Source organism: Gordonia sp. YC-XJ4 (assembly GCF_059511865.1).
Genome location: NZ_CM183447.1, coordinates 5058161 through 5115207 on the forward strand (window position 1 = coordinate 5058161; position 57047 = coordinate 5115207).

Consider the following 57047-nt stretch of genomic DNA (forward strand, 5'->3'; position numbering starts at 1 on the left):
GCCCACACTTCTCGGCGAGGTGGCCGTCGGCGATCATCGCGTGGCCCTGCACGGCTTGGCGGTCCGGCTCGGTTGGCACGTGATGTGGCAGCGCCCCAACGAGATCGCGACCCCGGCCGGTGCGGCTTCCGACATCTCGCAGTGCGTCCTCACCGACCAGAGATCGAGCCTGGCGTTGTCCTTCGACGTGAACGGCCGCCCGCTGGAGCGCGCCCTGCCCGCCTGACCCACCCCTTGCGGTTCGATACCCCCCTGGGTATATTCGTCGTCACCGACCAATACCCCCAGGGGTATCTGACGATGCGAGGGAGAATTCTCCGTGGACTCGACCGACCACTCCACCACCGTTGCCGACGACCCTGCACCCGCGGCGGCAGACGACACCCGGCCCGGCCCGATGGGACACCTCGGGGTCTGGACCGCGACGCACCGCCGGTGGGTGTTCGGCATCTGGTTCCTGCTCGTCATCGGCCTCGGTACGGCGGCGCCGAGTGCGTTCGGTTCCCTGGCCGGCGCCGGATGGCAGGCCAACGGATCGGAGTCGGTGCAGGTCCGCGAGCTCGCACAACAACACTTCGGCGGCAACTCGTCGGCTGCGGTCCAGGTGGTGATCCACTCCGACGACCACCAGGTCACCGACCCGGCGGTCGGGCACGTGATCGCCGAGATCACCGGGATCGCGCGCAGCGACCCGCGGTTCGGTCCGGTCATCGCCCCGACACCGGGAATGACCGTCAGCCGCGACGGCCACACCGCGATCGTCATCATCGGCGCCGCTGCCGACACCGACGCGATGGTCAAGGCGGTCGATGATCACAAGGCCGCACTGACCGGACTGTCGGGCAACGGGATCCAGGTGTATCCGACGGGGGCCTCGGCGCTGTGGAGCGACTTCAACAAGGCCAATCACGAGGCGATGATCAAGGCCGAGATGTTCTCCTGGCCGATCACGCTGGCGATCATGGTGATCGCGTTCGGTTCGCTCATGGCCGCGGGGCTTCCCCTGCTGTTGACCATCGCCGGACTCGTCGCCTCGGCCGGTGGCCTGGTGCTGCTGAACACGCTCACCCCGATCTCGGTGTGGGCCATGAACTTCGCGATGATGTTCGCCCTGGCGCTCGGTATCGACTATGCACTGTTCATGGTGTCGCGCTTTCGCGCGGCGATCGCGCTACGCGAGACACCCGAACAAGCGGTTGCCGAGACCATGGAGACCGCGGGCAAGGCAGTGCTGCTCTCGGGTCTGACGGTGCTGGTAAGTTTGTCCGCGGTGCTGATGGTCCCGGCACCCGCGGTGCGCACGATGGCCGTCGGGATCATGCTCGCCGTCGTCTTCGTCCTCGCGGCCACCATGACCCTGCTGCCGTCAGTGTTGTCGGCCCTGGGCAGCAAGGTCAATGCCGGCTCGCTGCCGTGGGCGAAGAAGCAGGAGCACCGGTCGCACCGTTTCGGGCGCTGGGGAGAGCTGCTGCATCGTCACCCGTGGCCGTTCGCCGTCGTCTCGCTCGCCATCCTGATCCTGTTGGCGCTGCCGGTGCTGGGATTGAAGGTCGCAATGCCGTCGATCACCGTCGTTCCCGACGACGCGCCGGTCCGCCAGGGCTATCAGATCGTCGCCGACAACATGGGTCCCGGCGCCCCCGGTGCACTGCAGATCATCGTTGCCACCCCGGACGCTCCGGCAACGGCCACCGCAGCCGCACAGACGCCCGGTATCGCCATGGTCACGCCGGCCCAGGCCGCACCGGACAACTCGGGATATTCGATGCTGCAAGCGATTCCGTCGGTCGATCCGTCCGCGCCGGAAATGGCCGGCATACTCACCGATCTGCGTGACCGGGTTCCTGCGAGCGCCCTCGTCGGTGGCGTCGCGGCGGAGAACCTCGATCTACAGGACGCGCTGAACACGTGGTTCCCGGTGATCGTTGCCGTCATCCTGTCACTGGGCTTCCTGCTTCTGCTGGTCGCATTGCGAGCCCCGGTGATCGCGTTGCTGGGAACCCTGGTCAGCTTGCTGTCGACGGGCGCGGCCTTCGGTGTCGCCACGCTGATCTTCCAGGACGGGCACGGTTCGGGTCTGCTCGGCTTCACCCCGCAGGGCTTCCTCGACGGCTGGGGTCCGGTGTTCTTCTTCGCGATGATCTTCGCGATCGCGATGGACTACACCGTCTTCCTTTTGGCGACCGCCAAGGAGCACTACGAGCGCACGGGTGATCCGCGGACCGCGCAGGTCGACGGACTCGCCTACTCCGGTCGCATCATCTTCGCGGCCGCCGCGGTGATGGTGGCGGTGTTCTTCACCTTCGCACTGGCCCAACCACTCCCACCCAAGGAGATGGGCATCATCCTGGGCGTCGCGGTCCTGCTCGATGCCACACTGATCCGCCTCGTGCTGCTTCCGGTGCTCCTGCGGATCACCGGTCATGGGGCCTGGTGGACGCCCCGATGGCTCGATCGGCTGCTGCCGACGATCTCGTTCGGCCATTGACACCTCCTCCGAGGTATACCCCGAGGGGTATCATGGGTGTCGGCACATCCACAGCGAAGGGAACCCACATGGTCGGCGACGAAGAAGCAATCGCGGTCGTACTCAACCGACTCCGCAGGGCACACGGCCAACTCGCCGGTGTCATCGCGATGATCGAACAGGGTCGCGACTGCAAGGACGTGGTCACGCAGCTCGCCGCGGTGTCCAAGGCACTCGACCGGGCGGGTTTCAAGATCGTCGCCACCGGCCTGCGTGAATGTATCGCCGGCGACGAACCCACCGGCGAACCCATGACCACCGATCAACTGGAAAAGCTGTTCCTCGCACTCGCCTGACCACGAGTCGGGTCACACGAGTGCGAGGACGAGAGAAAGGAATCCCGATGGATCTGGCCATCGCCACCACACTGCCCGACACGAGCTTCGACGAGGCGGTGACGCGCACCCGAGAAGCACTGTCGGAACAGGGTTTCGGCGTGCTCACCGAGATCGACGTGACCGCGACGCTGAAGGCCAAACTCGGCGAGGACATGGAACGTTACCTGATTCTCGGCGCCTGCAATCCGCCGCTCGCCCACGCCGCACTCGGCGTCGACCGGCAGATCGGTCTGCTGCTGCCGTGCAATGTGGTGGTCCGCGAGGACACCTCGCGCGCGGGTTCGATCATCGTCGAGGCGATGAATCCCGACCTGATGGTCGCCGTCGCGGACGCCCCCGGGCTCCCCGACGTCGCCGCGACCGCCACCACGAAACTGCGCGCGGCCATCGATGCACTGAACAGCGCGGTGGCCTCATGAACGCCTCGCCCACAACCGTTCCCGATGTCGGCGACGTCGAGATCTACGTCGATCCGGCTTGCCCGTTCGCCTGGGCCGCATCCCGGTGGTTGGCCGGCGTGGCCGAGCGCCGGGGCGTACCCGCCACCTGGCGGCCGATGAGCCTGGCCGTCCTCAACGAGGACCGCGAGGTCGGCGGCGCCCACGCCGAGCGGATGATCGTCTCACGCCGGACCGGCCGGCTTCTGGCCGCCGCCGGAGACGAGGCGATGCGCGAGTTGTACTTCGCACTCGGTCGTCGACTCCACAGCGAGGGGCGCGCGCTGTCGGCGAGCCTGGTGAGCGAGGCACTCCGGGAGTGCGCACTGCCCGCCGATCTCGTTGCCGTGATGGATGATTCCTCCTTGGACGATGCAGTCCGCCGCGCCCACCGGGTCAGTCAGGATGCGCTCGGCGGCACCGGCGGCAGTCCGATCACCGTCTTCGACGGACGCGCCTATTTCGGTCCCGTGCTCACCGGGATTCCCGGCCGCGACGAGGCCGATCGGCTGTTCGACGCACTCACCACCCTCGCCGGAACGGCGGCGTTCGCGCAGGTCGAGCGCCCCCGGTCCGGACCACCCGATGTGGCGGAGGTCGCCTGATGTGTCACGCCGTCCGATGCCGCGACTGCGGCAAGACCACCTGGTCGGGATGCGGCCGCCATGTCGCGCAGGTGAAGGCCTCGGTGCCCGCGGCGCATTGGTGTCCCGGTCATCCCGACGCCCCGCGTCGGGGATTGCTGCGCCGCCGGCGCTGAGCGGGTCCCGGCCCCACTATCGTTGTCGGCGATGCGCCGTGACCGATCCACCCCGACCCGCCTGTCCCGGCGTGGCGTGCTCGGCGGCGGACTCGGCGCACTCGCCATCGGGCTCGCGGCGTGCGCCGACGACACCGTGGCGCTGGAGAACAACCGCGCCGCACTCCCACCGGCGGACGATCTGTTGCCGTCGCCATCCTCGACGATCCCCTCGACGCCGTCGGTCGGCGCCGGCCCGGCCCTGGTCACCGGCACCTTCACCTCGTCTCACATGCTCGGCCGCGACACCGGTTGGGCGGTGGCGCGTCCGGCGGGCGTGAGCGGAACGCTGCCGGTGGTCGTGGTGCTGCACGCGTTGCGCACGGACGAGATGACGATCTTCACCTCGCCACTGGCGATGCACACCGCACTACAGGCCTACGTCGACGCCGGTAACGCGCCGTTCGCCATCGCGGCGGTCGACGGTGCGCGTAACTACTGGCATCGCCGCGCCGACGGCACCGACGGCGCGGCCATGGTGATCGATGAGTTCATCCCGATGCTCTCCGCCCACCCGGATCTCGACGTATCCACCGACCGCATCGGCCTCTACGGCTGGTCGATGGGCGGCTACGGGGCGCTGCGGATCGGTGCGACCCTGGGCGCCCCTCGGGTCGCGGCGATCGCGGTCAGCTCACCGGCACTGTGGGCCGATCCACGCACCTTCCCGCCGCGCGCCTTCGACGATTATGCCGATTACCAACAGAATTCACTGTTCGGTCAGCAGGACGCGTTCCGTCGGATCCCGCTGATGATCGCGGTCGGCTCCAGCGATCAGTTCTTCACCTACACGCGTCAGTGGGCGGCCGGATTGCATCCGCCCGCCGCGTTCACCAGCGGTCCCGGTGGCCACGACAACCGCTACTGGCGCGGCGTCCTACCCGAGCAAATCGAGTTCCTCGGCCGCAGCCTGCAGGCGTGACCCCTCAAAAACCATTGGCGGACAACAGCTACCGGAGGATGGGGTAACAGGAAGACGGGCTACAGGGAGATCCGGCCTTCCAGTGCGGCCAGGCCGATGTCGGTGCGATGATGCGAGCCGGGGAGTTTGACACCGGCGACCCGCTCGTAGGCCTGCGCGCGTGCCGCTGCGAGATCCTCGCCCACGCCGACGATTCCGAGGACTCGTCCACCCGCGGAGACGATGTTGCCCTCCGCGTCGCGTTTGGTACCCGCGTGCAGCACACCGGGTCCCTCGGCGCCGGTGATCACGTCACCGGTTCGCGGGCTCGCCGGATAGTTCTCGGCGGCGATCACCACCACCACGGCGGCACCGTCGGCCCATTCGAGCGGCGGCAGGTCGGCCAGAGTGCCGGTCGCTGTCGCGTTGAGCGCTTGTCCCAGAGGGGATTTCAGCAGGGCGAGGACCGCCTGGGTCTCCGGGTCACCGAAGCGGCAGTTGAATTCGACCACCGCGGGCCCCTGCTCGCCGATCGCGAGCCCCGCGTACAGCAGCCCGCTGAACGGGCAACCCCGCCGCACCATCTCGGCGGCGACGGGCTCGACGACCTCGGTGACGATTCGGGCGGTGACCTCTTCGGGCAACCACGGCAACGGCGTATAGGCGCCCATGCCACCGGTGTTGGGGCCGGCGTCGCCGTCGCCGACGCGCTTGTGGTCCTGGGCGGGGATCAGTGGCACCACGGTCTCGCCGTCGACCAGGCAGAACAGCGAAACCTCGGGGCCGTCCAGGAAGCTCTCCAGGAGCACCGGGTGACCGCTTTCCAGGCATTCGGCGGCATGGTCGCGCGCCGCGGCCCGGTCGGTGGTCACCACGACGCCCTTGCCGGCGGCCAGTCCGTCGTCCTTGACCACCCAGGTCGGCCCGAAGCGATCGAGCGCGGCGTCGAGGTTCGCCGGGTTGTCGACGACCTCGGCGTGGGCCGTGCGCACCCCGGCCGCGGCCATCACGTCTTTGGCGAATGCCTTGGACCCCTCGATCCGGGCGGCGTCGGCGCCGGGGCCGAATGTCGCAAAACCCGCCGCGCGCAAGGCGTCCGCGACGCCGAGCACCAGCGGCACCTCGGGGCCGATGACCACCAGGTTGGCGGCGACGGTCCGCGCCAGGGCGACCACCTCGTCGGCCGAGGCCACGTCGACGCCGTGGTTGGTGGCGATCGCCGCCGTGCCGGCATTGCCGGGCGCGACGTGGAGTTCGGTGACCGACGGGTCGTCGGCGAGACCGAGGAGCAGGGCATGTTCGCGGCCGCCCGAGCCGATCACGAGTACGCGCACGTACATGACTCTAATTCGTCGGGACCCGGCCGGTCCGCGCGGGATTCTCGGCCACCGGCCGTCACCGACCGGTGAGATCGATCGGGCAGTCCGGATTCCGGGTGGGCGCCGCCTCGGGCCCGCCGAGGGTATTGGCGCGTCGCGTCGTCCCGAAGATCTCGTCGACCACCACGATGAACAGCGGCGCACACGCCACCACCACCACCGCCGCCGACAGTGACAACCCCGCGTCGGCGGCCCAGACCCCGCCGACGAGGAAGGCGATCGTGCCCGCCCCGCACAGCAGCGTCACCGGATCGAACGGCAACAGGTAGTCGTACATGGTCAGCATGCTGAGGCAGTAGATGCCCAGCGGCACCGCCACGGTCGCGACGACCACGCCCGGGCTGATCGTCGCCTCGTGTTCGGTCCACAGCGCGGCGACCTCCAGACCCGCGCCGGTGGCCGCGGCCGCCATGAAGATGATGATGTGCCCGTAGCCCCAGGGGAAGCACTTGTCGGGGCGCGCGTGCAACCGGTCGCCGACCGGGATGACGAAGTAGATCCACCACATGGCGAAGGTGACGACGATCGCGGCGACCCCGAAGACCGCGGTTTGCACCGACCACCCCTGTGCTTCGACGGCCGCCTGCATCACCGCAACGGTGCCGACCACGCCCTCGCCGAGGGTGATGATCGTCAGCAGCGAGTACCGCTCGGCGATGTGGTGCGGATGCCAGGGTGTGGGTTTGACGAAGTTCTCGGCGACGATCGGACCCACGAGTTCGATGAGCGCGCAGACGGCGATCGCGATGATGGTGGGCCACAGCGCGAGGTCGACGACCGCGACGATCACCCACGCCACCTGCGCGACGAGGACCGCTGCGGCGTAGGTGAAGCAGGTCTTGCGGTACTCCGCGCTCTGCAGACCCGCCCGGATCCATTGCGTGAGCAGCCCGACACGCATCACCACGTAGCCGATGACGAGGACCCGGATGTCGACGTGTTCGTGGTGTTCGATCGAGCTGAACACCGGTGCAACACCCAGGGCCAGGATGGCCACACCGATCATCTGGATCAGCACGACACCACGGAAGAACCAATCGTCGGTGTCGAAGGCCGAGGCGAACCAACTGAAGTTGATCCACGCCCAGATCGCGGCGAAGGTACACAGCACGTAGCCGAACACCGCGGTCCGATAATGACCCTCGGCCAGGTAGTGCGCCATCTGGGTGCCCGCGACGGAGAACACCACCACGAAGACGAGGTCGTAGAACAGTTCCAGACTGGTCGCGGCCCGCCCCGGTTGGTGCGGATCGCGGCCGGTCATCCGTGCGAGCCGATGCCCGATCCGTGAAGTCACCAGGGCACCCTAACGGATCAGGTCGGTGACGTCAGGTCATACAAGGTGACATTGTCGATCGTCAACTTCGCGAAATGACCCTCCACCCACTCGGTGATCTGGGCCGACGGGCCATCGGACCGCCCGCCCATCATCATGCCGCCACCGATGAAGTAGTGGATCTTCTTCTGCTCCACCAGCTTCTGGAACTGGGCGAGCGTCGGCGACGGGTCGGTGCCGTTGAAGCCGCCGATCGGCATCACCGAGTAGCCCGACTCGAGTTGATATCCCGACGCCGTGTTGGACCCGATGGCTGCGGCGACCCAGGTGAAATCGTCGGCATTCTTGCGCAGCGTCGCAACCATCTCGGCGCTGGGCGTCGAGCCCATCAGCAACCCGCCGGCCGGACCGCCCATGCCACCCATTGCGCCGTAGGCGCCGGTGCGCCCGCCGAATCCGCCGGGCATCTGACCCATACCGGGGAACCGTCCCATACCGCCGGGCATCTGCCCCTGTCCCATTCCGGGTATCCGACCCATACCGCCGGGCATCTGCCAGCGACGGTTGCCGCGTCCGGGACCGCCGAATCCACCGGGTCCGTCGCCCTCGACGCGCGGTCCCGCGCTGATGATGGAGCCCTGCTTCGCGGTGGTGATGGTGTCGATCGTGTACGCCAGCGGACCGGCCAGGCCCGCGACGAGGGCCAGCACCAGGGCCAGCGCCGAGAGGTAGACACGATGCGCGAGGAGCATCACCGCACCGCCGACCACTCCGACGAACAGAACGATCCAGCGCAGCCACGGCACGAAATCCGGTGAGCGCCCGAGCAACACGAACGCCCAGATCGCGCCGAACCACACGGCGACGGCGAGCAGTATGCGCACCCACAGCCGCTCGCGCGCCCGCCAGGCCACGGCCGCACCGCCGGCGAGAACCGCCGCCACCGCGGGCGCGAGCGCTGCGGTGTAGTAGCTGTGGAAGATGCCCGCCATGAAGCTGAAGACCGCCATCGTGATGACCAGCCACAGCCCCCACACCGAGAGGTAGGCGCGACGCAGGTCGGTGCGCGCGGCGCTGCGGTAGCGGCCGAGGATCACCAGCGCACCGACACCCAGGATCAGCGCGCTCGGGATGAGCCAGGCGATCTGGCCGCCCTGGGCGGGCTGGAACATCCGCCAGATCCCGGTTTCGCCCCACATGCCGCCGCGACCGCCGGGTCCACCGGGTCCGCCGAAGTCTCCGGGAAAGCCCATGCCACCAAAGGCGCCGCGGTCGTATCCGCGTCCGCCGCCGGGCATGACGCTGCCGGTCTCGTCGCCGGAGAGCCTGCCGAAACCGTTGTAGCCCAACGTGAGTTCGAGGATCGAGTTGTTCTGCGAACCGCCGATCCAGGGCCGCGACGACGCCGGCCACAGCTCGACGGTCAGAATCCACCAGCCCGCGCTGACGACGAGTGCGGCCAGCGCGGCCACCAGATGTCCGACACGTTTGACCCACCCGTGGGGCCCGAATGCGAGGTAGGTCAGGGCCAGCGGCGGCACGATCAGCATCACCTGGAGCTGCTTGGTGAGGAAACCGAATCCGACGAAGACGCCGACCAGGATCATCCACCGCAGCCGGCCATCCTCGACCGCGCGCAGACACGCCCAGACCGCGGCGATCATCAGCAGGATGAGCAGTGCCTCGGGGTTGTTGAAGCGGAACATCATCGCCGCGACCGGCGTCAGCGCCAGCACGCCGCCGGCGAGGATGCCCGCCCAGTGCCCGAGGTAGCGGCGGGTGATCCAGTACAGCAGCGCCACCGACGCCACACCCATCAACGCGTTGGGCACCAGGATCGCCCACGAGTTGAGCCCGAAGATGCGCACCGAGATCGCCGGAATCCACAGCGAGGCAGGAGGTTTGTCGACGGTGATGGAGTTCGCCATGTCCGACGAGCCGAAGAACCACGCCTTCGGTGATTGCGAGCCGGCCTGGATGGCCGCCGAGTAGAAGGAGTTGGCCCACCCGTTGAGCGACAGGTGCCAGAGGTCGATGATCGCGGTCACCGCGATCAGCGCGGCCAGCGTCGACCATTTCCACACCGCCGGCGGATCGGCGGGTACCGAGACAGGGCTGCGGCCCCGGGAGTTCTCATCCGGGGCCGCAACAGGGGAGGTGGTACTGGTCGGGGGCGAATTCTCGGGGATCGAGGATTTGTCGCGTTCGCTCATGGTCTCTTTCACCGGCCCGCTGAGCGGGGGAGTTCTGATGCGCGGATCTGTCGGTTGCTCGCCGGCGTCAGGGCTGCGCGGACCCGGCGGCCGGGCGACGCTGCAGATGCGAGCGGAACACCCACCGTAGTCCGACGAATCGGGTGGCGGTGGCCACCAGGTTGGCGATCACGAGCACCAGCAACTCGACGTGCTTGCCCGCGCCGGGGGCGAAGTGATCGAGACCGAACAGCGACAGCGCGGTCACCGCCCACCCGAACAGGAACACCCCGAAACCGAAGAACTGATGCTTGACCGCGTCCTCGCGCCCCTGCACACCGAAGCTGAAACGACGGTTGGCCGCGGTGTTGAGGACAGCGGTGACCGCCAGCGCCACGAAGTTGGACACCTGCGCGCCCAGGAAGGAGTGCAACAGCAGGTAGAGGACGGCGTAGGCGATCGTGCAGATGACGCCGACGACGCAGAACCGCACGAGTTGGCCGACCATGCCGGGCGGCACGCCCGCGATCGCCGGTCCGGGTGCGCGTTCGCGGCCGACGGTGGCGCGCAGGTCGGCGATCGGCAGTTTGCCGGAGGTGATCGCGTAGCCGACCCGTGCGCAACCCTTGAGGTCCTCGACGGCGGTGGAAACGATGTCGACGGTGCTGTTGGGGTCGTCGACCCAGTCGACCGGTACCTCGGCGATCCGCAACCCGATGCGTTCGGCGATGACGAGAAGCTCGGTGTCGAAGAACCACCCGGTGTCCTCGATGTAGGGCAGCACCTGACGGCCGATGTCGGTGCGCATCGCCTTGAAACCGCACTGGGCGTCGGAGAACTTGGCGCGCATCGTGGTTCGCAGGATCAGGTTGTACGAGCGGGAGATGAACTCGCGCTTCGGCCCACGCACCACCCGCGAATCCTTCGACAACCGCGTGCCGATCGCGACGTCGGAGTGGCCCGAGATCAGCGGGGCGATCAGCGGCATCAGCGCGTTGAGGTCGGTGGACAGATCGACGTCGCAGTAGGCGACGATCTGGGCGTCGCTGCGGGACCACACGGCCTTGAGCGCGCGGCCGCGTCCCTTCTCATCGAGATGGGCGACGCGGATGCCGTCGAGCTCGTCGGCGATGCCCGCGGCGATGGCGACCGTGGAGTCGGTGCTCGCGTTGTCGGCGACGGTGATTCGCGCCGAGAACGGCACGTTGGTACGGAGATGTTCGTGCAGTCGCTGCAGGCATCGGGCGATGTCGTTCTCCTCGTTGTACACGGGAACGACGATGTCGAGGACGGGGGCAGCGGCGGAGCTGTCGGCGACCACCATGATCGGGGCGGCGGCCTGCGGGATCGCTTCTGTCGTCATGCCCATAAGCTTCGCGGCCCCGGCTGACCCCACTCTGCGCTCGACCTGCCAGTTACCTGTGAGCTGACACCCCCTGCGCACCGCGCCCGCGATGCCGGATCTGCGCAGGTCAGGGCGCTGTCGGCGCAGGACGATAGATTGGGCGCATGTCGGGCACCCAGACGCTGAACTCACCGGATCTCGCGGCCGCGCAAGCGGTCATCACCAGCCTCGCCGGGCCGGATGCCGCGCTGCGCGATGATCAGCTCGAGGCGATCGCGGGGCTGACCACGGTTGCGGCCGCGCGGGTGCTGGTCGTGCAGGCCACCGGATGGGGCAAGTCCGCCGTGTACTGGGCGGCGACGGCCATTCTGCGGCAGCGTCGGCACGGCGCGACGCTGATCGTGTCACCGCTGTTGTCGTTGATGCGCGATCAGGTGTCGGCGGCCGAGCGGGCCGGCCTGCGCGCAGCGACGCTGAACTCGTCGAATGTGTCCGAGTGGAACGAGATCGAGGCGTCATTGCGCGCCGACGATCTCGATGTGCTGTTGGTGTCGCCGGAGCGGCTGGCCAATCCGGGGTTCGGGCGTCGCGTGCTCGACGCGATGGCCGGGCGGCTCGGTCTGCTCGTCATCGACGAGGCACATGCGATCTCGGACTGGGGGCACGATTTCCGGCCGGACTATCGGCGCGTCGCCGATGTCCTGCGGACGCTCAACCCGGACACGCCGGTGCTGGCGACCACGGCCACCGCCAACGAGCGGGTCACCGCCGACGTCGCGGCACAGTTGAGCGCAGGCGGCGGCGCCGGTACACAGACCCTGGTGCTGCGCGGTTCGCTGGCGCGAAAGTCGCTGCACCTGAACGTGATCGACGGCCTCTCCCCCATCCAGCGGTACGCGTGGGTGGCGCAGCATCTCCCGGAGTTGCCGGGGTCGGGGATCGTCTACGTCCTCACCGTCGCCGACGCCGACCGGCTTGTCGGCGCGATCCGAGCGGTCCATGGTGACGACCTCCCGGTCGCCGCCTACACCGGGCAGCTCGATGCCGATCGACGCCACCAGCTCGAGGATGCGTTGCTGCGCAACGACGTCAAGGCACTCGTGGCCACCTCGGCGCTGGGCATGGGTTACGACAAACCCGACCTCGGTTTCGTGGTGCACGTGGGATCGCCGCCCTCACCGGTCTCCTATTACCAGCAGGTCGGTCGCGCCGGGCGTGCGCTCGACGAAGCCGTGGTGATGCTGCTCGCCTCGGCCACCGACGACGCGATCTGGGAGCATTTCGCCACCGCGACCATCCCCGACCCCAAGCGCATGCAGGTGGTCCTCGACGCGCTCGGCGAGGCCGACGAGCCGCTGAGCGTCGTCGCACTCGAGGCGCAGACGGGTGTGCGGCGGGGCCGAATCGAGTTGATGCTCAAGCAACTCGCCGTCGACGGCGCCACTGAACGCGGCTCCGACGGCTGGTCGGCGACCGGCCGGCCGTGGTCCTTCGACGCCGCACACTACGACGGCGTGCTCGCGGTGCGCCGCCGCGAGGCCGACATCATGCGCGACTACATCTCCTCACGCCGCTGCCTGATGCAGTTGCTCACCGAGTCGCTCGACGACCCGGATGCCGGGGCGTGCGGCCGTTGTTCGGTATGTCTCGGCCATCTCACCGAGCCACTCGACGACGCCGTCGACCCGGCGGTGGTGCGCTCGGTGACGGTCTCGCTACGGCGGGCCGCGCAGGTCCTCGAGCCCCGCAAGATGTGGCCTGGCGGTGAGGTCGGGCGCGGCCGGATTCCCGCCGCGCGTCTGGCCGAACCCGGTCGGGTACTCGCGCACGCCGACGCACCGGAGTGGTCGGAGTTGCTTGCCGCCGCACGCGATCACGATGCGCAGGCGCTCGCCGACCTCGGTGATGCGGCGGTGGCGACGCTGTCGGCGTGGGGCCGCGAGTCCGGTATCCGGCCGGATCTCATCTGTTCGCTGCGTCTGACCGGCACCACCCTGGCCACCGATCTCGCCGCGCACCTGTGCTCGGTCGGCAAACGCGAGGGGGTGGCGATGCCCGTACAGATGGGCGACGGCCCACCCCGGGATGCGCCCGGTGCCGCCGAGGCCGCGTTCTGGCAGGCCCGGCTCGGCGAGCCGCCGGCCGGGGTGGAGGGCCGGGCGGTGCTGCTGGTCGTCGACGAGTCCCGGTCGGGTTGGCCGATCACATTGGCCGCGAGCGCTTTACGCGATGCGGGCGCGACCGCGGTGCTGCCCCTGCTGATCCATCGGACGGTGTGAGCGGGCGGCACCGCGCCTCGAGACCCTGCGCGGAGCCGATTGATCAGTATGACGTTTCCTCCGGAATCCGGGTGAAACGTCATACTGATCGACGCGGGGGTCGACTGATGGACGTCAGTCGTTCACGTACTCGCTGTAGCCCGTCGCGCGCAGCGCGTCCCGGATCTTCTCGGCATCGGCGTCGAGTTCGGCGGGGGTGATGTCCTTGCGGGCGTTGGTCAGGTCGAAGGTCTCCATGCTCAGCGCCGGGAAGACGTGGATGTGCACGTGCGGCACCTCGAGGCCGGCGATCAGCAGTCCCATCCGCGGGGCGTCGAACGCCTCCTTGACCGCGCGGCCGACCTTCTGCGCGACGTCGGTGAGATGGGTGAAGGAGGCGGTGTCCATCTGCTCCCAGTGATCGACCTCTTTGCGGGGTACCACCAGCAGGTGTCCGGGGGTGACCGGCTCGATGGTCAGGAACGCCACGGCTTGTCCGTCCTGCCAGACGAACCGACCGGGTAGCTCTCCGTTGATGATCTTCGTGAAAACCGACGACATGCACCTCAGTCTAGGGTGCGGCCCGGCCGCGGGGGTCCGGGCGCAGCCAAGATGTTCACCGCCGTGTCGGCCAACCGCCGTGTTGGCGACACACTGTCGGGGGCCCGTGACATCCTTGCTGCTGTGAGTCGCGCCGAGTCCCCCACCGCATCGTCTCGACGTGTCGCCTCCACCGACATCGTCGCCGCCGCGCAGCGCTTTCCGCGCTTGCGGTACATGGGCTCCAAGTACCGTCTGCTGCCGCATCTCGAGCGCACCTTCGCCGAGATCGGCGGCAGCACCGCCGTCGACGCGTTCTCCGGGTCGGGCGTCGTGTCCTACCTGCTCAAGGCGCAGGGATTCACGGTGGCCACCAACGATTTCCTCAACTTCCCACACGTCATCACCCGCGCCACCGTGGTCAACTCGTCGGTGCGGCTCGAGGCCGACCTCATCGAGGAGATCTGCGGTCCGCCCGCCGACGACCGGGATTTCATCTCCTCGACCTTCGACGGGCTGTACTTCGACGCGGCCGATCGCGCGTTCCTGGATTCGGCGTGGTCGCACATCGACCGGCTGCGGGGTTATCGGCGGGATCTGGCGATCTCGGCGCTGGTGCTGTCCGCGGCGCGCAAGCAACCGCGCGGGGTGTTCACCTTCACCGATTCCAGCCGATATGCCGACGGACGCCGTGATCTGCAGATGTCGCTGCGCGACCACTTCCGGCTACGCGCCGCGGCCGACTACAACGCGACCGTGTTCAGCAATGGCTCACGGCATCACAGTTCGTGCGGCGACGTTTTCGATCTCGACGCCACCGGAGTACTCGGGGGTGCGCCGGACCTGGTGTACCTCGATCCGCCGTACGCCCCGCCGTCCGACGACAACGACTACATCAAGCGCTACCACTTCCTCGAAGGGCTGTCGGCCTACTGGCAGGGCATGACCATCATGGAGAACACCAAGACCAAGAAGCTACCCAAGCGGTACACCCCGTTCGCCTACAAACACTCCATCGACGACGCGTTGGTGCGGACATTCGACCATTTCACCGACGCCGGCGCGATCGTGCTGTCGTACTCGTCGAACGCGCTACCCGGCCCCGATCGCATCGTCGATCTGCTCGGCAAGGTCAAGCCACATGTCGAGGTCATCGCGATCGACCACAAGTACAGCTTCGGCACCCATGCCGCGGCGGCGCGGCGTGACGTCAGCGAGTTCTTGTTCATCGGTCGGGACTGAGCGGGACCACCGAGCCGATGGCCGACGCGCCCGACTTCGACGAATACCTGAAGACGCTGGGACGCTTGACCTCTCACGTCGACCCGACGGCGTCGACACCCGAGGCCGAGCACATCGCGGCCGCCACCGCCGGACTCGGTGAGCTGATGGCCACCGACGTCGCCGGTCTCGCGGCGTGGGTACGGGAGAATCCCGGTGATGTCCCGGTGCTGGGTCTGGCCATCGGACTGTCGCAGGAGAAGCTGAAAAACGTTCTGCGCGACCGGTTCGACACCTCCGGGTGGCACGGTCTGGCGCGGCAGCGGCCCGTCGAGTTGATCACGTGGCTCGACGAGGAGTTCGACCTGGTGCGCATGCTCACCGCCCAGATGGACCGCACCTACACCTTCGCCGACATCCTCGTCGCCCGCGCCGGCACCCGACTGACCGCAACACGCGCGGGTGCGTCGGGCCGCCGCATCGAGGACCACATCGAGGACATCGCCCGCGATCTGGGCCTCGACTACGTGACCCGCTCCCGGTTCTCCGGCCGCAACGGACGCACCGCACCGGCCGATCTGATCGTCGGTGATCCGAACGCACCCGACATCGTGGTCGCGGCAAAGGGTTTCGATTCGACCGGCTCCAAACTCACCGACGCGGTCCGGGAGATCGAGGAGATGGCCGAGGTGCGGTTGCCGCGGCAGCTGGTCCTCGCGGTGATCGACGGGATCGGATGGAAATCCCGCCAGGCCGATCTGCGGCGCATCCACCGGCTGTGGGTGGACCGACAGATCGACGGCATGTACACCCTGGTCACCCTCGACCGTTTCCGCGCCGACGTCACCGAGTTCGCGCGGTTGCGCCGGCTGATCTGAGCGCACCCGATCGGCTCGTCGGCGCACGTCTGGTCAGGGCGTCAACTCCTTGGTGTACAACACCTGTCCGTGGGAGTCGCAGAGGGCGACGGTGAGGACCTTGGTGTCCTTGGCGATGCGGACCTCCCCGAAGTGCTGAAAGCCTTCCGCCGGTGAGGTGTTGGCCTTCTGCGGGGCGTGGACGTACTCATAGCGCGGGCCGAACGTGGCGTCGAGCGGGCTGACCGGGAACGCGCCGGCGTGCAGGGGTCCGCTGACGAACTCCCAGAACGGGGAGAAGTCGCGGAAAGAGGCGCGGTCGGGCGCGTAGGAGATGGCCGCGGTGTAGTGGACGTCGGCGGTGAGGAACACCTTGCCGGTGACGTTCTTGGTCTGCGACAACACCTTCGAGAAGGCGATCTCCCGGCCACGGGGCGCGCCCGGATCCCCTTGTGCCACCGCCTCCATCGACTTCGGGCCGTGACGTGGATCGGACAGCGCATCGGGAACGACGATGCTGATCGGCAGGTCGTTGGCGATCACCTTCCAGGTCGCCCTCGACGATCGCAGCGAGTCGATGAGCCAGCGCGTCTGTTCGGCACCGAGGATGCCGCCGTCGTCGGTGGTCGACCAGTTGGCCGGATTCGGGTCCTTGTAGGTGCGCATGTCGAGCAGGAAGACGTCGAGCAGCGGACCGTGGGAGACCTTGCGGTACACCCGGTTTCCGGTGGCCTCGGAGACCGGCTGCCATTCGCGCCAGGCCTGTCGCGCGTTACGGGCCAGGGTGTTGACGTCGGTCTGGGTGTAACCGTCTCGTTTCTGGCCGGTCAGGTTTTCCCCCGGGTACCAGTTGTTGAGTACCTCGTGGTCATCCCACTGGATGAGCTGGCCGACGCTCGCGGCGAATCGCCGGTAGCTTCCGTCGGTCAGGTTGTAGGCGTAGTTGCCGCGGAAGTCGTCGACGGTTTGTGCCACATGCGCTTTGGCGGGTGTGGTGAGGTTGCGGTAGAGCTGCCCGTTGTTCTGCTTCTGGGTGGGGTCGACGGTGTTGTCGGCGTAGATGGCGTCGCCGGAGTGGATGAAGAAGTCCGGTGCGCGGTCGGCCATCACCCCGAAGACGGGGAGGCCACCGATGTCGGGGTTGATTCCCCAGCCCTGCCCGACGACATCACCCGACCAGAGGAAGTGCACGTCGCCGGCGGTGACCGGGGCGGTACGGAACATGCCGGTGACGGGCTCGCCGACCGCACCGGTGGGGCCTTCGAGGTGAACCCGGTAGTGGACGGTCTGTCCCGGTGGGAGTCCGGCGACCCGCACCCGGCCGGTGCCGTCGGTCAGCGGGGTCAGCAGCGGGCCCGTGAAAGTCCGTGTGTTGCGGAAGGTTTCGGTGGCCGAGGTCTCCACGATCATTCGGGCCGGCGAGTCCGAGCGTGCCCATACCACCGCGCCGCTCGCGCTCTGATCGCCCGCGGCCACCCCGTGGGTCAGGCGTGGGCGCGAACGCAGCAGGCCCGGTGAGGCGGGTGCGGCGCTCGCGCGGCCGGCGATCACCGATCCGGTGGGCAGTACCAGCGCACCGATCGCCGCCGCACGTAGCAACTCACGACGGGTGGAGGTGCCGGCAGATCGTGAGGACGTGGACGGTTCAACAGATCCTGGGGGCATGGTGTGAGAATCGCCCATTCCGGCGACGGGACCGCGAACTCCGGGTGACGTGGGGGTGACGGTGCCGGTCAGTCCGCGAGTCGCGGCAGCCGCACCCAGAAGCAGGCGCCCTCGCCCGGCGTCGAGTCGACCCCGACGCGGCCACCTTGCGCGTCGACCAGCGCGGCCACGATCGACAAGCCCAGTCCGCTGCCGCCACCCTCGCCCCGTGATCGCGAACTGTCGCCGCGATAGAAGCGTTCGAAGACGTGTGAGCGCTCGTCGGGGGTGAGGCCCTGGCCGGTGTCGGTGACGGTGACCAGCACGTCGCCGACTCCGTCGAGCACGCCGACGCCGACGGTGATCGTCGCCTCCGGCGGGGTGTGGACGACGGCGTTGTTGACGAGGTTGCGGATGACCTGCACCAGCCGCGCCGAGTCGCCGCGCACGACGGGCGGTTCGTCCGACGGCGATACCTGCAGCCGGATCTCCCGGTCGGGGGCGGCGGCACGCGAGGCCTGCACGGTGTCGGCGGCCAGCATCAACATGTCGACGGGCTCGGAATTGAGGGGTCGGTGGGCGTCGAGCCGCGCGAGCATCAGCAGATCCTCGACGAGGAGCTTCATGCGGCCGGCCTCGTCGTCGATCCGGCGCATCGCATCGCCCGGGTCGGCGACCGCGCCCTGCCGATACAGCTCGGCAAACCCCTTGATCGAGGTCAGCGGGGTGCGGAGTTCGTGGCTGGCGTCGGCGACAAAGCGCCGCATCTTCTCCTCGGAGTGCCGGGCCTGCTGTTCGGAGGCGGCCGTCGTGGCGAAGGCGTGCTGGATCTGGCCGAGCATCGTGTTGAGCGAGGCGGAGAGGCTACCGACCTCGGTGTTGGGCGGGCCCGGGGCCACCCGCATGTTGAGGTTGCCCGCGGCGATCGCGTGGGCGGTCTCCTCGACCCGGCGCAGTGGCCGCAGGCTCGACCGGACCACCAGATAGCTGAGCACGCCGAGGACCACGACCACGGCCGCGCCGATGCCGAACTGCAGCCACATCAGTCGTGACAGGGTCTTGTTCACATCGGAGAGCGGCACGGCCACCACGGAAACCCCGTCGGGGCCAATGTGTTTGATGACACGCCACTGCGGGCCGTCACCGTCCTGCGACCCGACCGTCGTCGGCGAGACGTTGCCATCGGGCAGTCCGCTGAGGTCGGGGGTGTGGGTGAAATCGTTGGCGTTGGAGATGACCTGCCCGGAGTTGAGGGTGGTCATCACGAAGAACGACGACGGTGGCCGGCGCGGTCCGATGGGCGGGCCCTGCGTCTGATCCATGTCCGGGTTGCGGGGTTTGGCCCAGGTCCCCACCGCCGACACCAGACCCTGATCGGTGCGCGAGAGCAGGTCCGAGCGCATCGCCGAGGTCACCGCGATTCCTGACACCAGCAACCCGAACGCCACCAGCACCATGGTGAGCGCGACCAGCGAAATACGCAGCGGAACACCACGTGTGCGGATCTTTGCCGCCTTCGTCGCGGGTGGGGCTGCCGGGGCACCTGCCGGTGGGTCGGCCGGCGGCGCTGCCGATCGGGTGCGAACGCTCATGGGGATACCGTGCCGCAATCGGTCCGATCCGCGTCATGTGGGTTCGCGTCATGTGCGTTCGGGCTCACCGCGGCTCCCGCATGACGTATCCGACGCCACGCAAGGTGTGGATCAGCGGCGTGACACCGTAATCGAGTTTGCGGCGCAGGTAGGAGACATAGGACTCGACGACGTTGACCTCGCCCCCGAAGTCGTAGTTCCAGACGTGGTCGAGGATGCGTGGCTTGGACAGCACGGTGCCCGCGTTGACCATGAAGTAGCGCAGGAGGGTGAACTCGGTCGGCGACAACGAGATCAGCTTGCCGGCCTTCCACACCTCGTGGGTCTCGTCGTCGAGTTCGAGGTCGGCGAAGGTGACCCGCGAGACCTCTTTGGCTCGCTCGTCGAAACCGCTGCGCCGCAACAGGACCTGCAACCGCGCCACCACCTCTTCGAGGCTGAACGGTTTGGTGACGTAATCGTCGCCGCCGACGGTGAGTCCGTTGACCTTGTCCTCGACCGAATCCTTGGCCGACAGGAACAGCGCGGGCGCCGAGATCCCGTCGGCGCGGAGGCGCCGCAGCAGACCGAAACCGTCCATCCCCGGCATCATCACGTCAAGGATGAGGACGTCGGGTTTGAAGTTGCGGCATCGGTCGATGGCCTCGGGGCCGCCCGCGGCGGTCTCCACCTCGTAGCCCTGGAACTTCAATGACACTGATAGCAATTCACGAATGTTCGCCTCGTCGTCGACGACGAGGACCTTCGCTCCCTGACCCGTTTCGCTCACGTGTATCACCTTCCGCCCTCAGTCTGCCATGCGGCTGACATCCGGCTGGGAGCTTTCTGTGAGGCCTGACCAGCGGCGATGGGCAGACTGCGGACGACCGCTCAGGTCCGGGAGAGCGCGGCGTCGAGACTGGCCAGAGACTGCTCGAGAAAGCCGCGGCCGAAGGGCGGCATGCCGCCGACCTGCTCGCGGAAGGCCGACGGCGTGTTCGTCCAGTCATAGGTGAGCCGCACCAGGGTGCCGTCCTCGTCGGGTGTGAGCTCGTAACGCCACCACCAGCCGCCGGACTCGTGGTCGCCGGAGTCGTTGAGCTGCCCGGGCAGCCACGCGATGACCCGGTCGGGTTCGTATGCGGTGACCAGGTTGTGGATCACGTAGTGCCCGCCGGCCTGTTCGAGAAACATGTTGACCGCGAAGATCTGTCCGGCCCGGGTGATCGGCGCGGTGTCGATGGCGTCGCGCACCCAGTCCGTCGGTTCGGTCTCCTGGTGTCGGACCGGGTCGCAGAGCAGGGCGAAGACCGCCTGCGGAGGGGCGTCGACGTGACGCGTGACGGTCATCGACTCGGTGTCGGGCTGATCGGGGGTGTCGGGCTGGGTGCGATTGGCGCTCATCGCGGGTCCTCTCCATAGCTGTCGGCGATCTGCTCGCTACCCGCCCATCCGGAGTAGGTGGGGCGTTGCGGCCAGCCGTCCGGGGAGTCCTGCCACACCTCCTGTCGTCCCCAAGGGAGCAGATCGATCAATGCGAAGGTGTGGCTCAGCTGCTCGGTGCCCCGGCCGTTGGTGTGCCAGGTGCGGTAGACACGGTCCCCGTCACGCATGAACACGTTGACCGCGAACCCGCCTCCGGGTGCGGCGTCCATCTCGGCACCGAAGTCGGTGCCCGCGGCGGAGAACCACTCCATCTGGTTGCCGACTCGCCGCTTGTAGGCCAACGCCTCGTCGATCGGACCGTTGGTGACGATCACGAACCGCGCGTCATAGTTCTGGAGGAACTCCAGTCGGGTGAATTGCGAGGTGAATCCGGTGCATCCGGGGCATTGGAACTCGGCGCCGTCGTTCCACATGTGGTGGTAGGTGATCAATTGTGACCTGCCGGCGAAGATCTCCGACAGTGATGTCGGGCCGTCGGCGCCGGTGAGCGTGTGGTCGGCGACCTCGACCATCGGCAGTCGGCGACGTTGCGCGGCGATGGCGTCGAGCTCACGGGTAGCAGCTTTCTCGCGACGGCGCAGGTCGGCGAGTGCGGCCCGCCACGTCGCCTCATCGGCAACGGGCGGTAGACCTCGGTCGGCTTCCGGGTGGGTCGGTGCGGTCATCGGAACCTCCTGGGTGTGGGTGTGCGCGGTGTGGGTGCGCGGACCTCCAGAGACTGACCGGCGACGGCACCGTAATTCATCGCGCCCGCAGTTCGCGCAGGTAGGGCGGTGGGTAGCCGGGCCGGAAGGGCACCTCACCGAGCCACTCCGACAGGGCATCGGCGCGGGCGGCGACGGCTCGACGTGCAGCCGCGGGCAACTTCTCGAAGAGGTGGACCTCTACCCGTGTGCCGGCCTCTCGATGCCAGCCGCCGACGATCCGCCCGTCCCACCACACCGTCTGGCCGCCGTTGCCGTTGCGATCGAAGATGGCATCGACGTGTGGGCCGAGGTAGAAGTCGCGCACCTTGTGACCCATGGTCGTCGGGTCGAGTTCGGGCAACAGGAGGGCTTCGGGCGGCAGCGGATCGTCGTCGGGGCCGCCGGGCAGATCGTCGGCGAGGACATATCCGACGGAACCGTCGTCGAGATCGACCTCGACGACGTCGAGCGACGCCAGCGCTTGTCGCACATCGCGTTTGGTCGATCCCAGCCACCAGACGAGATCGGTCTCGGTACCCGGACCGAATCGCGCGAGCCATCGCCGGATGAGTGCAATGTGTGCGGTGGCGGGATCGGGGACGTCGAGCGGTCTGCCGAGCCAGCGGTCCATCGCCGACCACGACGGCCTCGACACGTGCCAGCCCCCGTTGTTGGGACCGCGTACGACTTCTCCTGCAGCACTGCACATGTTGAGAACTCGCGGGAGCAACGGACTCGGACCGCCGTATGATTTGCCCGGGCTCACGACGACCTGCCGATCGAACTCCGGCACGCGAGCACGTAGTTCCGCCGACGTCATCGTGGTGCCGTCGGCGAACGCGGAGAGCACCGCGGCACGAGCGTCATCGATCCACCCTTCGGGATCGGCGACGTCCTCGGCGCGGCGAAGATCACGCAGCATATTGGTTCGCTCGGAGGCCGCGACCCGCGCACCGATCGCCCCGACCGCGTCGGGAAGGATGCCGTCGGGGAACACGAAAAGCGTTCGACGCATGGCCAGTTGCTTGATCATCGTGCGGTCACCGTAGAGAGCCGCGTCCATGGTGTCGGTGCGAAAACCGTCGATCCGTGCCCACGCCGAGAGATACACCGTCGACGGCGTCGTCGCGTGCAGTCCGACGACGGCCGCGGCAGCGTCGACCACCGATGCCGCGTGGTGCCCTTCTGCAAGGCAGTGTCTGCGCAGCAACCGGTTTCGGCGTTGGGTATCGGTGATGCGGGGTCGCGCAACGCTCATGGCCGCTGCCTGCTCACGACTGGGGCGGCGCGGCCACCGCGTCGACCTCGACCACCTGCCCGTCGTACGGCAGGACCGATACACCCATCATCATCGTCGGCGGCACCACATCGAACTCGGCGCTCACCGCTTCCCATGCGACATACAGATCCGCCTGAAGGTGTTCTGCCACATAGACTGTCAGCTTGGCCACGTCAACGAAAGTCGCCCCCTGCTCGCCCAGCACCGCCGCCAGGTTCCCGAGGCACGCTCGCACCTGCGCAACGACATCATCGGGCGCGATCACCGCACCGTTCTCATCCAGCGGGCTGATCCCGGCCGTGAAGAGCAACGGCCCCGGCGACACCGTCGAACTATAGGGAAACCCACCGTCGTGCAGGGTCGTAGAACCATTGAGGTGCACTCTCGACATGCGCCGATCCTACCGTCGCGGAATCCGGCGTCTCGCATGTTCGCCGTACCCATGCCGCCCGCCCGATGGTCGAGCACTTCCATCACCCGACGCTCGCCCCTTCCCCCGGTGGTCGAGCACTTCCATCACCCGACGCTTGGTCCTCCTCCCCCGATGGTCGAGGTGCGAGCCGCGTGCGGCGAGCCTCGAGACCGCCTGCAGCGGAGCAGGTTCCGGCTAACCGAGTGGTGCGGATACTCATCGGCGAGAGGGGTCTCGAGGCTCGTCGCTGGCGCTCCTCGGCACCTCGACCATCGGAACGGATGACGGCCGTTTCCTGACCGACGCTCGCTCCATCCCCCCGATGGTGGAGCGCTTCCACCTCCCGACGCTTGCCCCTTCCCCCGGTGGTCGAGGTGCGAGCCGCGTGCGGCGAGCCTCGAGACCATGGTGAGATGACAAGTATCGCAACCACATCCACTAACCGCTCGACGCGCCGGAGAATAGTTGTCCACAAATTCTGTCGAGCTGACGTTAGCCGGACCGGTTTTGTCGGTACCCCTTCGTACACTTGTTCTCATCAAGTCCGATCGCGGGAGGGGAGGTTGTTCCGATGTCGACCACGTTGACGTTCACCGATCCGGATGCCGACGCCGCCGCGATCGCAGCAATGTCGCGCGATGAGCTCATCGAGACCGGCCCTGATTTGTTGCGCCAATCGCGTCAGCATGAGGCCCGGACGGTGCTGGCTGCTGCCGCGTTGGCGGAGCGGGTGTTTCGTGAGCATCTCGCCGGTCGATCGGAGACCAGCGTGTGGGGTTCAGTCATCGAGCATGCTGAGAGACTCGGCCGGGCCGAGGTGTCGTTGCAGTTCAAGGTCTCTCGCAGTAAGGCCGGGAGTTGGGTGGCGTTGGCGGATCTGTTGGAGAAGTTCCCGCTGATCCGTGCCGCCTACCTGAACGGGGAGCACTCGACCAACCGGGTGTCCATCATGGCGCGGGCCGCCCAACGTGCCGGAGACATCGATCTCGACGGCATCGAGGGTGACGACGCGGAGATGTCGTTCGAGAAGATCGTCCTGAACTATGCATCGCGCGCCACCACCGACCGGGTGCTGGCGCAGGAGCTCGAGACGGCGCTGATCTCGATGAGTCCCGACAATGTGATCGAGGACCGCGACACCATCACCGACCTGGTGGAAAACGTCACCATCACCGCAGAAACTGCCGGACACTCCACCTTGGATGCGGTCGTCCCCGCGCATTACGGGGTGTTCCTCACCACCCAGATCAACGCCCTCATCGACGAACGCACCTGCCGCAAAGACCCCCGCCGCGTGGGATCACTGCGGGTGATCGCCCTTGGGGAGATCACCGGCGTCCCGGGAGCCCACCTCAACTGCGAATGCGGCCTGGCCACATGCACGAAGGGTGGCGGCGCCGTCAACAGTGACTCGGCGGAAACACCCGCCGACGCCGAGGACGCGGCAGCGTGGGACGACCTGTTGCCCGAACCCGCCGATGCCGACGCTCCCGAACTCGATCCGGTGGAGCCGGTCGTCGAACCCGACGTCGCTGACCCCATGGATGAGCCGACCTGTGATGAGGTGCCGGTCGCGTTCGGGCGGGCGCTGGTGGTGCCGGGTGCACCCGTACTGACGGTGTTGAAGGACCCCGACGGGATTCTCGTCCCCCGGTTGCAGGGATACGGGCCCATCGACCCCGACTACGCCACCACCCTCGCCGACGTGGCCAAGACCATCCACTACCCCGAATCCGCCCGGGCCGCGGGACCACTCATCCCGCAGATCTCCGACCGACCCCAAGCCCCACCGGCGGATCCGACCGGACACGGCGGTCACACCGTGCCACCACCTGGGGCATTGACCTATGCACCCAGCGCCACATTGCGCGCTGCGGTGCTGGCCAACGACGCCTGGTGCCGATTCCCGTACTGCGGCAGGCCGTCACACCTGTGCGACCTCGACCACTGGCGACCCTTCAACCACACCGACCCCGAGGCCGGTGGCTGGACGGTGCTCGGTGACCTGATCCCGCTGTGTCGGGCCGATCACCAACGCAAACACCTCGCCGAATGGGTACCGACGCTCTACACCGACCGACGGGTGGAGTGGCGGAGCCGAAGGACCGGGCAGATCATCGTCACCCACCCGCGGTGACTCCCGGTTCGCCGTGGCGCTGCCCGCCCTTCCCGCCCAGCGCGCCCACGGTGCTCTAGGTTGGTTACACCGGCATCCGGATCGGCGGCTGCCGGACGGCACGGAGGCGTATGGGTTCCTGGTGGGCCCCCCGGTCTTCAAATCCGGTGAGATCGAGTATCTCGGTCTGGCGGGTTCGATTCCCGTCCGCCTCCGCCGTGCCGATCGAACGACCGTGCCGACCGAACGACCGGACTCGAGGAGGTGTCCAATGGGTGCACCCGATCCTCGTCGACACATCCCTCGTACCGACCACCTACTCGCCGATCCGGACATCGCCCAGGACCGAACTCGTCTGGGCGACAAAGTTGTTCGCGAGGCCATTCGTGAAGCACAGGACGCTGCACGCCGCGGCGAGATCGCACCCACAGATGTTGCCGGTTCACTCATCGAGTCCCTACGCCGACGTCGCCCGTCGAGCGCACGGCCGGTCCTCAACGCCACCGGCGTCATCGTGCACACCAACCTCGGGCGCGCGCCGCTATCGGCCGCGGCCCGGGAAGCGGTGGCGGCATCCGCCGGGTACGTCGACGTCGAACTCGATCTGGCCACCGGCGCCAGATCACGACGCGGCACCGCCACCCGCGAGGCCCTGCTCCGCGCCTGCCCGGCAGCCGGCGACGCCCTCGTCGTCAACAACGGGGCCGCCGCACTGGTGCTGACGACCACCGCGCTCGCGATCGGACGTGAGGTGGTGATGAGCCGCGGCGAGATGATCGAGATCGGCGCGGGATTCCGGCTCACCGACCTGATGGCGTCCACCGGCGCGCGCCTACGCGAGATCGGCACCACCAATCGCACCCACGCGCACGACTACCTCGACGCCATCGGCCCCGACACCGGCTGCGTGCTCAAGGTGCATCCGAGCAACTTCCGAGTCGAGGGATTCACCAGCGAGGTGAGCCTGCCGCAGCTGCACGAGATCTGCGTCGAGCGCGGCGTGCCGCTGGTCGCCGACCTCGGCTCCGGACTCCTGCACCCCGATCCCCTCCTGCCCGATGAACCCGATGCGACCTCGGCACTGCAGGCCGGGGCCGATCTCGTGATCGCCAGCGGCGACAAGCTTCTCGGCGGCCCGCAGGCCGGCATCATGCTCGGTGACGCCGATCTGATCGCCCGACTCTCCAGACATCCGCTGGCGCGGGCGGTGCGCACCGACAAGCTCACCCTCGCCGCCCTCGAGGCCACCCTCGACGGACCGACCCCTCCCGTCACCGCCGCCCTGCACGCCGACCCCGACGACCTCCGCCGCCGCGCCGAACGCCTTGCGGCACAACTCGACGCACCCGTCGTCGCCCATGACGGACGGGTCGGCGGGGGCGGCGCACCCGGTGTCGCGCTACCCGGATGGGCGATCCGACTTCCCGAACACCTCGCATTCCACCTGCGGACCGGCGACCCGGCGGTCCTGCCCCGTGTGCACGACGGCGCCTGCCTGATCGACCTGCGGTGTATCCCCGAGTCCGACGACGACGCCGTCCTCGCCGCCGTCCGGTCCGCCGCACATGCCGTCACCGACCACACGGCCGATATCAACGGAAACCTTTAGGCCACAGAGGTGTTCGTCGTCGCCACCGCCGGTCACGTCGACCACGGCAAGAGCACACTGGTCCGGGCGCTCACCGGGATCGAACCCGATCGATGGGCCGAGGAACGCCGCCGAGGCCTGACCATCGACCTCGGATTTGCCTGGACCACACTGCCTTCCGGTCGCAACGTCGCATTCGTCGACGTCCCCGGCCACGAGCGTTTCCTGGGTAACATGCTCGCCGGCCTCGGCCCCGCGCCAGTCGTACTGTTCGTCGTGGCCGCCGACGCCGGCTGGCAGGCGCAGTCCGACGACCACCGCGATGCGATCGCCGCACTCGGCATCACCCGAGGTCTGGTCGTGCTCACCAGGTCGGATCTCGCTGCACCCGAACGGATCACGCAAACGCTGACCGAGACCCGCGTCGGACTCGCCGACACCGGGCTCGCCGACGCGCCCGCGGTGACCGTCTCGGCCACGCGGGGAACGGGGTTGACCGAGATGTGCGCCGCACTCGACGAGATTCTCGCCGGATCACCGGCAGCACCCGTCGACGCCCCGATCCGGTTGTGGATCGACCGGTCGTTCACCGTCTCCGGCGCAGGCACCGTGGTCACCGGGACGCTGTCCACGGGGACCGTGACGGTCGGCGACACCCTCGATCTCCTGACAGTGCAACGCATCCGACGCGTCACCGTTCGCACCATCCAGAGCGAAGAACGAACCCTGACCTCCATCGGACCGGTCAGCCGGGTCGCACTGAATCTTCGGGGCATCGACTCCGACGAGATCGCCCGGGGCGACGTGCTACTCTCCCCCGACACCTGGCGGCGCACCGACGTCGTCGATGTCCGACGCGTCAGCGGTGACGAGTTCACCGATGCACCAATACATCTCACCGCCCACATCGGCAGCGCTGCACTGCCTGCACGGCTGCGTCCGCTCGGCGCCGACCACGCGCGACTCACCCTCGACCGGCCACTCCCGTTGATCGTCGGCGACCGGATCGTGTTGCGCGACCCGGGAACCCGCATCGTCGGCGGCGGACAGGTCGTCGACGCCGAGCCGCCGCCGCTGAGTCGTCGCGGTGACGCCGCCCGGCGTGCCGCGAGCCTGGCGGCCCGCCGGCCGACCGACGATCTGCGTTCCGAGGTCGCCCGACGCGGCTCGGTCACCATCACCCACCTGCGCCGTCTCGGCCTGCTCGATGCGGTCGCGGAACCGGGAACACCGCCGGATGGCGTGCTCGTCGTCGGTGACCGCTGGGTCGATGCCGACGACCTCGCTCTCCGCGCACGCCGACTGCGGACTGCGGTGCAGACACTGCACCGCGAGGATCCGCTGGCGGCGGGGATCTCCCGCGCCGCGGCGCCGGATCTGCTCGGCCTGCCGGACGACGCGGCGCTCCTCGACACCGTGATCTCCGCGGCAGGCGTCGTGACGACAAACGGCTACCTCGCGATGCCCGACCGGACCACCGATCTCGGTCCCGCCGAGCCGGCGATCACAGCCGTCGAACGACGTCTCGCCGACGATCCGTTCGCCGCACCTGAGGCCGACGACCTCGCCGCGCTCGGCCTCGGCGACCGCGAACTCGCCGCCGCGGAACGTATGGGCCGCCTTCTCCGCCTCGGATCGGGTGTGGTGCTCGCGCCGACCGCACCCGCCCTGGCCATGCGCAGCCTGGCACGACTGCCGCAGCCGTTCACCACCAGCGAGGCCCGTCAGGCGCTGCACACCACGCGCCGCGTGGTGATACCGCTGCTCGAACACCTCGACGCGCGCGGCTGGACCCGTCGTCTCGACGCCGGCCACCGCGAGGTGATCCGGTGACCTGCGACCGGTCCGCAACGACCGCGAGGCGCGCCGATTCGGTCGGACCCCGGTTCTGTCGGACCCCGCCCGTAGGCTGACATCCGTGGCAAAACCGAAGTCGAGCTTCCGCTGCAGCGAGTGCGGTCATCAGGTCCCCAAATGGGTCGGACGCTGCGCCGAATGCAACGCCTGGGGCACCTTCGACGAGGTCACCACCATCAGTGCACCCGGCGGGGCCACCACGACGGTCACCCCGACCAGCCCGGCCGTACCCATCACCGCCGTCGATGCCGCCACGTCAACGGCGATCCCCACCGGAATCGACGAATTCGACCGCGTCCTCGGGCGCGGAGTGGTGCCCGGCTCGGTGATCCTGCTGGCAGGTGAGCCGGGTGTCGGCAAATCCACGCTGCTGCTCGAGACCGTCAAACACTGGGCGGCCAGTGGCCGGCGCGCGCTCTACATCACCGGCGAGGAATCCGCCGGACAGGTGCGCATGCGCGCCGAACGGACCGACGCGGTGCACGAGAACATCTACCTCGCCGCCGAATCCGACCTCGCCACCATCCTCGGCCACGTCGACGACGTTGCCCCGTCCCTGGTCATCGTCGACTCGGTGCAGACCGTGGTGGCCACCGGCACCGACGGCGTGACCGGCGGTGTCACCCAGATCCGCGCGGTCACCACCGCACTGGTGTCGCTGGCCAAGAATCGCGGTGTGGCGATCATCCTGGTCGGCCATGTCACCAAGGACGGCGCCGTCGCGGGCCCGCGGTCGCTCGAGCACCTCGTCGACGTGGTCCTGTCGTTCGAGGGCGACCGCCACTCGTCGTTACGGATGGTGCGCGGCATCAAGAACCGCTTCGGCGCCTCAGACGAGGTCGGATGCTTCGAACAACGCGACGACGGCATCCATCAGGTCAGTGATCCCTCGGGAATCTTTGTCCACCAACACGATTCCGACGTCAACGGGTCGGCGACCCTGGTCACCATGGACGGCAAGCGAGCGCTCGCGGGCGAGATCCAGGCACTGACCACGACGACGAACATGGCCACCCCACGCCGCGCGGTCTCCGGTCTCGACTCGCCTCGCGTGGCGATGATCCTCGCGGTCCTGCAGAGCACACTCGAGGTGCCCGTCCACGAGCGCGAGGTGTACGCGGCGACCGTCGGCGGGATGCGCGTGACCGAACCCGCCGCCGACCTCGCCATCGCGCTGGCGGTGTTCTCGTCGATGACCAAGCGGCCGATCCCCCGGACCACCGCCGTCATCGGCGAGGTCGGGCTGGCCGGTGAGGTGCGACGCGTCTCGGCGGTGGCGCGCCGCGTCGGGGAGGCCAAGCGACTGGGATTCAAGCACGTGCTGATCCCCACGGGCACCACCGAGAAGATCCCCGGCGGCATCAAGGTCACCCGCGTCGCCACACTCGCCGAGGCGTCGGCGGCGGCATTCACGGCGACGCTGCGGGTTGTCGACGCACCTTTTTGACAAATGCACCGAAATGCACATTGAGAATTGTCTGAGAATTGACACCGAAAACGCCTGATCACCGGGTTGGGTGCGGCGGTTTGGGTGTTTTGCCGGATATGGACGAGTAACAAGATCATAACAGTGCAGGTAGCGTGTCGAATCGTCACGCCTGTGATTTCGTGTCGCTCCATCCCTCTTCGTCGAAGTGAGTTGTGAATGTCCTCGAGGCGAATCGCGTCGGTTCTGCTGACCGCCCTGCTCACCGTCTGCGCCCTGCTCGCGGGCACGTCCACCGCGTCGGCATGGGGACCGCCCGCCTCGCAGGTCCGCGGTTTCATCAACGCGACGATCAACAACTACGGCATGGATCACCCGGTGTGGGTGCGAGCGTGGCCGTCCCAGACCACCGCCCCGTCGAAGGCGCCGACCATCATCTTCCTCGACGGCCTGCGCGCCACCAACGACTACAACGGGTGGGAACGCGAAACCAACGTCGCCTACCTGTCGCAGCGTGGCTACAACGTGGTCATGCCGATCGGTGGCCAGTCCTCGTTCTACGCCGACTGGAATGCCCCGAGCCCCACGGCCGGCCAGGTACACCCGTACCGCTGGGAGACGGTGCTCAAGAACAGCCTGCCGCAATTCCTCGACGCCCACGGCTTCCACAACCGCACCCTCGTCGGGCTGTCGATGTCGGCGAGCCAGGCCGTGATGATCGGCAACGAGCGCCGCGACCTGTACTCGCGGGTGGTCTCGATGTCGGGGTTCATGAACATCGTCGCCACCGGCATGCAGACGATGATGCGCGGCGCGGCGTGGGATGCCGGGCACTACGACCTCAACGACATGTGGGGCTGGTTCCCGAATCTGCAGGCGTTCCAGCATTCGCCGACCGAGAACCTGCCGTCGATGAACGGCCTGCACCTGTGGATGTATGCGGGTACGGGCGTGTGGGGCGACCACCAGCCCCCGGGCGCCAACAACACCGACTTCTTCATCACCGGCCTCAACTCGACGGCGATCGAATCGGTTGCCGGTGAACAGAGCCGCACCTTCGCCCTCGCCGCCCCGGCCTTCGGCGTCAAGCTGCGCACCGACTTCCCACTGACCGGCACCCACGCCTGGGGTTACTGGCAGCAGGCGATCTGGAACATCTACAACGCGGGCTGGTTCAAGAACGGCTGAGCGGGGCGCCCCGTCACGGCCTCGAGAGCCGCTGCTTGTACTCGTCGGACATCTGACTGCGCTCGACGTGGTCGGCGAAGTGCTCGCGCGCGTTGATCGACACGAAGATCGAATGGCCAACGGCGACCGGCTGGTCCGGATCGCCGATGTGACCGACCGCCTCGACGTAGATCTTGCGTCGCTGACGGCCGAGCAACCGGGCACTGAGCTGCAGGCGCGAGCCGACCGGGACGGGCGCGAGGAAGTCCACCTCGAGGTGCACGGTCACCGCCGACGGCCCGACGAGTAGCGGCGCGGTGCCCATCACCTCGTCGAACGCGGTCGAGAGCACACCGCCGTGGATCACGCCGGGACCACCTTCCATCCACGGTTCGACGTCCATCTCGGTCTCCACGTGAAACCTTCGCCCGCCCGGACCACCAGATGCAGCCCGCGGGGCGCATCCTCGCCACATCCCAGGCACATCGGGTTGTGCATACGGATGGGCTCACCCGGTCCGGCGGCCTTCGGATGACGCGTCATGGCCTCGATGTCGGCGGGCACGACGAATCCACCGGGCCGATCGGGACGAGAAGGGGTGCTCACGTCCCGTTACCCTAGTCATGCCGATTCCCGCACGTGTCAGGTGATCGGACGCGATGACGCAGGAAGGGACAACGATGGTCGAGGGAGCCAGAACCGACCAGTACGGGCGCACCGACGCCGGGCGCTCGGAACTGATCAAGGAAACGCTGGCCCGCGTGGCGCCCGGCACCGGTCTGCGCGACGGTCTCGAACGCATCCTGCGCGGCGGTACCGGAGCGTTGATCGTGCTCGGCCACGACTCCGACGTCGAGAAGATCTGTGACGGCGGCTTCCAGCTCGACGTCGAATTCGCCCCGACGCGTCTGCGGGAACTCGCCAAGATGGACGGTGCGGTGGTGCTCTCCACCGACGGCAAACGCATCGTCCGCGCGAATGTACAACTGGTGCCCGATCCGTCGATTCCCACCGAGGAGTCCGGAACGCGCCACCGCGCCGCCGAACGCACCGCCATCCAGACCGAGTATCCGGTGATCTCGGTGAGCGCGTCGATGTCGATCGTCAGCGTCTACGCCGAAGGGGTGCGACGCGTCGTCGAGAGCCCGGACCCGATTCTCTCGCGCGCCAACGTGGCGCTGTCGACCCTCGAGCGCTACAAGGCTCGCCTCGACGAGGTGATCTCGGCGCTCGGCCGCGCCGAGATCGAGGACTACGTCCTGCTGCGCGATGCGATGTCGACGGCGCAGCGGATGGAGATGGTCCGCCGTGTGGGTGTCGAGATCGAGGAGTACGTCCTGGAGCTGGGCACCAACGGACGACAGGTGAGTCTGCAACTCGAGGAGCTGATCTCCGAGAACGACACCGTCCGCGAGTTGCTGGTTCGCGACTACTACGCCAGCCCCGAGCCGGCGACCACCGAGGAGGTGCACCACACCCTGGAGACGGTCGAGGCGCTCTCCGACGCCGACCTCCTCGATCTCACACTGCTGGCCGGTGCCTTCGGCTACCCGACCACCATCGAAGCCCAGGACACCGCGATGAGCCCACGCGGCTACCGCATGCTGGCCCGGATCTCACGGCTGCAGTTCGCCCACGTCGATCGGCTGGTTCGCAGCTTCGGCACCCTGCAGGCGTTGCTGGCCTCCTCGGCCGCCGACCTGCAGGCCGTCGAGGGCATCGGCAGTATCTGGGCCCGCCACATCCGCGAGGGCCTGTCGCGGCTGGCCGAGTCGAGCATCGAGCGCTACGACTAGCCACGCCGGTCTTCGCCTACCGGTCGTCCTCGCCCAACCGCGGCGGCGCCGTTCGGTAGGTGGGTGGCGTCGCGCTCATCCGAATGGGGTTGGCGATCTGCGTGATCGGACCGTCACGCCGGGGATCATCGATCTCGACGACCGGCGCGAGCCCGAGTCGCTCGGCGAGTGCGATCGCATCGGCGACGTCGTTGAGCGGTCCGCATGGCACCCCACGCTTGGTGAGCACGGTGAACCAGGCGTCGGCAGTGTCATGTGACAGTGCCTCGTTGAGCAGCCCGACCAGGTCATCGCGATGTGCCACCCGGGCCTTGTTGGTCGAAAAGCGTTCGTCGGCAGCCAGATCGGGCTGCCCCAGCACATCGGCGAGCGCGGCGAACTGCCGGTCGTTGCCGACGGCGAGCACCAGTGGCCGATCGGCCGTCGAGAACACCTCGTACGGCGTGATGCTCGGGTGCCGATTTCCCATGGCGTGCGGCACCACACCCGCGGCCACATACGCCGACGACTGGTTGACCAGGGCCGACAACAACGACGAGAGCAGGTTCACCTCGATACGCTGCCCCTGCCCCGTCGCGTCCCGATGACGCAGCGCGGCAAGGATACCCACCGCGGCGTGCAGGCCGGTGATGACGTCGACCATCGCGACGCCGACCTTGGTCGGGGTGTCGACGTCGGGTCCGGTGACGCTCATCAGGCCTCCGACCGCCTGGATCAACAGGTCGTAGCCCGGCAACTGATTGTTGCCGCCGAAGCCGGTGACCGAGCAGTACACGATATCCGGATTACGTTGTGCGACAGCATCGTATCCGAGCCCCAAGCGATCCAGGGTGCCGGGCAGGAAGTTCTCGACGACGACGTCGGCCCGATCGGTCAGCTCGCGGGCGGCGGCCAGCCCGGCGGGATCGGCGAGGTCGAGGGCCACCGACTCCTTGTTGCGATTGACCGACAAGAAGTACGACGAGTCCTCACCGACCCACGGCGGACCCCAAGTGCGGGTGTCGTCGCCGGTGCCGGGTCGCTCGACCTTGATGACCTCGGCGCCGAGGTCGGCGAGCAGCATCGTGGCGTACGGACCGGCCAGGACCCGACCGAAGTCGGCGATGACCAGCCCGTCCAGGGCGCCCGTCACCGGAACGCGCCCTCCCCGGTCAGTGCTTTGCCGATGGTCAGTTGATGCACCTCCGAGGTGCCCTCGTAGGTGAGTACCGATTCGAGGTTGTTGGCGTGCCGGATCACCGGATATTCCAGGGTGATCCCGTTGGCGCCCAGAATGGTTCGGCACTCACGAGCGATCGCGATCGCCTCACGCACATTGTTGAGCTTGCCGGTGCTGACCTGTTCCGGGCGCAGTTCACCACGGTCCTTGAGCCGGCCGAGGTGATAGGCGAGCAGATGCCCCTTGCCGACCTCGAGCGCCATGTCGGCGATCTTGGTCTGCGTGATCTGGTATGCCGCAAGCGGTTTGTCGAACACGGCGCGTGACTGCGCGTATTCGACAGCCGTTTCCAGACAGTCGCGGGCGGCACCGATCGCACCGAAGATGATGCCGAAGCGCGCCTCGCCCAGGCTCGTGAGCGGCCCGCGGAGTCCGGCGGCCTCCGGCAGCATCGCCGACGCCGGCAGCCGCACGTCGTCGAGCACCAACTCGGAGGTGACCGAGGCCCGCAGCGACATCTTCTTGGTGATCTCCGGCGCCGAGAACCCCGGGGTGTCGGTCGGGACGACGAATCCCCGTATGCCGCGCGGGGATTCCTCGAGATCGGTCTGCGCCCACACCACCGCGACATCGGCGATCGACCCGTTGGTGATCCACATCTTGGTGCCGTTGAGTACCCAGTCGTCGCCGTCGCGTTTGGCGTTGGTGCGCATCCCCGCGGGATTCGACCCGAAGTCCGGCTCGGTCAGCCCGAAGCATCCGATGGCCTCACCGGCCGCCATGCGCGGCAACCATTCCTGCTTCTGCTCCTCGCTGCCCCAGTGGTGGATCGAGAACATCGCCAGCGATCCCTGTACCGACACCAGACTGCGGATGCCCGAGTCGACGGCCTCGAGTTCGAGGCAGGCCAGACCGTAGGCGGTCGCACTCGTCCCCGGGCAGCCGTATCCCTCCAGGTGCATGCCGAGGGCGCCGAGCGCACCGAGTTCCTTCGCCAGCTCGCGCGCCGGTAGCGCACCCTTCTCGAACCAGTCGCCGATATGCGGCCGCAGCCGCTCCTGACCGAACTTGCGGACGGTGTCGCGGATGGCGATCTCGTCGGCGTCGAGCAGCGAGTCGAGGGCGAACAGTTGCGTGAGGTCCTGAGCGGGCATGGGCATCCTCCTGGCGGGTGCGAGAACCGTGTGCAATCGTTTGTGAGAACGTTTGCACGATCGTTTGCATCACGTAGGCTATGGCGCATCGCCGCATCCGTCAACAAGCGCGCCGACCCGAGGAAGGACCACCATCGCCGATGCCAGGACAGTCGTCAGACGGCCGGCCGACGCGAGGCGTGCGGGCGCCGACGCTCAAGGAGATCGCCGAACATGCCGGGGTCCACGTGTCGACGGCGTCGCGGGTATTGCGGCAGCCCGAGCCGGTCGACGGTTGGTCGCCCTCGGCCCAGCGGGTGCGGCGCGCCGCCGAGGAACTCGGCTACCGGCGCAACGTCTGGGCGGCCAGCCTACGCACCCGCAAGACCACGACTCTCGGGGTCGTGATGACCCGCCTGACCGATGGCGTCGTCGCCACCACCTATCAGGGCATCGACGAAGCCGCCACGCGCGCAGGCTATTCGGTGCTGTTGGCGAGCCCACCTGATGACGCCGACGCCCAGCGCGACGCCATCGAGTTGCTCGTCGGTCGCCGGGTCGACGGTCTACTCCTCGGAGGATTACATGCTCCGGCAGCCGAATTCATCGAGTCACTGACCGTGAACGTACCGATGCTGACGGTCACCCGGCATGCCGACGCCGGCCTGCCCTTCGTCGGTGGTGATGACCGCGGGGGAGGCCGGCTCGCAGCACGGCATCTGATCGATCGCGGGTACACCGACCTCGCCGTCATCGGCGGACCCGCACACGCCACCACCGCCACCGACCGGCTCGCCGGATTCCTCGACGGTCTCGGTGAGGCGGGAATCGAGTTGCCGCCCAACAGGATCGTGACGTCGGCATTCGACGTCGACGGCGGTATCGCGGCCGGTCGTCAACTGCTCGACGGTCCCGACCGGCCACGCGCGATCTTCACCGTCTCCGACACCATCGCCATCGGTGTGCTCGGCGTGGCCCGCGACCTCGACCTGCAGATCCCGGCCGACCTCGCGCTCGTCGGCTACAACGACATCCCCATCGCGGCCCAGCTACCTGTGCCACTGACAACGGTCGCGTCCCCGGCGCGCCGGATCGGTGAGACCGCGGCTCGTGGCCTGCTCGATCTCATCGAGGGGCGCGACGTCGAATCGGTGCTCCTACCCGTCGAATTGATAGCGCGCGGGACCGGTTAGGGCTGGGCCGGCGCCACGAAGTTGAACGTGATCGGCGCCGACTCCTTTTCACCGAGCTTTCCGATGGCCTGATAGGAGCCGGCGGGCACCGGGTTCCGCGGCTTGTCGCAGCCCGGGTTGCTGGTGGTGCCGGACCACGTGATGGTGTCCTTGACCTGCTGCTGCGGCTGCAACACCTGGTTGTTGACGGTGTTGATCTGCGAGCAGTCGCTGGCGGTCCACAGCGTGCGGGTGCCGTCGAGGGTGCGCACGATCACGTTCTGGGCGGCCTTGCCGACATCGCGTGCACATGCGGACAGTCCCGCATTGGTCACGACGATGGTGAACACCGGCTGGCTACCGGTGGTGTAGGTCGGCTTGTCGGTGTAGAGCACGACGGCGATCGAGTTGTCCGGGCACAGCGGCATGTTTGCGTCGGCAGCCGCCGGATTGCCTCCCGGCGCCGGTGCGGCCGCCGAGCCCGACGGCGACGCGCTCGGGTTGGCACTGCTGTCGGCGGGCGCACCGCCACCACCGCCGCCGGTCCCGCCACCGGACGGCGCCTGCGACGGATCGACCGAGGCATTGGTCGTCGCGGTCGACGGTGTCGTCGACGAGGGGGTCGCCTTGGATGCGGTATTCGACGTGTCGTCACCGCCACCCGATTGCGCCCACACGACCAACCCAACCACCAGGGCGAGGACAGCCACCAGCACTCCACCGGCGACAATGCGGCGTCGCCAATAGATCTCGGGTGGGAGTGGCCCTTGCGGTTCGATCACGCCCCAACGCTAACGGCCCCGCCGACCGCCCTCGGCGAGGTCGGTCGGCGTGTCGCATGAAACTTGCGGGGCCGGTGAGGTAACGGGCATCACGCGCGCACCGCGGCCACGGAGCCTAGGCCGATTCGGCGTCGGGGAGTTCGGTGTGCTGCACCGGCAGGACGGCCTGACCGCTCACGCCGATATCGCCGTACACCCCGCGCAGCTGAACAGCGCCCTCGCTGAGGGCGTAGGTCAGCCCGACGATGGCCAGCTTTCCCGCGGCGACCCGGTCGGCGATGATCCGGCTGCGCTGCATCAGCAGCTGACCGGTCTCCACGACGTGCCTGGCCTCGAACTCATCGACACGCGTCAGGCCCTCGCTGCGGCCGGCCAGGATGCTGGGCGTCACCCGTTCGACGACGTCGCGGATGTACCCGCCGGGGATCTGCAGGTCGTCGAGCGCGTCGAGGGTCGCCTTGACCGCACCGCAGCTGTCGTGACCGAGGATCACGATCAGCGGCACCTCGAGGACCTCCGCTGCGTACTCGAGCGAACCGAGGACCGCGGAGTCGAGGACGTGACCGGCGGTGCGAACGACGAACATGTCGCCGAGGCCCTGATCGAAGATGATCTCGGCGGCCAGGCGTGAATCCGCGCATCCGAACAGCACGACGTGCGGGTTCTGCCCGGCGGCGAGTCGGTGGCGGTCCTCGATACCCTGGCTGGGATGTTGCGATTCTCCGGCGACGAAACGCCGGTTGCCCTCCAGGAGTACCTGCCATGCACGTTTCGGGGTGAGTCCGATCATGGGAACCAGTCTGCCACCTACCACCGTTCTCGCATGGTTCGATCGCCATGAACGCGATCTGCCCTGGCGTGCGCCCGGGCTTCCGGCCTGGCAGATCCTCATCAGCGAGATCATGTTGCAGCAGACCCCGGTGTCCCGGGTGATCGGCCCGTGGACCGAATGGGTACAGCGCTGGCCCAAGCCGTCGGCGATGGCGGCGTCAAGTCCGGCCGACGTGCTGCGCGCCTGGGGCAAGCTCGGCTATCCCCGGCGTGCGTTGCGCTTGCACGAATGCGCCAAGGTGCTGGCCACCGACCACGATGACCGCGTCCCCGAGGACGTAGCCACCATGCTGAGCCTGCCGGGCATCGGCGACTACACCGCACGCGCGGTCGCCTGCTTCGCCTACGGACAGGCGGTGCCCGTCGTCGACACCAATGTCCGACGAGTCATCGCGCGGGCGGTGCACGGCCGGGCCGAACCGGGTAATCCGTCCCGCTCGGATCTCGCCGATGCGGAGGCACTGCTCCCGCGGACCCCGCGTGGATCGTTCGCCCGCACCGCGCCCCGTTACTCGGCGGCGCTGATGGAGTTGGGCGCGTTGGTGTGCACCGCGCGCAACCCGCGCTGCGACGACTGCCCCATCACCGGTTGTGCCTGGGTGACGCTGGGCCGGCCCGCCCATGTGGGACCGCGTCGTCGGGTGCAGAAGTTCGCCGGTACCGACCGCCAGGTGCGTGGACTGCTCCTGGATGTGTTGCGCGACAACGATTTTCCGGTAGATCGGACGCGTCTCGACGCGGTGTGGACCACCGACACCCCGCAGCGCGATCGCGCGCTGGACTCACTGCTCACCGACGGCCTCGTCGAACTCACCGCCGACGGTCGGTACTGCCTGGCGGGTGAGGGCTCGTGAGAGGCCGATTCCGGCGCCGGCAACCATCTCCGCCCATCGGAGGACAGATCTCTACAGACCGGATGACACCGTGGGCGCAACTTCACCTGATTGCGGCTTTCACCTGCTAACTTGTCCCCCATGACAGAGCCGCCCAACGAGGGTCCTGACTTCAGCAAGCCGCAACAGCCCGGATACGGTCCGCCGAATCCGCAGGGCCCGGGAACCCCCGATCCCTACGGCTCCACCCAGTACGGGCAGACACCACCCCCGCAGCAGCCGCCGGGCTACGGCCAGCAGCCCCCGTCGTACGGACAGCAGCCTCCCGGATACGGTCAGCAACCCCCACCGTACGGACAGCAGCCGGGTTATGGTGCACCCGAATCCGGTGCTCCGGCAGGCGGATACGGTGCTGTGCCACCCGGGGCCACGCCCCCGCCGTACGGTGCACCCGGTGCCGGGGTACCCGGAGCCCCCGGGGCACCGACGGGTGCTCCGCAGCAGGTCAACGTCGGTGAGGCGCTGAGCTGGGCGTGGGCCCAGTTCAAGGCCAACCCCGGACCGATGATCGTGCCGGGACTAATCATGTTCCTCATCGGCGGTGTCATGGTGGGCGTGTACTTCGCGATCATCGCGCTGTCCACGTCGACGACCACCGAGACCATCGACAACGGGTACGGCGGTACCTACAGCTACAACGTGCAGACCAGCAGCCTCGGAGCCGGTGGCCTGCTCCTCGGAATCGTGCTGTATGTGGTCGTTTTCGTCGCCATCATGTATCTGTCGGCGTCGATGATCACCGGCGCGCTCCGCGTGGCCGACGGTCAGCCGGTTTCCGTGGCGACCTTCCTGAAGCCGGATCGCTTCGGCCCCGTTGTCGGTACCGCCATCGTCGTCGGCCTGATCACCGCGGTCGGCCTGGTGCTCTGCATCATTCCCGGTCTGATCGCGATCTTCCTGCTGCAGTTCTCGATCTTCTTCGTCATCGACAAGAAGCTCGGCCTCGGTGCCGCGATGAGCGCATCGACCAACCTGTCGCGCTCGTCGGTGTCGAACTCGTTGTTGACGCTCGTGGTTGCCTACGTGCTCTCCTACATCGGCACCATCCTCTGCTACATCGGCCTGATCGTGACGTGGCCGCTCGGGCAGCTGTTCTACGCGCACTGCTACCGCCGGCTGACCGGCGGTTATGTCGCGCCGGCGCCGGTGTAGGCGAAAGTCCCTCTCAGCACCGCCCTCTCAGATAACGCCGACGCCCGTCGTCACCTCACGGTGGCGGCGGGCGTCGGCGCATCAGGACCTTCGGTGCGGACTCCCCCAGCTGCCGCAGGATCTCGTCGACCACGTCGCCGATCGGGACGGTGGCGTCGATATCGATGGCATCGGCCGGGACGGGATCAGTGGGGACGGCGTCGTCGCCCTGATGGATGCGCACGATGAGGTCACGCTCGTGCCGTATTCCGCCGAATTCACTCTCGGGCCGCTGGTCGAGCCTTCGACGCAAGGTGACGAGATCGATGCGCAGGACGAAGACGGCGCCGAAGAGGTCGACGAACTCAGCAAGGTTCCTGGACCCGCCGCAGAAGAATGTGGCCGGTCGGATGCAGTCGCCTGCAAGCGCGCGAACCGCGTTGACATTCCAGATGTGGTGCCAGTGCGAGGCACGCCTTCCCGTCGACGTCATTGCGATGCCCGTCGTCGGATCTCCTTGATAGGCAAGGTCCGTATCGCCGTTCACGGCGTGGTGCCCGCGCCGGCGCAGCTCCGAACACACCGACGTCTTACCGCTGCACGACACCCCGGCGATGAGATAGTTGCGCCGACCCATGACGCGAGACTATCCGCGCCGGATATTGCGTTCCAGCAAGTAACGGCCAGATACAGTCGGCCGTTCAGCGCAACCGCGACGACAAACCCGAGAGGAACGCCTCGACGGCCCCGCGATAGAAGTCGGGTGCGTCGTCGTGGATCAGATGACCAGCCCCGGTGGCGAGTAGGTACGTGGCGAAGTCGTTGCCCAACGCCATCTTTCGCATCTGACCGGACGGGGTGACGCCGGCTTGGGCCTCCATCACCAGGCTCGGTACGCCGACTTTCCACCACTGCGCCCAGAAGTCCCGCCGACCCCACTCGTCGGCGATCGCGGTCCAGGTATCCAGGTCGCCGTGCAGCCGTCCGTCGTCAAAGGCCTCATAGAAGTAGCGACCCGCGACCGGACCGAACATCGCGACCGCCTCGGCGGGTGAATCGAACCGCTCCGGCCAGGACGAGAACCACGGGGTCCAGTTCTCGGTGGTGCGGCCGCGGAAATCCGGGGCCATGTCCTCCACCACGAGCGCCGACACCAACTCCGGGTATTGGGCGGCCACACACCACGAGTGCAGCGCGCCCATCGAATGACCAACCAGCACAGCGGGTCCCAGGTCGATCCAGGTGAGGATCTCGGCGAGGTCGGCGACGAACCGCTCGGTCGACACCTGACCCGGATCGGCGAGGACGGCATCGGGGGCACCGGTGTGGAAAGCCGCGTCGAAGGTGAAGACCCGACCGTAGCGCCGTAGCCACGGCACCTGCCGACGCCACGTGCGGCCCCGGCCCATCAGACCGTGGACGAGCACGATCGGACCCACTCCCTGGGCCGGGTCGTCGGCACCGAGTCCCCCGTAGTCGAGCAACCCCCGATCGAGCAGCCCCCGGCCGGCCACACCTCGCGTCACAACCGACGAGATTACCTCCGGCGTCCGATGCGCCCGAAGATCGGCGCTCGCCGTGCGATTCGGACTCGGTGCGGGGTCTAGGCTTTGTGCCATGGCTGTTGTGAAGATCAATGCAATCCACGTCCCCGAGGGCGCCGGGCCCGAACTCGAGAAGCGTTTCGCCCACCGGGCCCATGCGGTCGACGGTTCGAAAGGCTTCCTCGGATTCCAGTTGCTGCGCCCGGTCAAGGGTGACGACCGGTATTTCGTGGTGACCCAGTGGGAGTCCGAGGAGGACTTCCAGGCGTGGGCGGCCGGGCCGGCTCGCGAAGCGCACGCCGGGGAGCGCGCCAAGCCGGTCGCCTCCGGAGCCGACCTCCTCGAGTTCGAGGTGGTCCTCGACGCCAAGCCGAGCTCCTGACGCCCACCGGACCCGAACACTTCGCCGGCGCGCAACCGCGCCCGGCGCCGATGTTCCCGCTCGGGGCCGCACTGCTCCCGGGAGAAAGCCTGCCGCTGCGCATCTTCGAGCCGCGGTACCGGCAGATGTTGCGCGACTGTCTCACCGGTGACGCATCGCCGGACGGATCGACGGCCGACGACCCACCGCTGTCCGGTTTCGGTGTCGTGCTGATCGCACGCGGCCGTGAGGTCGGTGGCGGCGACGTCCGTCACGATGTCGGAACCTTCGCCGACATCGACACCGCCGTGACCGAACCCGACGGTCAGGCCCTGATCTCGTGTACCGGGACCTGGCGGTTCCGGGTCGTCGACTGGCTCCCCGACGACCCGTATCCGCGCGCCCTCATCCGACCGCTGTCCGAACCGTCGCTCGACGACGCGTCGGTGCGGCGACTCACCGGGATCGGCGCGCGCGTGCGCCAACTGGTCGAGGAGTCGTTCGCCGCGCGCGGGGTTCCCCTCGACGACGACGTCCCGCTCTTCGACGCCGCCGACCTGGCCACCGTCGGCGTCTTCGGCTGGGCGGCGCGGCTACCCATCGGGCCGGCCGACCGCCAGGAACTACTCGAGGCCGCCGACTATCCCACCCGGTGCCACGTGTTCGACGAGGCCGTGGCGACCATGGAAGCCCGGATCCGCTTCGGCGCCTGAGCGGGTTGGTCGAGACCATCGGCGGCAATCAGAACGTGGACAATTAGAACGTGTTCTAGTATCGGTGGTGAAGGCATTTCACACGCGCGCCTCGCCATGTCCGGCGATGTGCCCGCAGGACCGAGGGAGCATCTGTCATGACCGAGACCGTCGAGGCCGGCACCCGCGTCGGGGGCGACCAGACCAGCCTGTACCTGGGAGGCACCTGGGTCGCACCGCATTCCACCGAGACTCTCGAGGTCTACTCCCCTGCCACCGGCGAACGCGTCGGATCGGTACCGCTGGCCGACGAGACCGATGTGGACACCGCCGTACGCACGGCGCGCGCCGCATTCGACTCGGGCGTGTGGTCGGCGCGACCGGCCGCCGAGCGTGCCGAGATCCTCGAGCGCGTCGCCGACCTGATCGATGCCCGCTTCGACGAGATCGGCGCCGTGGTCTCCGCCGAGATGGGCGCCCCGCCGAGCGCCATCGACATGCTGCAGAAGCTGCCCGGGACGGGTGTGCTGCGGGCCTACGCCGACGCCGCGCGCAACTACCCGTGGCAGGAGTACCGGACCGGACTGTTCGGCACCACGCTGGTCACCCGTGAACCCGTCGGTGTGGTCGGTGCGATCACCGCGTGGAACGTCCCATTGTTCTTGGTGTGCAACAAGTTCGGGGCAGCGCTTGCCGCCGGTTGTTCGGTGGTGCTCAAACCGGCACCGGAGACACCGATGACGGCCAACCTGCTCGCGGAGATCTTCACCGAGGCCGGCGTACCCGAGGGCGTCATCTCGGTGGTGCCCGGCGCGACCGCCACCGGCGAAGCCCTGGTGAATCACCCCGACGTCGACAAGATCACGTTCACCGGTTCGACCGCGGCGGGCAAGGCGATCGGCGCGGCCTGCGCGCAGAGCCTCAAGCGCTGCTCCCTCGAGCTCGGCGGCAAGTCCGCGGCCATCGTCCTCGACGACGTCGACCTCGCCAACATCGGCATGTTGGTGTTCCTGGGGCTGTTCAACACCGGGCAGGCATGCGTCGCGCAGACGCGCGTCCTGGTGCCACGCAGTCGCCACGACGAGATCGTCTCGGCGATGGTCGAGGCGGCCAAGGCGATGAAGGTCGGGTTGCCGACCGATCCGGAGGTCCAGCTCGGCCCGGTGATCAGCGAGCGCCAACTGCAACGCATCGAGGGATACATCGAGGCCGGCAAGAAGGCCGGGGCCACACCGGCATTGGAGAGTACCCGCCCCGCCGATCTGGACGGCGGCCACTTCATCACCCCGACCATCTTCACCGGCGTCACCAACGACATGACGATCGCCCAGGAGGAGATCTTCGGCCCGGTGCTCTCGGTGATCGACTACGACGACGTCGACGAGGCCATCGCGATCGCCAACGACTCCGACTACGGATTGGCCGGGTCGGTGTGGACCTCCGACGTCGAACGCGGCATCGAGATCTCCGGCAGGATCCGCACCGGAACCTTCGGCATCAACTTCTACGCCATCGATCCCGGATCACCGTTCGGCGGCTACAAGAACTCCGGTATCGGTCGCGAATGCGGGCCGGAGGGACTCGAGTCCTTCGTCGAGCACAAGTCGACGATGCTGCCGATGGGGTACGAACCCGCGCAGTAGCCGGCGACACCCGGGTTGCGTGCGCGCAACTCAGGTGAACAGCATCGGCAGATGCCACAGCCGGGAGTGCGGCTCGATGAGCCAGAGCCGCACCCCGGTCAGGCGGATCAATCGCATGGTGCCGACGATCAGCAGTGCCGCCAGCGGGAGTTCACCGAAGGCCGCGGTCAGCAACGAGATCCAGCGGTCCGCCGGAGCGGCGGTCATGATGTCGAACCACGCATCGCAGATCAGCAGGACACCGGTGGCGAAGCCGGCCAGCACCAGCATCTGTCGGCGCTGCCACGCCAGAACGGCCGTGGTGGCCATCATCGCGACGAGCAGGACGTCGAAACCGACCCAGGTGATCGACCAGTTGTGGGCGACGTAGTCGACCGGAAGGCTCAACCCCAGGAAGACGATCCACGGGATCAGGCCGATCGCACCACCGGCCATGAGCCCGATACGGGCACGTCGAATCCGATTGCGCTTGACCGGATCCGGCAACACGTCGTCGAGCGGGCGGGCCAGACGGACGATCAGGTCGCGGCGGTCCTCGGAGGTCAGGGCGGCGATCTGGTCATCGGTCAGAATGTGATCGCTCATCGCGTCGCCTCCCTTGGGTTACGGGGTCGGCACCACCGATGGCGCGGGCGCGCTCGATGGGGGTGCCGGGGTGGACGAATCACTCGGTCCAGGCAACGGTACCGCTCCGGGCGGCGGGGTCGACACCTGCTGAATCCGGCTGCGGAACGAGTCGTCGGTGATGACGTCGATGTTCTGGATCATCCAGCGACCGTCCTGCTTGACCATCGCGAACGTCAACCGACTCGGGTCGACGCGCACCAGATCCTTGCCGCCACGGCTGACCGACTGATTCATGAAGATCAGGACCGTCGAGGAGTCGCGGGTGTTGGTGACCACCCCGGCGTCCTGGATGACGGCCTGAGAAACCACCTGCTGCTTCTTCACACCCTCGACGAAGTCGATGTTCTGTCCCTGAACGGGATTGGTGATCAGCTTGTCGTACTGGGACTTCGCCGCCCCGGTGACCACCGACTTCGAACTGTTGACGTGGGCTTCGACGTTGCCCGGGTCGTAGCCGAACATCGCGGTGGCGTACGACTTCGCCGCATCCAGCGACGAGTCCCGGGCCTGCTCGGTCCATCGGGCGTCGAGGTAGCGGTAGCCGAGTACCCCGGCGAGCGCCACCGATGCCACGACCAGCAACGCGAGAACGCCCGCGAGGACCTGCGCAACCGAGAGCCGCATCACGTCACCCACTCGAAGTCGGTCATCTTCAGTTCGCCGTTGATCCGGGTGATGTCGACCCGCCAGCGGAAGGTCTGGACGATGGTCTGCTCCTTGGGATCCGTCGGCTTCATCTGCCAGCCGTAGACGACGATCACCGTGCCCTCGTCCGCATCGGCCTTGGTGACGGCGTCGCTGATGACGGTGGACTGCACGTCGAGTTTCTGGTCCCGGATGAGCGAGACCGCTTGCCCCATGGACTCATTGAGTCGTTGCTGGGCGGTGCCACTGGTCTTGTCCGACATGGTCTTCATCGCGGCGTCGACGTTGCCCGGATTGAGACTGGTCATCGTGACCGTCATCTGCTGGGCGAACGACGAGTACTCCGCGCGCAGATCCCGCTGATGGTCGATGCGTCCGAGTGCGATGGCGAACACCGCCGAGGCCACGAGGCATCCGACGATGACGATCACCGCGAGTCCCGTCGCGACCCACGCCAGGATCGAGCGATCCGACCGCGCCCGCAGCGCGGACACCTTGGTCACCGGTGCGGCATCGTCGCCACCCGGGGCGGCAGCCATCCGGCGTTGACGCCGCTCGCGATAGCTCAGGGAGGAGACCAACTCGTCCGGGTCGGCCACCGGGCCGGTGCGCTCGGGTTTGGTCAGGTTCACCGCCGGCGACTGCTGCTCGGGCGTCGCGGCCTCGGCCGGCGCGGTGTCGGTCGGCGCGGTGTCGGTCGGCGCGGTGTCGGTCGGCGCGGTGTCAATCGTCGGCGCCTCGTCGGGCTTGGTCGGTGTACGACGTCGGCGCAGCGGCGCCGACCGGACCGGGGTCCGGGCCTGCGAAGCCGGCGTCACTGGGCGTCCACCGCTCCGGTGATCAGGCTCTGCCATGTGCTGCCTTGTCCTTGCTGATTGTTGTCGGTGCCGGTGCCGGCGTTGTACGTGCGTCCGTCGGGGCCGATGAAGTCACCCGACTCCGGATCGTACGTGGCGCCGTAGACCGCGGGTCCGTCCTCTTGTTCGGTCGGCGTCCCTTGCGTGACATATCCGGCGGGCGCGGGCAGGATGCCCGGAATGCCGTTGGGGAACGGCACCACCCGATTGCTGATCGGTTTGTACCCGGTGCGGCATTCCTCGGGGGTCGGGGCCCGCCGGCCGGGGAATTCCGCACACGGAAAGTTGCGCGCGCCGCGCACGGCGATCTGCGAGTTCTGCGGTACCCGGCACAACATGCCCGGCGGCAGGTCGCGCGCGGTCTGCACGGCGGGGCTGCGCCACTGCGACGGCGGCAGGTAGCCGATGGTGCACGGCGGCGGATCCTGGAAACCCAGCGAGAATTCGACGCTCGGGCCGTACCGCGGGTCGCCGGCGTTCAACGCGGTCAGCAGGGTGTCGATCAGACGCGGATAGATCACCAGGACCTGTTGCAGGTTCGGCAGATACACCGCCGTCGTCTTCGACACCGTGTTGAGGTTGGCCAGCAACAGGGGCAGCGACTGGTCCATCGAGGCGAACAGCTTCTGCGCCGACGACGCCACCGAGGGCCCCTTCTGAAGCAGGTCGGTGATCTCGGGGTTGTTGGCGCGCAACTGATCTGTCACCTTGACCGCGTCGGCGGTCCACGCCCGGATCTGATCGGCGGTGGCCGACTGGGTGGCCATCAACGGTCCCGCCTGTTTGACGAGATCGATGGTCACGTCCGAGTTCTTGTCGGCGTCGTCGACGAGCAGGATCATCGAGTCCATCAGGCGCCGCAGGTCCTCGGCGGTGCCGTTGAACGCGTCGAAGGCCTCGTCGATGAGTGAGCGCAGATTGGCGTCGCCGACACGATTGAGCAAGGCGGTCGCCTGGTCGAGGACCGACGAGATCTCCACCGGCACATCGGTTGTCGACACCGTCGCACCGTCGGCGAGGTAGTCGGAGCTGGAATCGCCGGTGGGCGGGGTGAATTCGACGTACTGCTCACCGACCGCGGACACACTGTGCACCGACGCCGCGGAATTCGTGGGGATCTTGGTGCCACTGTCGATGGACAGGGTCGCCGCCACCCCGTTCTCGGTGAGCCGCACCGACTTGACCTTGCCGACGTTGACGCCGCGGAAGGCCACGTTGGCGTTCTCATACAGCCCACCGGTGTTGGGCAACTGGAGGGTCACCGCATACCGCCCGACCCCGAACATCGCCGGAATGCGCACGTAGAACAGGGCCATCGCGACGATCGCGATGACGGTGACGATCGCGAAGATGATCAGCTGGATGCGGACGAAACGGGTGATCTTCATCAGTTGCCGCCTCCGTTCGATCCCGGGGTGTTCTGGGTGGCCGGAATGGGAGGGGCGTTCTCCGAGCGAGTTTCGTCACCCGGCTGCAGCGGCGAGGTGAACGGGTTGAGACCGCGTCCGGCTGCGCCGGCGGGCTGGCCGGTGACGCCCTCGGGGCCGACGACGCCGACCGACCGCAGGATGCTGCGTTGCAGCTTGGCGATCGTGAGGTCGAGGACGAGGTCGGAGTTGATGTAGTCGCCCTTGACCATCGTCGGGATCTCCTCCTCCAGGAACGGGAAGGTGAGAAGCAGGCGCAGCGAGCCCGGCAGCGCCGGACCGGCGGCGGCCAGACCCTGGAAGGCCTTGGCCATGTTGGCCACGATCGTCTTGATGTCCTGCGAATTCGCATCGAGGACGTCGTTGGTCGTCGACGACAGACGCCCGACCGCGTCGAGCGCGTTGACGAACTGCTGGCGTTGATCGTTGAGGAGCTTGAGGATCTGCGGGCCGTCGCGCAACGCCTTCTGCAGCGTCGGCGTCTGCTGATTGACCGCGACGGTGAGCCGGTCGAGACCCTCGCCGGCGCGAATGATGTTGTCGGTCTGGTTGTTCAGGTCGCCGACGAGCGTGGTCAGCTGCGGGATCAAGGCCCGGATCTGCTGGTCGTGGCCGTCGAAGATCTGGCTCATCTCGTGGACGATGTCGCCGAACTGCGACAGCCCACCACCGTTGAGCACCACCGACAACGCGCTGAGGACCTGCTCGGTGGTCGGATAGTTGCAGCCGGCCACCTGTTGGGCCGAATTGATATCGGCGACAGCGGTTTCGGTCGGCTGGGCGATGTTGTCGACCTTCGGGCATTTCGGCAGCGGGATCTGATCACCGGGCTGCATGTAGCCCGTGGCGGTACCCGTCGGCTCCACGATCTCGAGGTGGGTCGACCCGAGCACGCTTGTCATCCCGACCATCACGTGCGATCCGTCGGCCACCTTCACGCCCGGGTTGAGCCGGATGTCGACCTTGGCGTTCCAGCCGGGTGCGACGCTGATCGACCCGATGCTGCCGACGGTGGCGTCGTCGATGAGCACGGGCGCGTTGTTGGTCAGGCCCGCAGCGCTCGGGATGACGGCGCTGATCTTGTACGAACCGTCGCCGGTGCCCTGCGCGCCGGGTACCGGCAGGCTGTTGACGCCGTTGAAGCCGCACGCCGTGGCCAGCACCGTCACCGTGGCGACGAGCAGGGTCAGGCGTAGGTCACGCCACCGCAGTCGGCGCATCAGCCCGCACCGCCCCACGGGACGAGCAGGTCGGCGAGCGGCCCGCCACCGTCGGCGCGCCGGGTCGCCGCGTCCTGGTTTCGGATGCCCTGCTGGGAGCGCGCGGCCACGTCGGCGTTCTGGTAGGTCACCTGGCCGGGTGTCGCGTTGATGCCGTTGACCGGGTTGGACATGAACGGTGGGTAGGCGACGACGATGGACTGCAGTACGGGTGCCAGGGTGTCGACGCACTTGTCGATGTCGACCTGGCTCTGGCCGGGCCGGTTGTTGGCCTCCATCGTGCCGCACAGCAGCGTGATCAGGTTGTTGCCCATACCGAGTCCGAACACCCCGGACAACGATCCGGTCAGCGGGTTGTAGATGTTGTAGAAGTTGGCGAGCTGGTTGGGCGCCGAATGCAGCAGCCCACGCATCTGTTCGTCCTTGGCGGCCAGGATGCCGGTGGTCTGCGCCAGCCGCGACACCGCGCCGGTCAACGAGTTCTGGTTGGTGTTGATGAAGTTCTGGACGTCGGTCATCGCCGAATCCAGATTGTGCAGAGCGCCGTTGAGTTGATCGGTGTTGTCGGCGAGCACGCTCGTCACCGATGCGATACGTCCGTTGAACTGCACCATCTGCTCGTGGCTCGACGAGAGCGCATCGGTCAGCTTCTGCAGGTTGCGGATGGTGGTGAACAGATCATCACGCCCCGACGCCAACGTTCCCATCACGTCGGAGAGCTGGGTGATCGAGCTGTTGATGGATTGCCCTGCGCCGTCGAGGTTTTGCGCGCCGACGTCGATGGCGCGCGCCGCGGCACCCGGGTCGGCGCCGTTGGGGCCGACCGCATCGGTCAGTCGCTGCAGTTGCTGTTTGACCTGATCCCACTCCATCGGGACGGCGGTCCGCTCCATCGGGATGTCGGTGCCGTCGGTCATCTGCGGGCCCGACGAGTACACCGGGGTCAGCTGGATGAAGCGGCCCGACACCAGGCTCTGGGCGACGACGACCGCACGTGCGTCGGCGGGGATCTTGACGCTGCGATCGACATCCATCTCGACCTTGACGTCACCGCTGCGCGGGGTGATCGAGGTGACGTGACCGACGTTGACGCCGAGCACCCGCACCGGGTCGCCGTTGTAGAGGCCGGTGGTCGTGGCGAAGTAGGCGGTCAGCCGGGTGTTGGTGACCCGGTTGTAGCCGATGTACCCGGCCACCACGAGCAGTACGAGCAGCACCAGCAACGCGATGATCTGCCATGCGCGCTTGCCGATTCCGAGACGTCCGGTCATCTCAACCACCTGGCCTGGTCGTCGGGGTCGAGGGCGGCGGGGTGGGAATCGTCGGCGAGGGCACCGGCGTGCGGGGCGGGGGGTTGGCGCCCGGTGCCTGGCTCCACGCGTTGGGCAGCAACGGGAATCCCGAATACGAGAAGGCTTGCGCGACTTCGGGGTACTTCTGCTGCAGCACCTTCATGAACGTGGCGGTGTAGTCACCGAAGGTGCTGACGCCGACCAGCGAGTCGAAGTTGGGTCCGTTGGCGACCGATTCGCCGAGGGCGTTGGCGAACGGGCCGAGCCGGTCGACGGTCTCCTTGAGGTTGTTCTCGTTGTCGTTGAGGATGTCGAGCACCTTGTTGAACTTGTCGAGCACCGGCGTCAGCTGGGCGTTGTTGTCGTTGATGAATCCGCTGATCTGCGCGGCGACATCGCGTGTGCCGCTGATGAGCTGGGCGATCGCCGCACGCCGGAACTGCAGCTCGCCGAGCAACATGTTGGCGTCGAGGAGCAGTTGGTTGAGCTGCTTGCTGCGGTCACCGATGACCTGGGTGACACCGGAGGCCTTGGCCAGCAGCTCACGCAGCGCGTTGTCGCGGTCGGCGACCGCCTTGGACAGCTTCGCGACACCGTCGACGGCGCCCTGGACCTGGTCCGGGGTGGCCGAGAACGTCACCGACAGAGTGTCGAGCGCCTTGTTGAGTTCGGCGGTGTTGGTCTGCGAGAGGGTGTCGGTCGCATTGTCGAGGGCGTCGGTCAGCGAGTACGGGGCGACGGTGTTGCGGTTGGGGATCTCCCCACCCGGCTCGATCCGCCCGGTCCCGTGCGGCAGGATCGTCAGATTCCGTCGGCCCAGCACGGTTTCGGTCTTGATCGCGGCCTGGGTGTCGGTACCCATCGAGACCGTGTCGTTCATCCGGAAACTGACGGCGGCCTTGGTTCCGGCGTCGGTCGACGCCAGGCGGATACCCTCCACGGTGCCCACGTCGACCCCGGCGACGGTCACGATGTCGCCGGTGACCAGACCGCCCGCGTCGTCGAAGTAGGCGGTGTAGGTGCTGATCGGCGAGATCAGCGGCAGCTTGTCCATCTGCAGGGCCACCACGACCACCATCGCGGTCACCACGATGCCGATCAGACCGATCTGCCTGCGGGTCCGCCCGCCACGCTTGTTCTCACGGGCGACATCGGCCTCATCCGACCCGGACCGATTGCTGCGGAACAGATTCCCGAACGGACCCCTACTCGTTCCCGACGTACTCATGATTGCGACGAACACCTCCCCCCCGCCTTGGTGGTGTCCCCCATGACGTCGTTGGAGGTGAAGAAATACTGTTTGCCGTCCGGACCACTGAGCAGCAGGCGAATCCGGCAGAAGTAGATCTGCAACCAGGCGCCATAGCTACCGAGATTCGAGAGCATCTTGTAGTCGTTGGGCAGGCGCGGCAGCAGCGACCGCAGGAACGGTTCGGCCGCAAGCACATTGTCCGAGGCGACGCCGATGCTGGTCAGGGTGGACTTGAGTCCGGGGCGGGTCGACGACAACAGGTCGGCGAGTCCGTCGGTCACCTGCGCGGTCTGGGTCAGCGAGTTGCCGATGGTGCCGCGCTGCGCCGACAGTCCGGTGATGAGCATCTGCATCTGGTCGAGGCTGGTGTCGAGGCCACCGCGGTCGCCGTCGAGGGTGCCGAGCATCTGATTCAGGTTGTCGATGACGCTGTCGATCAACTGATCCCGGTCACCGAGGGCGTTGGTGAACGAGGCGGTGTCGGCGAGCAGTTTGTTCAGCGCCGGACCCTGCCCCTGGAAGACGGCCACCAGCGAGGTCGACAGTTCGTTGACCTCGTTGGCGTCGAGGGTGCGGAACAACGGTTTGAACCCGCCGAGGAGCTTGTCGAGGTCGAGTGCGGGTTCGGTCTGCGAGGCCGGGATCTCATCCGATGGCGCGAGGGTGTCGTCGGGGTCGCCGGGTCCCTGCTGCAACTCGAGATACCGGTCGCCGGTGAGGTTTTCGTAGCGGATCAGCGCGCGCACCGACTTGGGCAGCTTGTACTGGTCGTCGACGGAGAACTTCACCAGCGCCTCGTTGTCAGGGGTCAACGAGACGTTGTCGACCGAGCCCACCTCGACGCCGGCGATCTTGACCTTGCTGCCCGACTTGATCTGCGAGGCGCTGGTGAACAGCGCCCGGTAGTCGTCGGAGCTGCCGGACCGGTAGTTGCTGAACACGACGACGAGTCCGATGAACACCAGCACCATCACGATGGCGAAGGCGCCGAGTTTGATGACGGTCGCGCGGAACGCGCGTGCGCGGTTATCCAAGGTCGGGCTCCCCGAACAAGAGCTGGAAGAGCTTCTCCCGGTTGACCTTCGGCGTCATCCGCGGCTGGTAGGGCACCGGCGCGTTGTCGGTCACGTAGAACTTCGAGTGCTCGGTCGTGTTGGGATTGCTCAGCCCGCCCGCGCAGGTCGGAGAGCCCTGGGCGTCGACCCGCGGCAGACTGTTCGGATAGGTGTAGGGCTCCTTGCCCGGCAGCAATCCGGCGTAGAGCTTCAACATGCCGTTCTCGCCGCCCTCGTAGGGCTTGGCCATGTCGGCACCGATCGCCGTGGTGCGCAGGAAGCACGAGATACCCGGTGACTGGTATCCAAGAAGCTGTGACACCGGGTCGAATTGGGACAGCGTCGCCATCAGGTCGGCCTTCGACGGGGCCAGGACGTCGTTGTTGATCGTGTTGGCCATGCCGGTCACGTTGATCAACAGCGCATCGAAGTTGGAGGCGTTGTCGCGCAACGTGTTCCCCGTGTACACCGCGTTGTCGATGGTGCGCATGAGATCACCCATCACATCGCCGTAGACATTGGTCACCGTGGCCGTCTGGCGGATCAGCTCGTCGAGTTCGGGCAGATGCGGATTGGTCTTGCCGAGCAGCCCCGACAGCGTGCCCAGCGAATTGCCGATGTCGGCGCCACGGCCGGACAATGCCGTGTTGACCGCGCCGACGGTGGCGTTGAGTTTGTCGGGCTGGATGTCGGCGAGTACCGCGACCAACTGCTGATAGACGGTGTTGAGTTCGACGACGACGTGTTGGGCGTCGATGTTCTGGCCGGGCTGCAATTGTCCACTCGGTCCCGTCGTCGGCACCTCGAAGTACACCGACTTGGCCCCGAACACGGTGTTGGACTTGATCTGTGCGGTCACGTTGCCGGGGATCTGCGACATCTGATCGGAGTTGATGTCGAGGGCGAGCACCGCGTGGTCACCGGTCTCGGTGATCGATTTGACCGTGCCCACCTGCACCCCGCGTAGGCGCACCTTGGCGTCGGGACTCATAACCAGGCCGGCACGCGGCGCCTGCAGGGTCACCCGCTCGGTGGAGGCGAACCAACCGAGGAACGACCCGGATGCGGCGGCGATGATCGCGATCAGCCCGCCCACCATGATGACCGCGGCCAGCTTGCGTACCCAGTTACTGCGTCCCTGTCGACTCGCCATCCCTCAGCCCGCCAGATTGAACTTGCCGTCGGACCCGTAGATGGCCAACGAGGTGAGCAGGGTGATGACGACGACCACGACCAGCGACGCGCGCACCGCGTTGCCGACCGCCACGCCCACGCCGACGGGACCGCCGGTCGCGTTGTAGCCGTAGTAGGTGTGGATGAGCATGACCGCGATCGCCATGCAGATGGCCTGCACGAACGACCACAGGATGTCCGACGGGATGAGGAAGGTGTCGAAGTAGTGGTCGTAGACGCCGGGTGACTGTCCGTAGATGAACACCGTCGCAAACCGGCTGGCGAGGAAGGAGGCCAACGAGGCCAGCGAGTACAGCGGGATGATCGCGATCATCCCGGCGACGATGCGGGTGCTCACCAGATACGGGATCGAGGCGATGGCCATGGTCTCGAGGGCGTCGATCTCCTCACTGACCCGCATCGCGCCCAATTGTGCTGTGGCACCGGCCCCGATCGTCGCGGCCAGGGCGATGCCGGAGATCACCGGGACCGCGATGCGCACATTGATGAACGCGGAGAAGAAGCCGGTGAGCGCCTCGACACCGATGTTGGCCAGCGAGCTGTAGCCCTGCACGGCGATGGTGCCGCCGGTGAACAGGGTGAGGAAGCCGACGACCACGACGGTGCCGCCGATCATCGCGAGAGCGCCCGTACCCATGGAGATCTCGGCGATCAGCCGCAGCGTCTCCTTCTTGTAGAGGCGGACCGCACGCGGGATCGACACGACGCTGTCCCAGTAGAACAGCGCCTGATCGCCGATCTGGTTCCAGTCCTCGCCTGCGCGCTTGACCGCAACGCGCGCGGTGCGCAGCCGGGTGGTGAACGGAAGTACCATCGCTCTACCCCGCCGTCGCCTTCAGCCCGACCGCGGTGACCACGACGTTCACCACGAACAGCGCCATGAAGGAGTAGACGACGGTCTCGTTGACCGCGTCGCCGACACCTTTCGCGCCGCCCTTGACGTTGAGTCCCTGATAACACCCGACCATGCCGGCGAACAGGCCGAACAGCGCCGCCTTGACCATCGAGATCATCAGCTCGCCGAATCCGGTGAGCAGCGTCAGATTCGCGATGAACGCACCGGGATTGACGTCCTGCAGGTACACCGAGAAGACGAACCCGCCGCCGATGCCGATGGTGCACACCAGGCTGTTGAGCAGGATGGCGACACCGGTCGAGGCGATGATGCGGGGCACGACGAGGCGGTGCACCGGGTTGATGCCGAGCACCTTCATCGCGTCGATCTCCTCGCGGATGGTGCGGGCACCGAGGTCGGCGCAGATCGCCGTCGCCCCGGCACCGGCGACGATGAGCACCGTGACGATGGGGCCGATCTGGGTGATCGTGCCCAAGGCGGCGCCCGCGCCGGAGAGATCCTGGGCACCGATCTCGCGCAGCAGGATGTTGAGGGTGAAGCTCACCAGCACGGTGAAGGGGATCGCGACGAGCAGCGTCGGCACCATCGACACACGGGCGATGGCCCAGGACTGTTCGACCGTTTCCCGCCATTGGAATGGCCGGCGGAACAGTTCCCGGACCGAGTCGACCCCGAGTGCGACGAAGTCGCCCACCCCATCGAGGGGTCCCGCCAGCCTGCTCAGCACAGCACTCCTCAAGCCTTGGAACTCACGCGCAACATATCACTGGGTTCGGTCAATACTAGGACACTTGACCCACAACAACCGGTCAGGACATCAGGTCGCGGGCCGAGAACGTCCGACGCGGGTCGCGGTCGGCGAAATAGCTGCTCAGCGTCTTGGCGAGATCCCCGTCGTCCCATGCATCCCCCTCCGCGGTGAAGACCTCATCCACAGTGGGCGCGGCCATCACCATGACTCGGGGACCGTACACGACGAATACCTGCCCCGTGACCGAATCGGCGTCCGGGCCGGCGAGGTAGGTGACGAGCCGGACGACGTGATCGGGCGAGAGCGGATCGACACCGTCGCCGGGTGCGTCACCGAAGACCCCCGCGGTCATCGCGGTGCGCGCCCGCGGGCAGATCGCATTGGCGCGAACCCCGTAGCGGCCCAACGCCCGTGACGCCGACATGGTCAGCGCGGTGATGCCGGCCTTGGCCGCGCCGTAGTTCGCCTGGCCCTCCGGTCCGAGCAATCCGGCCTCGCTGGAGGTGTTGACGATGCGCCCGTAGACGGGACCGCCGGCGGCCTTGGATTCGGCTCGCCAGTGGGCGGCGGCGTTGCGGGTGAGCAAGAAGTGGCCGCGCAAATGGACCCGGATGACCAGATCCCAGTCGTCATCGGTGAGGTTGAAGAGCATCTTGTCGCGAACGACCCCGGCATTGTTCACCACGATGTGCAGGCCGCCGAGCTCGGCGGTTGCCGTGCGCATGATCTCGGCGGCGGTGGCCGAGTCCGAGATGTCACCGGGCACCGGTACCGCGGTGCCCCCGGACGCGGTGATCTCGTCGATCACATCGCTCGCGTCGAGCGCGTTCGCGAGGTCGTTGACGATGACCGTCGCACCGTGTCCGGCGAGCCCGAGAGCCTCGGCGCGACCCAATCCGGCACCCGCGCCGGTGACCACCGCGACGCGCCCCTCCAACGATCCAGCAGCCACTGCCAACCCCTCCAGCCGAACGCGGTGTGAACGAAAACTAGAACCTGTTCTAACACGCTAACCGGTCGGGGCGTCAAGCCGGGGCGGTTTCGGCGAAATTCACTCCTCGATCGACAGCGCCGACTTGGGGCAGTTGGCGACGACCTGACGCAGTTCCTCCTCGCGACCCTCGGGTACCTCGTCTTTCAGAATGACCAGGTAGTCGTCGTCATCGAGATCGAAGATGTCGGGTGCCATCCCGACACAGATCGCGTTCGATTCGCACAGGTCGAAATCTGCCTTGATATGCATCGACTCGCTCCTCCTCAGCGTGCCCGCTGGTTGACGGGCTGTGCCAAACAGGTTAGAACGTGTTTCAGATATTGGCGAGTCCCCCACCGATCGATCCACGACGGAGCCCACCCATGCGCATTGCCTACACCGACGAGCAATCGGCGCTGCGGCGCGAGTTGCGCGCCTACTTCACCGATCTGATGACCGAGGACCGGCGGGCGGCACTCACCGGCGGCGATGGTGAACT

Annotated in this window: 54 protein-coding genes, 1 tRNA gene and 1 pseudogene (2 of these 56 running past the window's edge); 24 read left to right on the forward strand and 32 right to left on the reverse strand. The window is 67.5% G+C overall.

The genetic code is table 11. The annotated features are described in order from the left end of the window. The 7 genes from AC5ZH6_RS22465 to AC5ZH6_RS22495 form a co-directional block, all read left to right on the forward strand. Positions 1-226, forward strand: the final stretch of a protein-coding gene (locus AC5ZH6_RS22465) for a DUF6882 domain-containing protein (RefSeq protein WP_006369696.1). 533 nt of this gene lie to the left of the window's left edge; the window shows 226 of its 759 coding nt (coding positions 534-759); the start codon falls outside the window, past its left edge; the stop codon is at positions 224-226. A gap of 171 nt (positions 227-397) precedes the next feature. Then, on the forward strand, positions 398-2488 hold the full coding sequence (locus AC5ZH6_RS22470) for an MMPL family transporter (RefSeq protein WP_496169262.1): 2091 nt from the start codon (positions 398-400) through the stop codon (positions 2486-2488). Positions 2489-2556: 68 nt separating this feature from the next. Further along, positions 2557-2823 (forward strand): metal-sensitive transcriptional regulator, encoded by a 267-nt coding sequence (locus tag AC5ZH6_RS22475; RefSeq protein ID WP_006369694.1) that lies wholly within the window; start codon positions 2557-2559, stop codon positions 2821-2823. Between the two features lie 47 nt (positions 2824-2870). Next, on the forward strand, positions 2871-3284 hold the full coding sequence (locus AC5ZH6_RS22480) for a DUF302 domain-containing protein (protein ID WP_265077003.1): 414 nt from the start codon (positions 2871-2873) through the stop codon (positions 3282-3284). Beyond that, positions 3281-3907: a mycothiol-dependent nitroreductase Rv2466c family protein gene (locus AC5ZH6_RS22485; RefSeq protein ID WP_265077004.1), complete on the forward strand. Its 627-nt coding sequence runs from the start codon at positions 3281-3283 to the stop codon at positions 3905-3907. The genes AC5ZH6_RS22480 and AC5ZH6_RS22485 overlap by 4 nt, the downstream gene beginning before the upstream one ends. Continuing rightward, entirely contained in the window at positions 3907-4062 is a 156-nt protein-coding gene (locus tag AC5ZH6_RS22490; RefSeq protein WP_496167844.1) for a DUF8730 family Cys-rich protein, read from the forward strand. Before AC5ZH6_RS22485 ends, AC5ZH6_RS22490 begins: the two co-directional genes overlap by 1 nt. A 31-nt stretch (positions 4063-4093) precedes the next feature. Continuing rightward, positions 4094-5023 carry an alpha/beta hydrolase gene (locus AC5ZH6_RS22495; RefSeq protein ID WP_265077005.1) on the forward strand — a complete coding sequence of 310 codons (930 nt, stop codon included), beginning with the start codon at positions 4094-4096 and terminating at the stop codon, positions 5021-5023. 59 nt (positions 5024-5082) lie between these two features. Here the strand turns inward: AC5ZH6_RS22495 and purD are convergent, their stop codons facing one another. The 4 genes from purD to AC5ZH6_RS22515 form a co-directional block, all read right to left on the reverse strand. Further along, positions 5083-6336 carry a phosphoribosylamine--glycine ligase gene (purD, locus tag AC5ZH6_RS22500; RefSeq protein ID WP_265077006.1) on the reverse strand — a complete coding sequence of 418 codons (1254 nt, stop codon included), beginning with the start codon at positions 6334-6336 and terminating at the stop codon, positions 5083-5085. 61 nt (positions 6337-6397) lie between these two features. Further along, positions 6398-7645 carry a low temperature requirement protein A gene (locus AC5ZH6_RS22505; RefSeq protein WP_370530224.1) on the reverse strand — a complete coding sequence of 416 codons (1248 nt, stop codon included), beginning with the start codon at positions 7643-7645 and terminating at the stop codon, positions 6398-6400. Positions 7646-7695: 50 nt separating this feature from the next. Beyond that, positions 7696-9870 carry an ArnT family glycosyltransferase gene (locus AC5ZH6_RS22510; RefSeq protein ID WP_265077007.1) on the reverse strand — a complete coding sequence of 725 codons (2175 nt, stop codon included), beginning with the start codon at positions 9868-9870 and terminating at the stop codon, positions 7696-7698. A gap of 67 nt (positions 9871-9937) precedes the next feature. Continuing rightward, positions 9938-11212, reverse strand: a complete 1275-nt coding sequence (locus AC5ZH6_RS22515) for a bifunctional glycosyltransferase family 2/GtrA family protein (RefSeq protein WP_014361470.1) — start codon at positions 11210-11212, stop codon at positions 9938-9940. A 146-nt stretch (positions 11213-11358) separates the two neighbouring features. On the opposite strand from AC5ZH6_RS22515, the gene AC5ZH6_RS22520 reads away from it, so the two are divergent. Then, the gene (locus AC5ZH6_RS22520; RefSeq protein WP_265077008.1) at positions 11359-13473 is read left to right on the forward strand and encodes a RecQ family ATP-dependent DNA helicase; all 2115 of its coding nucleotides are present in this window, start codon (positions 11359-11361) and stop codon (positions 13471-13473) included. A gap of 114 nt (positions 13474-13587) precedes the next feature. On the opposite strand, the gene AC5ZH6_RS22525 is transcribed toward AC5ZH6_RS22520, so the two are convergent. Further along, positions 13588-14013 (reverse strand): HIT family protein, encoded by a 426-nt coding sequence (locus AC5ZH6_RS22525; RefSeq protein WP_006369684.1) that lies wholly within the window; start codon positions 14011-14013, stop codon positions 13588-13590. 51 nt (positions 14014-14064) lie between these two features. Here AC5ZH6_RS22525 and AC5ZH6_RS22530 point away from each other — a divergent pair, with 51 nt between their 5' ends. Both AC5ZH6_RS22530 and AC5ZH6_RS22535 read left to right on the forward strand, forming a co-directional pair. Continuing rightward, on the forward strand, positions 14065-15234 hold the full coding sequence (locus AC5ZH6_RS22530) for a DNA adenine methylase (RefSeq protein ID WP_006369683.1): 1170 nt from the start codon (positions 14065-14067) through the stop codon (positions 15232-15234). A 17-nt stretch (positions 15235-15251) separates the two neighbouring features. Next, entirely contained in the window at positions 15252-16091 is an 840-nt protein-coding gene (locus tag AC5ZH6_RS22535) for a hypothetical protein (protein ID WP_265077009.1), read from the forward strand. A 33-nt stretch (positions 16092-16124) separates the two neighbouring features. Here AC5ZH6_RS22535 and AC5ZH6_RS22540 read toward each other — a convergent pair whose 3' ends face one another. From AC5ZH6_RS22540 to AC5ZH6_RS22570, 7 genes are all read right to left on the reverse strand, one after another. Continuing rightward, on the reverse strand, positions 16125-17735 hold the full coding sequence (locus tag AC5ZH6_RS22540) for an alkaline phosphatase D family protein (protein WP_265077010.1): 1611 nt from the start codon (positions 17733-17735) through the stop codon (positions 16125-16127). A 68-nt stretch (positions 17736-17803) separates the two neighbouring features. Then, positions 17804-19306, reverse strand: coding sequence for a HAMP domain-containing sensor histidine kinase (locus AC5ZH6_RS22545; protein ID WP_035727738.1), 1503 nt, complete (start codon positions 19304-19306; stop codon positions 17804-17806). 64 nt (positions 19307-19370) lie between these two features. Next, positions 19371-20075 (reverse strand): response regulator transcription factor, encoded by a 705-nt coding sequence (locus AC5ZH6_RS22550; protein ID WP_006369679.1) that lies wholly within the window; start codon positions 20073-20075, stop codon positions 19371-19373. 101 nt (positions 20076-20176) lie between these two features. After that, complete coding sequence (locus AC5ZH6_RS22555; RefSeq protein ID WP_094601066.1) at positions 20177-20689, reverse strand: SRPBCC family protein; 513 nt, start codon at positions 20687-20689, stop codon at positions 20177-20179. Next, a complete protein-coding gene (locus tag AC5ZH6_RS22560) occupies positions 20686-21396 on the reverse strand; it encodes a DUF899 domain-containing protein (RefSeq protein WP_211543689.1) in 711 nt (236 codons plus the stop codon). Before AC5ZH6_RS22560 ends, AC5ZH6_RS22555 begins: the two co-directional genes overlap by 4 nt. 76 nt (positions 21397-21472) lie before the next feature. After that, entirely contained in the window at positions 21473-22675 is a 1203-nt protein-coding gene (locus tag AC5ZH6_RS22565; RefSeq protein WP_211543687.1) for a winged helix DNA-binding domain-containing protein, read from the reverse strand. A gap of 13 nt (positions 22676-22688) precedes the next feature. Continuing rightward, positions 22689-23087 (reverse strand): RidA family protein, encoded by a 399-nt coding sequence (locus tag AC5ZH6_RS22570; protein ID WP_211543685.1) that lies wholly within the window; start codon positions 23085-23087, stop codon positions 22689-22691. A 592-nt stretch (positions 23088-23679) separates the two neighbouring features. Between AC5ZH6_RS22570 and AC5ZH6_RS22575 the strand changes: the two genes are divergently transcribed. From AC5ZH6_RS22575 to AC5ZH6_RS22600, 6 genes are all read left to right on the forward strand, one after another. Then, on the forward strand, positions 23680-25245 hold the full coding sequence (locus AC5ZH6_RS22575; protein ID WP_265077011.1) for an HNH endonuclease signature motif containing protein: 1566 nt from the start codon (positions 23680-23682) through the stop codon (positions 25243-25245). Between the two features lie 102 nt (positions 25246-25347). Next, positions 25348-25440: transfer RNA gene (locus AC5ZH6_RS22580), tRNA-Sec, on the forward strand. A 55-nt stretch (positions 25441-25495) separates the two neighbouring features. Then, positions 25496-26833, forward strand: coding sequence for an L-seryl-tRNA(Sec) selenium transferase (gene selA / locus AC5ZH6_RS22585; RefSeq protein ID WP_265077012.1), 1338 nt, complete (start codon positions 25496-25498; stop codon positions 26831-26833). Between the two features lie 9 nt (positions 26834-26842). After that, positions 26843-28645: a selenocysteine-specific translation elongation factor gene (selB, locus tag AC5ZH6_RS22590; RefSeq protein ID WP_265077013.1), complete on the forward strand. Its 1803-nt coding sequence runs from the start codon at positions 26843-26845 to the stop codon at positions 28643-28645. Positions 28646-28730: 85 nt separating this feature from the next. Next, complete coding sequence (gene radA, locus AC5ZH6_RS22595) at positions 28731-30116, forward strand: DNA repair protein RadA (RefSeq protein WP_014361484.1); 1386 nt, start codon at positions 28731-28733, stop codon at positions 30114-30116. Positions 30117-30314: 198 nt separating this feature from the next. Further along, entirely contained in the window at positions 30315-31283 is a 969-nt protein-coding gene (locus AC5ZH6_RS22600) for an alpha/beta hydrolase (protein ID WP_006372020.1), read from the forward strand. A 13-nt stretch (positions 31284-31296) separates the two neighbouring features. Here the strand turns inward: AC5ZH6_RS22600 and AC5ZH6_RS22605 are convergent. Beyond that, positions 31297-31868 (reverse strand): annotated as a pseudogene (locus AC5ZH6_RS22605) (PaaI family thioesterase). 74 nt (positions 31869-31942) lie between these two features. Between AC5ZH6_RS22605 and disA the strand changes: the two are divergent. After that, entirely contained in the window at positions 31943-33058 is a 1116-nt protein-coding gene (gene disA / locus AC5ZH6_RS22610) for a DNA integrity scanning diadenylate cyclase DisA (RefSeq protein WP_265078072.1), read from the forward strand. A 16-nt stretch (positions 33059-33074) separates the two neighbouring features. On the opposite strand, the gene AC5ZH6_RS22615 is transcribed toward disA, so the two are convergent. Together AC5ZH6_RS22615 and AC5ZH6_RS22620 are read right to left on the reverse strand one after the other, a co-directional pair. Beyond that, positions 33075-34190 carry a CaiB/BaiF CoA transferase family protein gene (locus AC5ZH6_RS22615; protein ID WP_265077014.1) on the reverse strand — a complete coding sequence of 372 codons (1116 nt, stop codon included), beginning with the start codon at positions 34188-34190 and terminating at the stop codon, positions 33075-33077. Then, a complete protein-coding gene (locus tag AC5ZH6_RS22620) occupies positions 34187-35371 on the reverse strand; it encodes an acyl-CoA dehydrogenase family protein (protein ID WP_370530153.1) in 1185 nt (394 codons plus the stop codon). Before AC5ZH6_RS22620 ends, AC5ZH6_RS22615 begins: the two co-directional genes overlap by 4 nt. Before the next feature lie 140 nt (positions 35372-35511). Here AC5ZH6_RS22620 and AC5ZH6_RS22625 point away from each other — a divergent pair, with 140 nt between their 5' ends. Further along, complete coding sequence (locus AC5ZH6_RS22625) at positions 35512-36543, forward strand: LacI family DNA-binding transcriptional regulator (RefSeq protein WP_265077015.1); 1032 nt, start codon at positions 35512-35514, stop codon at positions 36541-36543. Here the strand turns inward: AC5ZH6_RS22625 and AC5ZH6_RS22630 are convergent. Then, positions 36540-37304, reverse strand: coding sequence for a hypothetical protein (locus tag AC5ZH6_RS22630; RefSeq protein WP_265077016.1), 765 nt, complete (start codon positions 37302-37304; stop codon positions 36540-36542). The two genes, AC5ZH6_RS22625 and AC5ZH6_RS22630, sit on opposite strands and share 4 nt — an antisense overlap. Before the next feature lie 115 nt (positions 37305-37419). Further along, positions 37420-38094 (reverse strand): carbonic anhydrase, encoded by a 675-nt coding sequence (locus tag AC5ZH6_RS22635; RefSeq protein ID WP_006372013.1) that lies wholly within the window; start codon positions 38092-38094, stop codon positions 37420-37422. On the opposite strand from AC5ZH6_RS22635, the gene AC5ZH6_RS22640 reads away from it, so the two are divergent. Next, positions 38093-38989: an HhH-GPD family protein gene (locus tag AC5ZH6_RS22640; protein WP_265077017.1), complete on the forward strand. Its 897-nt coding sequence runs from the start codon at positions 38093-38095 to the stop codon at positions 38987-38989. The two genes, AC5ZH6_RS22635 and AC5ZH6_RS22640, sit on opposite strands and share 2 nt — an antisense overlap. A 120-nt stretch (positions 38990-39109) precedes the next feature. Next, a complete protein-coding gene (locus AC5ZH6_RS22645; protein WP_006372011.1) occupies positions 39110-40180 on the forward strand; it encodes a DUF2189 domain-containing protein in 1071 nt (356 codons plus the stop codon). 55 nt (positions 40181-40235) lie between these two features. On the opposite strand, the gene AC5ZH6_RS22650 is transcribed toward AC5ZH6_RS22645, so the two are convergent. Together AC5ZH6_RS22650 and AC5ZH6_RS22655 are read right to left on the reverse strand one after the other, a co-directional pair. Next, entirely contained in the window at positions 40236-40796 is a 561-nt protein-coding gene (locus AC5ZH6_RS22650) for an AAA family ATPase (protein WP_006372010.1), read from the reverse strand. Positions 40797-40860: 64 nt separating this feature from the next. Further along, complete coding sequence (locus AC5ZH6_RS22655; protein ID WP_006372009.1) at positions 40861-41673, reverse strand: alpha/beta fold hydrolase; 813 nt, start codon at positions 41671-41673, stop codon at positions 40861-40863. A 103-nt stretch (positions 41674-41776) separates the two neighbouring features. On the opposite strand from AC5ZH6_RS22655, the gene mhuD reads away from it, so the two are divergent. The 3 genes from mhuD to AC5ZH6_RS22670 all read left to right on the forward strand — a co-directional run bounded on the left by mhuD (position 41777) and on the right by AC5ZH6_RS22670 (position 44399). Further along, positions 41777-42085: a mycobilin-forming heme oxygenase MhuD gene (gene mhuD, locus AC5ZH6_RS22660; RefSeq protein ID WP_006372008.1), complete on the forward strand. Its 309-nt coding sequence runs from the start codon at positions 41777-41779 to the stop codon at positions 42083-42085. A gap of 50 nt (positions 42086-42135) precedes the next feature. Then, positions 42136-42777: an LON peptidase substrate-binding domain-containing protein gene (locus AC5ZH6_RS22665; RefSeq protein ID WP_006372007.1), complete on the forward strand. Its 642-nt coding sequence runs from the start codon at positions 42136-42138 to the stop codon at positions 42775-42777. A 137-nt stretch (positions 42778-42914) separates the two neighbouring features. Next, complete coding sequence (locus AC5ZH6_RS22670; RefSeq protein ID WP_211543670.1) at positions 42915-44399, forward strand: aldehyde dehydrogenase; 1485 nt, start codon at positions 42915-42917, stop codon at positions 44397-44399. A gap of 30 nt (positions 44400-44429) precedes the next feature. Here the strand turns inward: AC5ZH6_RS22670 and AC5ZH6_RS22675 are convergent, their stop codons facing one another. The 13 genes from AC5ZH6_RS22675 to AC5ZH6_RS22735 form a co-directional block, all read right to left on the reverse strand. Beyond that, positions 44430-44984, reverse strand: coding sequence for a hypothetical protein (locus tag AC5ZH6_RS22675; protein ID WP_020170030.1), 555 nt, complete (start codon positions 44982-44984; stop codon positions 44430-44432). 18 nt (positions 44985-45002) lie between these two features. Next, a complete protein-coding gene (locus tag AC5ZH6_RS22680; RefSeq protein WP_210739115.1) occupies positions 45003-45650 on the reverse strand; it encodes a hypothetical protein in 648 nt (215 codons plus the stop codon). Continuing rightward, positions 45650-46489 (reverse strand): Rv1363c family protein, encoded by an 840-nt coding sequence (locus AC5ZH6_RS22685; protein ID WP_288338092.1) that lies wholly within the window; start codon positions 46487-46489, stop codon positions 45650-45652. Before AC5ZH6_RS22685 ends, AC5ZH6_RS22680 begins: the two co-directional genes overlap by 1 nt. Further along, positions 46486-47916 carry an MCE family protein gene (locus AC5ZH6_RS22690; protein WP_014361496.1) on the reverse strand — a complete coding sequence of 477 codons (1431 nt, stop codon included), beginning with the start codon at positions 47914-47916 and terminating at the stop codon, positions 46486-46488. The genes AC5ZH6_RS22685 and AC5ZH6_RS22690 overlap by 4 nt, the downstream gene beginning before the upstream one ends. Then, positions 47916-49175 (reverse strand): MCE family protein, encoded by a 1260-nt coding sequence (locus tag AC5ZH6_RS22695; protein ID WP_496167852.1) that lies wholly within the window; start codon positions 49173-49175, stop codon positions 47916-47918. The genes AC5ZH6_RS22690 and AC5ZH6_RS22695 overlap by 1 nt, the downstream gene beginning before the upstream one ends. Beyond that, complete coding sequence (locus AC5ZH6_RS22700; RefSeq protein ID WP_211543669.1) at positions 49175-50446, reverse strand: MCE family protein; 1272 nt, start codon at positions 50444-50446, stop codon at positions 49175-49177. The genes AC5ZH6_RS22695 and AC5ZH6_RS22700 overlap by 1 nt, the downstream gene beginning before the upstream one ends. Position 50447: 1 nt before the next feature. After that, positions 50448-51695 carry an MCE family protein gene (locus AC5ZH6_RS22705; protein WP_026919858.1) on the reverse strand — a complete coding sequence of 416 codons (1248 nt, stop codon included), beginning with the start codon at positions 51693-51695 and terminating at the stop codon, positions 50448-50450. Next, a complete protein-coding gene (locus AC5ZH6_RS22710) occupies positions 51692-52753 on the reverse strand; it encodes an MCE family protein (RefSeq protein ID WP_006371998.1) in 1062 nt (353 codons plus the stop codon). Before AC5ZH6_RS22710 ends, AC5ZH6_RS22705 begins: the two co-directional genes overlap by 4 nt. Then, entirely contained in the window at positions 52746-53927 is a 1182-nt protein-coding gene (locus tag AC5ZH6_RS22715) for an MCE family protein (RefSeq protein WP_006371997.1), read from the reverse strand. Before AC5ZH6_RS22715 ends, AC5ZH6_RS22710 begins: the two co-directional genes overlap by 8 nt. Positions 53928-53930: 3 nt before the next feature. Continuing rightward, positions 53931-54782, reverse strand: a complete 852-nt coding sequence (locus tag AC5ZH6_RS22720) for an MlaE family ABC transporter permease (protein ID WP_006371996.1) — start codon at positions 54780-54782, stop codon at positions 53931-53933. 4 nt (positions 54783-54786) lie between these two features. Then, positions 54787-55551 carry an MlaE family ABC transporter permease gene (locus AC5ZH6_RS22725; RefSeq protein ID WP_006371995.1) on the reverse strand — a complete coding sequence of 255 codons (765 nt, stop codon included), beginning with the start codon at positions 55549-55551 and terminating at the stop codon, positions 54787-54789. Positions 55552-55633: 82 nt separating this feature from the next. Then, positions 55634-56527, reverse strand: coding sequence for a 3-oxoacyl-ACP reductase (locus tag AC5ZH6_RS22730; protein WP_006371994.1), 894 nt, complete (start codon positions 56525-56527; stop codon positions 55634-55636). A 99-nt stretch (positions 56528-56626) separates the two neighbouring features. Next, positions 56627-56818, reverse strand: coding sequence for a ferredoxin (locus AC5ZH6_RS22735; protein ID WP_006371993.1), 192 nt, complete (start codon positions 56816-56818; stop codon positions 56627-56629). 113 nt (positions 56819-56931) lie between these two features. On the opposite strand from AC5ZH6_RS22735, the gene AC5ZH6_RS22740 reads away from it, so the two are divergent. Next, positions 56932-57047, forward strand: the beginning of a protein-coding gene (locus AC5ZH6_RS22740; protein ID WP_020170025.1) for an acyl-CoA dehydrogenase family protein. The gene runs 1102 nt beyond the window's last position; only the first 116 of its 1218 coding nucleotides appear in the window; the start codon lies at positions 56932-56934; the stop codon falls past the right edge of the window.

Bases quoted from the DNA above. Each gene is read 5' to 3' on its own strand.
- AC5ZH6_RS22470 (WP_496169262.1), top strand. From the start codon at position 398: ATGGGACACCTCGGGGTCTGGACCGCGACGCACCGCCGGTGGGTGTTC.
- AC5ZH6_RS22475 (WP_006369694.1), top strand. From the start codon at position 2,557: ATGGTCGGCGACGAAGAAGCAATCGCGGTCGTACTCAACCGACTCCGC.
- AC5ZH6_RS22480 (WP_265077003.1), top strand. From the start codon at position 2,871: ATGGATCTGGCCATCGCCACCACACTGCCCGACACGAGCTTCGACGAG.
- AC5ZH6_RS22485 (WP_265077004.1), top strand. From the start codon at position 3,281: ATGAACGCCTCGCCCACAACCGTTCCCGATGTCGGCGACGTCGAGATC.
- AC5ZH6_RS22490 (WP_496167844.1), top strand. From the start codon at position 3,907: ATGTGTCACGCCGTCCGATGCCGCGACTGCGGCAAGACCACCTGGTCG.
- AC5ZH6_RS22495 (WP_265077005.1), top strand. From the start codon at position 4,094: ATGCGCCGTGACCGATCCACCCCGACCCGCCTGTCCCGGCGTGGCGTG.
- AC5ZH6_RS22505 (WP_370530224.1), bottom strand. From the start codon at position 7,645: ATGACCGGCCGCGATCCGCACCAACCGGGGCGGGCCGCGACCAGTCTG.
- AC5ZH6_RS22510 (WP_265077007.1), bottom strand. From the start codon at position 9,870: ATGAGCGAACGCGACAAATCCTCGATCCCCGAGAATTCGCCCCCGACC.
- AC5ZH6_RS22515 (WP_014361470.1), bottom strand. From the start codon at position 11,212: ATGACGACAGAAGCGATCCCGCAGGCCGCCGCCCCGATCATGGTGGTC.
- AC5ZH6_RS22520 (WP_265077008.1), top strand. From the start codon at position 11,359: ATGTCGGGCACCCAGACGCTGAACTCACCGGATCTCGCGGCCGCGCAA.
- AC5ZH6_RS22525 (WP_006369684.1), bottom strand. From the start codon at position 14,013: ATGTCGTCGGTTTTCACGAAGATCATCAACGGAGAGCTACCCGGTCGG.
- AC5ZH6_RS22530 (WP_006369683.1), top strand. From the start codon at position 14,065: ATGTTCACCGCCGTGTCGGCCAACCGCCGTGTTGGCGACACACTGTCG.
- AC5ZH6_RS22535 (WP_265077009.1), top strand. From the start codon at position 15,252: ATGGCCGACGCGCCCGACTTCGACGAATACCTGAAGACGCTGGGACGC.
- AC5ZH6_RS22540 (WP_265077010.1), bottom strand. From the start codon at position 17,735: ATGCCCCCAGGATCTGTTGAACCGTCCACGTCCTCACGATCTGCCGGC.
- AC5ZH6_RS22545 (WP_035727738.1), bottom strand. From the start codon at position 19,306: ATGAGCGTTCGCACCCGATCGGCAGCGCCGCCGGCCGACCCACCGGCA.
- AC5ZH6_RS22555 (WP_094601066.1), bottom strand. From the start codon at position 20,689: ATGAGCGCCAATCGCACCCAGCCCGACACCCCCGATCAGCCCGACACC.
- AC5ZH6_RS22560 (WP_211543689.1), bottom strand. From the start codon at position 21,396: ATGACCGCACCGACCCACCCGGAAGCCGACCGAGGTCTACCGCCCGTT.
- AC5ZH6_RS22565 (WP_211543687.1), bottom strand. From the start codon at position 22,675: ATGAGCGTTGCGCGACCCCGCATCACCGATACCCAACGCCGAAACCGG.
- AC5ZH6_RS22570 (WP_211543685.1), bottom strand. From the start codon at position 23,087: ATGTCGAGAGTGCACCTCAATGGTTCTACGACCCTGCACGACGGTGGG.
- AC5ZH6_RS22575 (WP_265077011.1), top strand. From the start codon at position 23,680: ATGTCGACCACGTTGACGTTCACCGATCCGGATGCCGACGCCGCCGCG.
- selA (WP_265077012.1), top strand. From the start codon at position 25,496: ATGGGTGCACCCGATCCTCGTCGACACATCCCTCGTACCGACCACCTA.
- AC5ZH6_RS22600 (WP_006372020.1), top strand. From the start codon at position 30,315: ATGTCCTCGAGGCGAATCGCGTCGGTTCTGCTGACCGCCCTGCTCACC.
- disA (WP_265078072.1), top strand. From the start codon at position 31,943: ATGGTCGAGGGAGCCAGAACCGACCAGTACGGGCGCACCGACGCCGGG.
- AC5ZH6_RS22620 (WP_370530153.1), bottom strand. From the start codon at position 35,371: ATGCCCGCTCAGGACCTCACGCAACTGTTCGCCCTCGACTCGCTGCTC.
- AC5ZH6_RS22625 (WP_265077015.1), top strand. From the start codon at position 35,512: ATGCCAGGACAGTCGTCAGACGGCCGGCCGACGCGAGGCGTGCGGGCG.
- AC5ZH6_RS22640 (WP_265077017.1), top strand. From the start codon at position 38,093: ATGGGAACCAGTCTGCCACCTACCACCGTTCTCGCATGGTTCGATCGC.
- AC5ZH6_RS22635 (WP_006372013.1), bottom strand. From the start codon at position 38,094: ATGATCGGACTCACCCCGAAACGTGCATGGCAGGTACTCCTGGAGGGC.
- AC5ZH6_RS22645 (WP_006372011.1), top strand. From the start codon at position 39,110: ATGACAGAGCCGCCCAACGAGGGTCCTGACTTCAGCAAGCCGCAACAG.
- AC5ZH6_RS22650 (WP_006372010.1), bottom strand. From the start codon at position 40,796: ATGGGTCGGCGCAACTATCTCATCGCCGGGGTGTCGTGCAGCGGTAAG.
- mhuD (WP_006372008.1), top strand. From the start codon at position 41,777: ATGGCTGTTGTGAAGATCAATGCAATCCACGTCCCCGAGGGCGCCGGG.
- AC5ZH6_RS22665 (WP_006372007.1), top strand. From the start codon at position 42,136: ATGTTCCCGCTCGGGGCCGCACTGCTCCCGGGAGAAAGCCTGCCGCTG.
- AC5ZH6_RS22670 (WP_211543670.1), top strand. From the start codon at position 42,915: ATGACCGAGACCGTCGAGGCCGGCACCCGCGTCGGGGGCGACCAGACC.
- AC5ZH6_RS22675 (WP_020170030.1), bottom strand. From the start codon at position 44,984: ATGAGCGATCACATTCTGACCGATGACCAGATCGCCGCCCTGACCTCC.
- AC5ZH6_RS22680 (WP_210739115.1), bottom strand. From the start codon at position 45,650: ATGCGGCTCTCGGTTGCGCAGGTCCTCGCGGGCGTTCTCGCGTTGCTG.
- AC5ZH6_RS22690 (WP_014361496.1), bottom strand. From the start codon at position 47,916: ATGAAGATCACCCGTTTCGTCCGCATCCAGCTGATCATCTTCGCGATC.
- AC5ZH6_RS22695 (WP_496167852.1), bottom strand. From the start codon at position 49,175: ATGCGCCGACTGCGGTGGCGTGACCTACGCCTGACCCTGCTCGTCGCC.
- AC5ZH6_RS22700 (WP_211543669.1), bottom strand. From the start codon at position 50,446: ATGACCGGACGTCTCGGAATCGGCAAGCGCGCATGGCAGATCATCGCG.
- AC5ZH6_RS22705 (WP_026919858.1), bottom strand. From the start codon at position 51,695: ATGAGTACGTCGGGAACGAGTAGGGGTCCGTTCGGGAATCTGTTCCGC.
- AC5ZH6_RS22715 (WP_006371997.1), bottom strand. From the start codon at position 53,927: ATGGCGAGTCGACAGGGACGCAGTAACTGGGTACGCAAGCTGGCCGCG.
- AC5ZH6_RS22720 (WP_006371996.1), bottom strand. From the start codon at position 54,782: ATGGTACTTCCGTTCACCACCCGGCTGCGCACCGCGCGCGTTGCGGTC.
- AC5ZH6_RS22735 (WP_006371993.1), bottom strand. From the start codon at position 56,818: ATGCATATCAAGGCAGATTTCGACCTGTGCGAATCGAACGCGATCTGT.